The 57,671-nt window shown below is 43.0% G+C and carries 42 protein-coding genes (2 of these 42 running past the window's edge); 23 read left to right on the forward strand and 19 right to left on the reverse strand.

What is annotated here, in order from left to right; genetic code table 11:
- Both G5B30_RS05220 and G5B30_RS05225 read left to right on the forward strand, forming a co-directional pair.
- Window positions 1-345, forward strand: the 3' end of a protein-coding gene (locus tag G5B30_RS05220; RefSeq protein ID WP_165318917.1) for a serine hydrolase domain-containing protein. Its footprint begins 765 nt before the window's first position; the window shows 345 of its 1,110 coding nt (coding positions 766-1,110); its start codon lies off the left edge, out of view; its stop codon occupies window positions 343-345.
- A gap of 32 nt (window positions 346-377) precedes the next feature.
- A complete protein-coding gene (locus tag G5B30_RS05225) occupies window positions 378-1,949 on the forward strand; it encodes a dicarboxylate/amino acid:cation symporter (protein WP_240903106.1) in 1,572 nt (523 codons plus the stop codon).
- Window positions 1,950-1,963: 14 nt separating this feature from the next.
- On the opposite strand, the gene G5B30_RS05230 is transcribed toward G5B30_RS05225, so the two are convergent.
- From G5B30_RS05230 to G5B30_RS05310, 17 genes are all read right to left on the reverse strand, one after another.
- Window positions 1,964-3,625 carry a DNA polymerase/3'-5' exonuclease PolX gene (locus tag G5B30_RS05230; protein WP_165318918.1) on the reverse strand — a complete coding sequence of 554 codons (1,662 nt, stop codon included), beginning with the start codon at window positions 3,623-3,625 and terminating at the stop codon, window positions 1,964-1,966.
- Window positions 3,626-3,636: 11 nt separating this feature from the next.
- Window positions 3,637-4,929 carry an NAD(P)/FAD-dependent oxidoreductase gene (locus G5B30_RS05235; RefSeq protein WP_165318919.1) on the reverse strand — a complete coding sequence of 431 codons (1,293 nt, stop codon included), beginning with the start codon at window positions 4,927-4,929 and terminating at the stop codon, window positions 3,637-3,639.
- 109 nt (window positions 4,930-5,038) lie between these two features.
- Window positions 5,039-5,371 (reverse strand): 2Fe-2S iron-sulfur cluster-binding protein, encoded by a 333-nt coding sequence (locus G5B30_RS05240; RefSeq protein ID WP_165318920.1) that lies wholly within the window; start codon window positions 5,369-5,371, stop codon window positions 5,039-5,041.
- A 10-nt stretch (window positions 5,372-5,381) separates the two neighbouring features.
- The gene (locus tag G5B30_RS05245; RefSeq protein ID WP_165319156.1) at window positions 5,382-6,386 is read right to left on the reverse strand and encodes an NAD(P)/FAD-dependent oxidoreductase; all 1,005 of its coding nucleotides are present in this window, start codon (window positions 6,384-6,386) and stop codon (window positions 5,382-5,384) included.
- A 152-nt stretch (window positions 6,387-6,538) separates the two neighbouring features.
- Window positions 6,539-7,066, reverse strand: a complete 528-nt coding sequence (locus G5B30_RS05250; protein ID WP_165318921.1) for a ferritin — start codon at window positions 7,064-7,066, stop codon at window positions 6,539-6,541.
- 178 nt (window positions 7,067-7,244) lie between these two features.
- Window positions 7,245-7,613: a DUF6686 family protein gene (locus G5B30_RS05255; RefSeq protein WP_165318922.1), complete on the reverse strand. Its 369-nt coding sequence runs from the start codon at window positions 7,611-7,613 to the stop codon at window positions 7,245-7,247.
- A 140-nt stretch (window positions 7,614-7,753) separates the two neighbouring features.
- A complete protein-coding gene (gene hpf / locus G5B30_RS05260) occupies window positions 7,754-8,098 on the reverse strand; it encodes a ribosome hibernation-promoting factor, HPF/YfiA family (protein ID WP_165318923.1) in 345 nt (114 codons plus the stop codon).
- Window positions 8,099-8,111: 13 nt separating this feature from the next.
- Window positions 8,112-9,011 carry a tyrosine-type recombinase/integrase gene (locus tag G5B30_RS05265; protein WP_317164324.1) on the reverse strand — a complete coding sequence of 300 codons (900 nt, stop codon included), beginning with the start codon at window positions 9,009-9,011 and terminating at the stop codon, window positions 8,112-8,114.
- Between the two features lie 91 nt (window positions 9,012-9,102).
- Window positions 9,103-9,960 carry an AraC family transcriptional regulator gene (locus G5B30_RS05270; protein WP_165318925.1) on the reverse strand — a complete coding sequence of 286 codons (858 nt, stop codon included), beginning with the start codon at window positions 9,958-9,960 and terminating at the stop codon, window positions 9,103-9,105.
- 96 nt (window positions 9,961-10,056) lie between these two features.
- Window positions 10,057-11,526, reverse strand: a complete 1,470-nt coding sequence (locus tag G5B30_RS05275; RefSeq protein ID WP_165318926.1) for a calcineurin-like phosphoesterase C-terminal domain-containing protein — start codon at window positions 11,524-11,526, stop codon at window positions 10,057-10,059.
- Window positions 11,527-11,601: 75 nt separating this feature from the next.
- Complete coding sequence (locus G5B30_RS05280; protein WP_165318927.1) at window positions 11,602-13,110, reverse strand: hypothetical protein; 1,509 nt, start codon at window positions 13,108-13,110, stop codon at window positions 11,602-11,604.
- Window positions 13,111-13,121: 11 nt separating this feature from the next.
- A complete protein-coding gene (locus tag G5B30_RS05285; protein WP_165318928.1) occupies window positions 13,122-15,974 on the reverse strand; it encodes a M16 family metallopeptidase in 2,853 nt (950 codons plus the stop codon).
- A gap of 5 nt (window positions 15,975-15,979) precedes the next feature.
- Window positions 15,980-16,444, reverse strand: a complete 465-nt coding sequence (locus tag G5B30_RS05290) for a hypothetical protein (RefSeq protein ID WP_206367022.1) — start codon at window positions 16,442-16,444, stop codon at window positions 15,980-15,982.
- Window positions 16,445-16,454: 10 nt separating this feature from the next.
- Window positions 16,455-17,939 carry a RagB/SusD family nutrient uptake outer membrane protein gene (locus G5B30_RS05295; protein ID WP_165318929.1) on the reverse strand — a complete coding sequence of 495 codons (1,485 nt, stop codon included), beginning with the start codon at window positions 17,937-17,939 and terminating at the stop codon, window positions 16,455-16,457.
- Between the two features lie 12 nt (window positions 17,940-17,951).
- Window positions 17,952-21,317: a SusC/RagA family TonB-linked outer membrane protein gene (locus G5B30_RS05300; RefSeq protein ID WP_165318930.1), complete on the reverse strand. Its 3,366-nt coding sequence runs from the start codon at window positions 21,315-21,317 to the stop codon at window positions 17,952-17,954.
- 15 nt (window positions 21,318-21,332) lie between these two features.
- Window positions 21,333-22,511: a FecR family protein gene (locus G5B30_RS05305; RefSeq protein ID WP_165318931.1), complete on the reverse strand. Its 1,179-nt coding sequence runs from the start codon at window positions 22,509-22,511 to the stop codon at window positions 21,333-21,335.
- Window positions 22,512-22,581: 70 nt separating this feature from the next.
- A complete protein-coding gene (locus tag G5B30_RS05310; protein WP_165318932.1) occupies window positions 22,582-23,229 on the reverse strand; it encodes an RNA polymerase sigma-70 factor in 648 nt (215 codons plus the stop codon).
- Window positions 23,230-23,437: 208 nt separating this feature from the next.
- Here G5B30_RS05310 and G5B30_RS05315 point away from each other — a divergent pair, with 208 nt between their 5' ends.
- The 17 genes from G5B30_RS05315 (at window position 23,438) to G5B30_RS05395 (ending at window position 51,219) form a co-directional block, all read left to right on the forward strand.
- On the forward strand, window positions 23,438-25,045 hold the full coding sequence (locus G5B30_RS05315; protein ID WP_165318933.1) for a fucose isomerase: 1,608 nt from the start codon (window positions 23,438-23,440) through the stop codon (window positions 25,043-25,045).
- A gap of 9 nt (window positions 25,046-25,054) precedes the next feature.
- The gene (locus tag G5B30_RS05320; RefSeq protein ID WP_165318934.1) at window positions 25,055-26,686 is read left to right on the forward strand and encodes a ribulokinase; all 1,632 of its coding nucleotides are present in this window, start codon (window positions 25,055-25,057) and stop codon (window positions 26,684-26,686) included.
- Between the two features lie 7 nt (window positions 26,687-26,693).
- The gene (locus G5B30_RS05325; protein WP_165318935.1) at window positions 26,694-28,250 is read left to right on the forward strand and encodes a sodium:solute symporter; all 1,557 of its coding nucleotides are present in this window, start codon (window positions 26,694-26,696) and stop codon (window positions 28,248-28,250) included.
- Window positions 28,251-28,268: 18 nt separating this feature from the next.
- Window positions 28,269-29,222, forward strand: coding sequence for a dihydrodipicolinate synthase family protein (locus G5B30_RS05330; RefSeq protein WP_165318936.1), 954 nt, complete (start codon window positions 28,269-28,271; stop codon window positions 29,220-29,222).
- Between the two features lie 178 nt (window positions 29,223-29,400).
- Complete coding sequence (locus tag G5B30_RS05335; protein WP_165318937.1) at window positions 29,401-30,657, forward strand: DUF3748 domain-containing protein; 1,257 nt, start codon at window positions 29,401-29,403, stop codon at window positions 30,655-30,657.
- 221 nt (window positions 30,658-30,878) lie between these two features.
- Window positions 30,879-31,523, forward strand: coding sequence for a hypothetical protein (locus tag G5B30_RS05340; protein WP_165318938.1), 645 nt, complete (start codon window positions 30,879-30,881; stop codon window positions 31,521-31,523).
- A gap of 7 nt (window positions 31,524-31,530) precedes the next feature.
- Complete coding sequence (locus G5B30_RS05345; protein WP_165318939.1) at window positions 31,531-34,665, forward strand: SusC/RagA family TonB-linked outer membrane protein; 3,135 nt, start codon at window positions 31,531-31,533, stop codon at window positions 34,663-34,665.
- 13 nt (window positions 34,666-34,678) lie between these two features.
- Complete coding sequence (locus tag G5B30_RS05350) at window positions 34,679-36,280, forward strand: RagB/SusD family nutrient uptake outer membrane protein (protein WP_165318940.1); 1,602 nt, start codon at window positions 34,679-34,681, stop codon at window positions 36,278-36,280.
- A gap of 17 nt (window positions 36,281-36,297) precedes the next feature.
- Entirely contained in the window at window positions 36,298-37,230 is a 933-nt protein-coding gene (locus G5B30_RS05355; RefSeq protein ID WP_165318941.1) for a DUF5017 domain-containing protein, read from the forward strand.
- 34 nt (window positions 37,231-37,264) lie between these two features.
- Complete coding sequence (locus G5B30_RS05360; protein WP_165318942.1) at window positions 37,265-38,296, forward strand: DUF5017 domain-containing protein; 1,032 nt, start codon at window positions 37,265-37,267, stop codon at window positions 38,294-38,296.
- Between the two features lie 10 nt (window positions 38,297-38,306).
- Window positions 38,307-40,106 carry a sialidase family protein gene (locus G5B30_RS05365; protein ID WP_165318943.1) on the forward strand — a complete coding sequence of 600 codons (1,800 nt, stop codon included), beginning with the start codon at window positions 38,307-38,309 and terminating at the stop codon, window positions 40,104-40,106.
- Window positions 40,107-40,144: 38 nt separating this feature from the next.
- Window positions 40,145-42,118, forward strand: coding sequence for an FG-GAP repeat domain-containing protein (locus G5B30_RS05370; RefSeq protein WP_206367023.1), 1,974 nt, complete (start codon window positions 40,145-40,147; stop codon window positions 42,116-42,118).
- 26 nt (window positions 42,119-42,144) lie between these two features.
- Window positions 42,145-43,929: a sialidase family protein gene (locus tag G5B30_RS05375; protein ID WP_165318944.1), complete on the forward strand. Its 1,785-nt coding sequence runs from the start codon at window positions 42,145-42,147 to the stop codon at window positions 43,927-43,929.
- Window positions 43,926-46,061, forward strand: coding sequence for a sialate O-acetylesterase (locus tag G5B30_RS05380; RefSeq protein ID WP_240903107.1), 2,136 nt, complete (start codon window positions 43,926-43,928; stop codon window positions 46,059-46,061). The genes G5B30_RS05375 and G5B30_RS05380 overlap by 4 nt, the downstream gene beginning before the upstream one ends.
- A 23-nt stretch (window positions 46,062-46,084) precedes the next feature.
- Window positions 46,085-48,049, forward strand: a complete 1,965-nt coding sequence (locus G5B30_RS05385; RefSeq protein WP_165318945.1) for an FG-GAP repeat domain-containing protein — start codon at window positions 46,085-46,087, stop codon at window positions 48,047-48,049.
- A gap of 49 nt (window positions 48,050-48,098) precedes the next feature.
- Window positions 48,099-50,081: an FG-GAP repeat domain-containing protein gene (locus G5B30_RS05390; RefSeq protein ID WP_165318946.1), complete on the forward strand. Its 1,983-nt coding sequence runs from the start codon at window positions 48,099-48,101 to the stop codon at window positions 50,079-50,081.
- Window positions 50,082-50,658: 577 nt separating this feature from the next.
- Window positions 50,659-51,219: an RNA polymerase sigma factor gene (locus G5B30_RS05395; protein ID WP_206367024.1), complete on the forward strand. Its 561-nt coding sequence runs from the start codon at window positions 50,659-50,661 to the stop codon at window positions 51,217-51,219.
- A 226-nt stretch (window positions 51,220-51,445) separates the two neighbouring features.
- On the opposite strand, the gene murI is transcribed toward G5B30_RS05395, so the two are convergent.
- The gene (gene murI / locus G5B30_RS05400) at window positions 51,446-52,261 is read right to left on the reverse strand and encodes a glutamate racemase (RefSeq protein WP_165318947.1); all 816 of its coding nucleotides are present in this window, start codon (window positions 52,259-52,261) and stop codon (window positions 51,446-51,448) included.
- Between the two features lie 96 nt (window positions 52,262-52,357).
- On the opposite strand from murI, the gene G5B30_RS05405 reads away from it, so the two are divergent.
- The 4 genes from G5B30_RS05405 (at window position 52,358) to G5B30_RS05420 (ending at window position 57,526) form a co-directional block, all read left to right on the forward strand.
- On the forward strand, window positions 52,358-54,625 hold the full coding sequence (locus G5B30_RS05405; RefSeq protein ID WP_165318948.1) for an ATP-dependent helicase: 2,268 nt from the start codon (window positions 52,358-52,360) through the stop codon (window positions 54,623-54,625).
- An 88-nt stretch (window positions 54,626-54,713) separates the two neighbouring features.
- Window positions 54,714-55,424: a DUF4290 domain-containing protein gene (locus G5B30_RS05410; RefSeq protein ID WP_410528438.1), complete on the forward strand. Its 711-nt coding sequence runs from the start codon at window positions 54,714-54,716 to the stop codon at window positions 55,422-55,424.
- Window positions 55,425-55,454: 30 nt separating this feature from the next.
- Window positions 55,455-56,780, forward strand: coding sequence for a UDP-N-acetylglucosamine 1-carboxyvinyltransferase (murA, locus tag G5B30_RS05415; RefSeq protein ID WP_165318949.1), 1,326 nt, complete (start codon window positions 55,455-55,457; stop codon window positions 56,778-56,780).
- A 113-nt stretch (window positions 56,781-56,893) separates the two neighbouring features.
- Window positions 56,894-57,526, forward strand: coding sequence for a YceI family protein (locus tag G5B30_RS05420; protein ID WP_165318950.1), 633 nt, complete (start codon window positions 56,894-56,896; stop codon window positions 57,524-57,526).
- An 87-nt stretch (window positions 57,527-57,613) separates the two neighbouring features.
- Here the strand turns inward: G5B30_RS05420 and G5B30_RS05425 are convergent, their stop codons facing one another.
- Window positions 57,614-57,671: the 3' end of a DUF3078 domain-containing protein gene (locus tag G5B30_RS05425; protein WP_165318951.1), read on the reverse strand. The gene runs 830 nt beyond the window's last position; the window shows 58 of its 888 coding nt (coding positions 831-888); its start codon lies beyond the right edge, outside the window; its stop codon occupies window positions 57,614-57,616.

The following is a 57,671-nucleotide window of genomic DNA, read 5'->3' on the forward strand; positions in this document are numbered from 1 at the left end:
AAATTTGTGATAGAAGGTGTCTTGAACGGAAAGGGGCTATCAAAAGCGATGCATGAAAAGTTTCTGACACCTCAAGTCACTACGGCAGCAAAAGGTGAGGAGAAAGAAAAAGACGACTATGTGAAGTGTTGTTTTGGTATTCGGAGCCAGAAAAATGAGGCAGGTATCTCATATTGGCATACAGGCTCCAACGGAGCGGGATTTCAATGTGTATTTTTGGTATATCCCGATACAAAAAAAGCAATTACCATTTTTACCAACTCGAATAAAGGTAGAAACGTAAACCTACCGCTATTTAAAGCTTTTTTTGGAAAAGATCAGACCTATTGGTTAACGAGAAGATAGTATTGTAAAATGCGACTTTTAATTTAATTACAATGGACAGAAGTAGATGGATGTTTTATTGCGCGCTTTCTTTGGTGGCGGTTGCTGTCATTTTTCATATATTTTCTTATGTTAATGCAGCCCCGCCGGGAACGGCAGACGATTGGAAGGTAGGTTTTGTTTCATTGTATACATTGGGAGCTGGTGGTCTGCTGCTTTATTTTCTTCCAAAACGAGGTTCTGTATCTGTTTTTACGATAGGAGCATTTCTTTTTCTTACATTTCAAGCCTTTAAGCTGCTCAATAGCTATTTTGAATGGGGTATTTTCATTGCTCCGGGTATTGGTGTGTTTTTTTATCTGATACGCTGGCTGCTGTTGGGTATGGTCATTCATTATGGTTTTATAAAAAAGACACTGACGTTTTGGATTTTGGCATCACTGTTCGTTGGGGTCTCCATTGGTCATGATTTCCCGATGTTTGGGCAAGATTTACGTCTCTTGAGCCAGATATTTCTGAAATTAATCAAAGTCATCATTGGTCCGCTTTTGTTTGCCACTCTGGTATATGGTATTGCCGGTCACTCGGATATACGGCAGGTGGGCCGGATGGGATGGAAATCGCTCTTATATTTTGAGATCGTGACCTCCTTTGCTTTATTTATCGGGCTGGCTGCTATTAATATCAGTAAGGCAGGAGTCGGCGTGAAGCCTTCTGAGGTTTTAAATCAAGAAATCCCTGTCGTGGAATCAAAAACGGCGAGCGATATTATTTTGCATGTATTTCCAGAAAGCATCGTCAAGTCCATGGCTGAAGGTGATGTGTTACAAATCGTGATCTTCAGTGTGCTTTTTGGTATCGCTCTTATTATGGTGCCCGTAGCGACGCGAAAGCTGCTGATCGATTTTACCGAAAGTCTTTCGGTCACGATGTTTAAGTTTACCAATATGATCATGTATTTTGCCCCCGTAGGTGTGGGGGCAGCAATGGCTTATACAGTAGGTCATATGGGGCTAGGGGTGCTATTTAATCTCTTTGAGTTATTGATTACACTATATATCGCGTTGATCGCATTTTTATTACTGGTCTTGTTGCCGATCGCTTGGATTATAAAATTGCCGATTAAAAAATTCATCAAAGCGGTGTCTGAACCTGTATCCATTGCCTTTGCCACAACGAGTTCAGAAGCAGCGCTTCCACGCGCTATGGAGGCTATGGTCAGCATAGGCGTGCCGAGGAAGATTGTGGCGTTTGTGATGCCAACGGGATACAGTTTCAATTTAGATGGTACGACGTTGTACCTGTCGCTTGCATCTGTCTTTGTGGCCCAGGCGGCAGGTATCCATTTCTCTTTTGGACATCAATTGGTCATTGTGTTTACTTTAATGTTGACCAGTAAGGGGGTCGCCGGTGTACCTCGGGCGTCTTTAGTGATTTTGCTAGGTACAGCAGCTTCTTTTGGATTGCCTACATGGCCCATCTTTATTATACTTGGCATCGATGAGTTGATGGATATGGCCCGGACCTCCGTGAATGTCATCGGAAATTGTTTAGCATCAGTGGTCATTGCCAAATGGGAAGGTGAATTTAATCCGGACGTTGAGCAGAAAATAGACGAAGTATAGGTGAATTATCCCTGTTATCTGGCATTAAAGTAGTCGGTTATTTCCTTCAATGAAAGGGCGTTCAGACATTTCTCTTTTGTCAACCCTCCTTTTCTTCCCACAAAAACGCCATAGTGCATATCCAGGAAGCCTTCTGTACGGTGAGCATCCGGATTGATGGACAATATTACTCCTTTTTCTAAAGCATATCTGTGCCAACGCCAGTCTAAGTCCAGACGCAAAGGATTGGCATTGATCTCAATCACGACATTATTGGCGGCACAGGCATCGATTATCCGTTTAAAATCCAAGGGATAGCCGCTTCTGGACAGGAGAAGTCGCCCTGTCGGATGCCCTAAAATGGTTGTATAGGGATTTTCGATAGCTTTCAATAGACGTGCTGTGGCGCGCTCTTCGTCCATTTTGAGATTGCTGTGTACCGAAGCGACGACAAAGTCGAATTGCTTTAATATTTCCTCCGGGTAATCCAGTGATCCGTCGGAGAGAATGTCACTCTCTATGCCTTTGAATATCTTAAAAGGAGCCATCTGTTGGTTCAGCAGATCAATTTCAGCCCATTGTTGTTCCAGACGATCAACGGTTAAGCCATTGGCATAAACAGCGGTCCGGGAATGATCGCATATTCCTAAATATTCCAACTGCAGATCTTCCTGACAATACCGGGCCATTTCCGCCAAGCTATGTACGCCGTCCGAATAGGTGGAATGGTTATGCAGTGTACCTTTCAGGTCACTAAAAGTGATAAGAGAAGGTAATCGATTGCTTTTTGCCAGATCGACTTCATTCAGACCTTCACGGAGTTCCGGCTCGATGTAGGGCAGCCCCAAGGCTTGAAAAATAGCTTGCTCTGTGTCCCCTAACGGGATAGGGCTTTGAATATCTTGTAACAGTCGAAGATGATCTTCGCTGCCTGTGGTCAACAGTAAGTCTGAAGCAAAACGATCTGTAGTCGTACTGTAAATGATGAAAGGGGTGTTGTTTTCATCGCGGAAAGCTATGGTACTCTCCGTAATCTCTACATTCAACTCCTTGTTTAGACGTTGGACAGCTTCCGAAAGCTCGGATATTGAGACGGCACATATCATCTCCACATGTGTCAGGATCTCGCATTTGCGCCTGAAAGCACCGGTATAGGAGATAAGACATCCGGGGAGGCTATGCATAAGATGGTTAAAGACAACCTCGGCAGCAGGCCAGAGTTTAGCATACAGAAACCACCCTTGGTTAGCCATGGTAAATTCAATGGCCTTCTTGATCTCTTCCTGTGTTTTCAGACCAAAGCCTTTTGCCTCGATCAAACGGTTTTCATTACAGGCATAATAGAGCTCGCCTACCGTTTCGATCTGAAGATGATGCCAGATAATCTGAATTTTTTTTGGTCCCAGCCCTTTAATATGGAGCATTTCCAATATTCCTGCCGGCGTCTTGAGCAGCAGTTCATCCAATTCTGCAAAAGATCCGGTACTGACAACTTGTTTAATTTTTTCTGCCGTGCTTTTTCCGATACCCGGTTGGCTACTGAGTTGTTCCAAACTCGCGTCCGCCACTGAAAAAGGTAGTTTGTCGATTTTGAACGATGCACCGGCCATGGCTTTGGTGCGGAATGGATTTGCGTTATGCAACTCCATCAATTGACTGCAAAGTCTAAAGGTGCGTGCTACCGTTTTATTGTCCATACCGGGCGGGTTTATTTGACAGGTTGTGGTCGGTTATATTTGTTGATAATAAGACGTATTCCCGAGTTTTTTGTCAGGAACTTAATCGTCCAGTTGACAAAAGTCACGACTTTATTTCGGAACCCGAAGATGGATACCAGGTGGACAAACATCCATGTCAACCAGGCAATGAATCCTTTCATATGGAATTTGCCCATATCGACTACCGCACGGTTACGGCCGATAGTAGCCATAGATCCTTTGTCGAAATATGTAAAATCCTCCTCGGTGGGTTTGTCATTTATGCTGTTCATAATATGCTGTGCAACATATCGACCTTGTTGCTGAGCAACAGGCGCAACACCCGGCAATCCACGGGGAGTGCCTTCGGTAATATAAGCGGAGACATCACCGATCGCGTATACACCTTCCATACCTTCGACCTGACACTGCCCGTTGGTACGTATCCGGTTTCCACGTTCTACGCGCTCCGATTCGATGCCGTCTGGAAACTGCCCTTTGACACCTGCTCCCCATATGACGGTTTTTGTAGGAATACTTTGCCCATTATTGAACGAAATGGTGTTGCCGTCGTATCCCGTAACCTGCGTATTTAATAGTGTTTTCACCCCCAGTTCTTTCAGATAGCGCTGTGCATCACGTGATGACTTTTCTGAAAGCGCGCCGAGTATTTTGTCTGTACCTTCTATGAGGTATACATTCATTTCATGCTCGGTCAGTTCGGGGTAATCCTTTTTAAGCATGTGGAGTTGAATTTCCGCAATAGCTCCAGAAAGCTCCACACCCGTGGGTCCGCCGCCTACAATAACAAAATTCAGATAACGTTCCCTGTCCGCTATATTCTTGCGTAATACAGCTTCTTCAAGATTTTGTAAGACATAGCTACGGATATTCAGCGCCTCTTTGACACTTTTCATCGGTAGGGCATATTTTTCCACTTCTTCATTTCCGAAGAAATTGGTCGTTGCTCCCGTGGCGATGACCAGATAATCATAATCAAATGTTCCGATCGAAGTGATGACTTCTTTATTTTCGCGATCGATACGCTGCACTTCCGCTAAGCGGAACTTAAAATTCATTTGGGATTTAAACATTTTACGGATAGGGAAGGAGATCGAGTCTTCTGCGAGCGTACCGGTAGCAACCTGATACATTAAAGGTTGAAAGGTGTGGAAGTTGTTCCGATCGATAAGCAATACCTCTACATCTTTATCCTTTAATTTCCGTGCTACTTCAACCCCTCCAAAACCGCCACCGATAATGATGATACGAGGAAAAGAACGCTCTGAACGATTCAACAACATATCTCGCTTGTTTAAATGTTTAAATATCCTGCAAACTTAGATAAAAATGCCTTAATATTCACAATTTCCCGGCCAAAAATTGATCTTAATAGTGTAAATAATACACACTTTATTGCAATGCACCCTTTATTTTTAAAGACAGTCCCTCATTCTCGTTTGTTAGTCGCAACTGACAGGATAATCTGCTGTTTGCATCTGCATCGGGCAAAGTATCCAGCATATCCAATTCCTGATCTTCTGCAGGAGCCAGATTTTCACTACCCGTTTTAATCTCAACATGACAGGTCGCGCATAAGGCCATTCCACCACAGGTCGCTAATATTTCATAATCTGCTGCACGAAGTACCTCCATCAAGCTTAGATTGACGTCTGTCGGAACAGCAAGTGTCCGAATCATCCCATCTCTATCCTCAATATTGATTTCAATGATATTATCTTCCATGGTTCTCACATTAAAAAGCATGTACGCCGTTTACCGTAGTGTATTTAAAGCTCAGTTTTTGTTCGGGATATACATATTTAAAAGCACTCTGTGCCATCAAAGTAGCTTCATGATATCCACATAAGATAAGTTTGAGCTTACCCGGATACGTATTAATATCGCCGATTGCATATATACGCTCTACATTGGTCGAATAATCGAAAGTATGGACTTCAATCGCATTTTTATCTAGGTTTAACCCCCAATCGGCTATAGGGCCTAATTTTGGTGTCAGGCCATAGAGCGGAATGAGGTGATCCGCTGCTATTGTCACTTCTTCTTTATTTTTGTTGGATAATTTGACTTGAGCCAGCACGCCATTCCCTTCGATATCCAGCAAGTTATGGGAAAGTAAAAGATCTATTTTACCACTTTGTGCCAAGGCGAAGATCTTATCCGCCGAATCAGGTGCTCCTCTAAAACTATCGTTACGGTGAACCAACGTCACTCTCTGCGCAATGTCGCTTAAATATATGGCCCAATCCAATGCCGAATCGCCACCGCCGGCAATAACCAGCTTTTTATTCCGATAGGTTTCGGGATTTTTGACCATATAATCCACACCTTTTCTTTCATATTTCGTAATATTTGGCAGTTCGGGCTTACGCGGTTCAAAGCAGCCTAATCCGCCCGCGATAACAACGACTTGGCAATGTACCGCTGTCCCGTCCGAGGTGTCGACAATAAAAGATCCGTCTGCTTGTCTGTCTAGCCGCTCTACACGCTCACCCAACGTAAAAGTCGGGGCAAATGGCTTGATCTGCTCCATTTGATTGTCAATGAGTTCTTGTGCTTTCACGATGGGGTAACCCGGAATATCATAGATCGGCTTATGTGGGTAAATCTCGGACAGCTGTCCGCCCACCTGTGGTAAAACGTCGATTAAATGACATCTCATTTTCAAGAGACCCGCCTCAAATACGGCGAAAAGCCCTACAGGCCCTGCGCCAACAATGCATAAATCGGTTTGTATCATGTCCTTCATGTTACATTATCAAATATGGACAAGTTAGAGAAGTATACGGTAAGAAAAGTCAAAACGACGTAAAACTAAGAAGCAGAATAAAAAAAATGGGTTTGAACGATGATGTCCAAACCCATTTTTACATTAGAGAAATAATTCCGGGATTATTCCCCGTCATAGGTAACCTTTACCAAGTGTCTGTCAATTTCCCATTTACCTGTTCCTTCTTCACCGATGACATCAAAAAGTTCCAGAATTCGCCGTGCTACATATTCCTCTTCAACTTGTTCTTCCAAGAACCATTGTAAGAAGTTGAACGTCACATAGTCTTTTATTTTCGTACATTTATCGGCTATGTTGTTGAACTGCTCCGTTACAAACATTTCCTGTTGTAATGTTTGTTCGAAGACACCCCGGAACGATTCAAAATCGGTGGGTATGTTTGTTATTTCCGGAGAAATAGCCCGACCGCCTCTGTTGCTGATATAGTTAAAAATCTTTAACATATGTTGGCGCTCTTCATCGGATTGTTTTGCGAAAAAATGCGCAGCATTATCTAATCCTTGATCGTCACACCAGGCAGACATCGCCAGGTATAAAGAGGAAGAGTGTGCCTCTACTTTAATTTGCGCATTAAGTATATTTTCCATCTCTTCCGATAGAGAAGTCTTGAGTTTTAATAGATCTTTCATATTCGTCTTTCCTTTCGTATTCTTTGTGTATAATTAACAATAATTCTCCGTTATTGTTTAAACAAATATACGATCAAATCAAGAGATATGACGTGGAAAAGTACAATACAAATTCAGTCTAAATTAGATAGATTGTATGTTAACTTATTTAGAATCAGTATAATTATAAGGGAGAGGGTTAAAGGGCAGACGTGAACAGTGCACCCCGTTGCATGATCGCGTCCACCGTTCCTTTCAATTCCAATATGAATTTAGCTCCCGCGAGGATGTCACGGAGATTAAGGATGTCTTCAACAGTAAGTATGAAGCAACGTTCGGTACGGAAAGGCATAACGATTTCGAAATCTGAAGAGCGGGAAGAATCGCACAACATCTTCTCGACATCGATAGTGTCAATTCTCTTCTTGAAGCGGATAAAATCACCGACTTTAAAAGATGTCGTTGTGTTTTGAAATTCTAACCAGTAGCAATTTTTCCGACTACACTGGTAGACCGCACCAAACTCGGATTTAAATACCTCTTCAACATTCGCTAATGGACAAACCATGTTTTCTAATTTATTTCGTCTTTCTGAAACCTGTTTTATTAAAGCTGAGCAAAAATAACAGTTGTTAAGAATTAATCCAAATAAAACTTTCATAAAAAAAGCGGCATTCGCCGCTTTTTTAAAAATTTAAAAAATATGTCTTAAAATTCACTTTCTTCTGTCGCCAGCAAATCCTTATGATTGCTCACGTTAGTTCGGGTTTTTGTTTTATGTTTATTGATCTGCCGTCTTATTGATTCCACGGCGATATCTGTTGCTTCTTCAAAACTCTTCGCCTGTGCCTTGGCGAAAAGCTGGCTGCCGGGTATGTTTAATTTCAGCTCTGCGACTTTATTGGCTTCATCTTCCACGTTCTCCAACCTTAAATAACATACGCCCTCTATAATATTGTCCAGATACTGTTCGAGCTTGGCGGCTTTCCGCTTAATGAAGTCAATTAATTTTTGATCAGCATCGAATTTAATGGATTGCACAGTAATGTTCATTTTTCCTCCTTTTTTAAGCTTTTGGATGAGCTTGTTTGTAAATTGATTTTAACCGTTCTGCTGAATTGTGTGTATACACTTGGGTTGCGGCCAATCCAGCATGGCCTAACAGTTCTTTAATGGAATTCAAGTCGGCTCCATTGTCTAACAGGCTCGTCGCGAAACTATGTCTCAGAATATGAGGACTTTTCTTTTTTTGTGATGTAATCATAGACAAGTACTTACGGACGATTCGATAGATTAATACAGGATACGCTTGCTTTCCTTCTTTAGTAACGACCAAGTAGTCGGAAATGTTTTCAGGATTTTCTTGTTTTTTTAAGGATAAATAGTGTTTAAGTTCGTCGACTAAGGCTGAGTGCATCGGAACGAATCGTTCTTTGCTCCTTTTACCGAATATACGTATTTTTTTGTTATAAAAGTCAATATCCTGTTCCTTGATATGCAATAGTTCCGAAAGCCGTATGCCAGTTCCGAAAAGGAGTTCCATCACCATAAAATTCCGATAGTTTTCAAAATTATTATCCGTATTATCCCATTGCTCCAACAGTTGTGTCATCTTTTCTTTCTCAACAACCACGGGAAGCTTCTTTGGCGTTTTAAGGGCATGAACGAATTTTATGGGGTTACTCTTTACCAGATTTTCCCGTTGCAGGAATTTGTAATAAGATCGCAGTGCCGAAATAGCCCGATTGATAGAGGTCGCAGCTTTGCCTTCTTCTTTCAGAAGGGAAAAATAGTAACGCGCCAGTTTGTGATCCACCTCACGAAACTCAACCTGCTCGCGTGTCGTGAAAGTCAGGAAATCATTAATCTCTCTATCATACGCCATAATTGTATGTGCGGAACACCTTTTTTCGTGCGTAAGATAATTGATAAACCTGCTTTTATACATGCTTTTACAATTTTCCATTAAGTTATAACATAAAACTCACTTTATCTAACAAAATATCTTAAACATTGTTAAACTTCTGTCAAAGTTGGGGTTTTGTACATTAAACCTATTATGGCATATAGCTTTCTTTAAAATCTTTTGGGGTGCAGTTCTTGAAATTCTTAAAGTGACGGTAAAAATTGGAGGTGTTTTCGAAACCGCTCTCTTCAGCAATAGCCTTGACGGTGAGATCGCTGTTGATGAGCAACCGACAGGCATAGTTCAATCTTAATTCGGTTAGAAAATCAAAATAGGATTTACTGGTTGTCATTTTGAAATAGCGGCAGAATGAAGTGATGCTCAGATTACTTAATTCCGCAAGTTCTTCAATCAGGATTTTACTTTTGAAATTGCTGAATGTATACGTAAAGATTTTATTCATTCTATTCTCGTCGATCTTATTAAATTTCGTATTGCTATAGTTCGAGGAAATGATCTCATATTCGTCCGAGTGGGCAAGTATATCGAAAATGCGAAGTAAGAAAACAATTTTGTTGACGCCTTGTTCGTCTTTCATTTTCATCATGAGCTTCCTGGCCTTCTTTTTAGTCTCTCCTTTGATAAGTAAACCTTGGTTGGCAAGAGTTACCAGCCGCTGAATACTTTTAGTCTCCGGGAGCGAAAGGAAATCACGCCCCAGACATTCGGGATGGAAGTGCATGACCAAGGCTTCTACATAGTCGTTATCTTCTTCTTTGACGTTGCACTTCCAGGTGTGCGGTATATTCGATCCCAGCAAAATCAGTTCATCTTTTTCAAAATTACTGATGTTTTCCCCAATAAACCGGATACCATCGCCTTTCATGAGGTAATGCAATTCGATTTCGGGATGGTAGTGCCATATGGTTCCGAAATGAGGAAGTATATCATGTCTGATACTAAAGGTATTATCGAGCGGTTTTGGTACCTGGTGAAATTTTGGCTTCATAAACGTCTATAACTAATTATGTCACCTAATATAAATATTTCGTTATAAATATCAAAGTTATGATAAAATGTTGGATGTTTTAGCAAAATTGTTCAACTACTCCTTCACATAAAAAGTTTCTGTTGTTTCCACAGCATAACCGAAATTGTCATGGGCCTTTATACGTATTCGGTGCGTACCCGGAGAAAGGAGAGAGGTAGCGGCCTGCCAGATATGTGGCGACATCCGTTTACGTAATGGGTTTATTCGTTTTCCAGATGCTGGAAAACGTTTTTGCTTATTGTTTTCAATTAACTGAAGCACCGATTCGGCAGGTCGCTTAACGTGCTCCATCGGCATCCACTGGCTATCGCCTATCTGAAGGTAGACTTGCGTACTATCCGATCCGCCATACAGATTTGCCAGTAAGGTATCTCCGCGTAACGTCACATCCATCTGTTGATTCTTGTCCAGACCGATGCCTTTATAGCGTAAAGTGTAGTTGTTTTTATCAAAATCGACGGTAAAATAATTCCGTGGACTGCCACATTGCATCAGCGCTTCCGGGATTCCCTGCATATTGGTTTCGCCCGTCCACCAATTGCCTGATGGCGCTCCTGTCACCAGCTCTTGCACCCGTCCTTGATTGTAAAAATGACGGCTTACCTGATGGGTGTGTCCTGAAAGTATTAATACATTGGAGAAAGGCTCTAATAAAGTAAGGACTTCAGTACGGTTGCGGGTGTAGCGCATGGGAATATGCTGACAGATGACGACCTGTGTGTGTGTTGGAATATTCTTTAGATCGTCAGTTAAGAACTGCAGTTGTTCTTCGGAGATGCGACCCTCATACGAACGTTTACCCGTGCTAAAAACGTTTTGCAATACGATGAAATGCACACCGCCATAATTGAAAGCATAGGTCGAAGCACCGAACTTTTCGTTAAAGCGATCATCCACATAGGGCGTATCTTCTGTGTTGCGATCATGGTTGCCGAGCACCGTCCAAGAAGGGGAGGGGAGCATATTGAGCATCGCTTTAAAAGGAGCCAATAGTCTCATATCGTCATTGACCAAATCCCCAAGTATAAGGTGAAAGGCAATGTCTTGTCGGTCGGCCAATTCTTTGAATATCGTCTTTCCTGCGTAATTTATTTCATCGGAGTCTCCTACCTGAACGTCCCCTATGGCCCCTATCCGAAAAGAAGAAGATTGCTTTTCTGGTATTAATCCAAAATTGTGCCTTTGGGAAGTACGGCTGCCGTTCTCATTGTCGAGATAAATAAAAAAGCTATTGTTAACCTGTTCTCCTTTATTCCTGACAAATGTATATCCAGTGGGGATAATGGGGAAAATCGATTGGCCGACTGTGGCTGAGATTCGGAAATAGCCCTTGCTATCGGTATACACGATGTCTTTTCCATTGGAAACGGCAATTTTTTTTACTCCCTTTTCTCCACGGTCGAAGACCTTGTTTTGGTTTTTGTCGTGAAATACCGTTCCCTCCATCCATACTGTGACCTGTGCAGAGAGCCATACAGGTAAAAGAGAAATGAGATAGGTGAAAAGTAAGAGTTGCTTTTTCATAAGAAAAAATTGAGAAGGAACAACAGAGACTCCGCAATGGGAGTCCCTGTTGATGTAAAATATTAAAAAAATGATCTAGTTGGTAGGAATGTCAAATTTATGTAAGACAATATTACTGTCTGTAGCACCTTCTATATCGTTGATATAAGAGGCATATCCGGTTCCGTCGGCGGCAAACTCAATGTGCATATTTGTATTTTTTGCCGCTACACTCTCAAGCACTTTTGGCTCCGCCCAGTCTTGTGCTTCGGTATCGAAAGAAGCTACCACAGGGAAGCCTTGGTCATTGCGGTACAGTATATGTGGTATACCAGCGGGAGATACAGCAATAGAATAAGTGCTTGCTTTTACATTGATAACATTCCCGACTTGACTCCAAGCTTGTGTGGAGGCGGTGTATTTTTTTACACGAAGGTTATATGTGCCATTTGTTTGTCCATCATCAGCAATAATGATATAAATATTGCCATCATGGTCTACATCCAGACCAACCTGGGAGAGGAGTGAATTTAGTGCCCCTGGCTCAAGCGCTTTATCGACAATGGTTGTCCATACACCTTGTTTGTAAGTGTATACGGAGTAAGTCTGGGTTCCTGTACTGTTGAATGCAATCAGATAAAGGACATCACCAACCGTTTTTGATTTCATAGGTCCAACAGCTTGTGCGGTTGGTCGGTTAGAAACTTCATTATGTATCGACCACGTAGATCCGTTGAAATAAGATACGGATAATGCCCTTTTCTGTAGAGATTCTCCACTAGCAATTACGTTGAGTGAGTTGAAAATAATAGGTTGATTGTTAGTTGGATTAATTCCCAAGCTCATATAAGATATAGTTGAAGAAAATATTCCTACACTACCCACGACAGACCAGTTGGAGCCGTTGTACCGTTGTATAGTAGGAGTTTGAGCCTTTGTAGCTGTATAATCTTGATAAGCAATATATGGCTGACCTTCATCATCCAATACCATACTTAATCTTGTCCCAATACGCCCAGCTGAGATAGCATCACCTATGGAAGACCAGCTGTTATCTTGATATTTAGCGACGTAGGCCTTTCGTTCCTCGGTATCGGTTGAACTAAGCATGTAAAAGAAATAAGGAACTCCCGTAACGGGATTTACCTTCATATCAAATTCAGAGGCGGGCTTATCCATATAAGTACCCACCTTTGTCCACACATAGTCTGCTGCGTTGACAATCGTTACGGTATAACGCGCATTTGTTGTTCCTTCGGTGATGATGTAATCTACCGGTGCGCCAAAGTTGTTTTTGGTAACACCCGATTGCTGTGGAATACCAGACACAGTGACCGTAGTGTTTTCTGTCGTCGTAAAGCGAGCGATCAATTTACTTTTATCTGTTTCTTTTGGTAATTCGACTTGAATAGCATTACCCGTCACACTACTGACCACATAATCCCGAAAAAGAACGTCTTCATTGTCTTCAGCATAAAAGCCGAATGAAAGCATTTTCGGGTCGGCCTTATCCTGAATATCATCTCCTTTTTTGCTACAACTACCTAAGGTCAGTGCAGCAACTGCTATCAAAAGATAGGATTTGAATGTGTTTAACTGTTTCATATTCATCTTATTTAATCATTTATGTTATTTATTTCTGTCTGTAATGTTGTCGTGTTTTCTTCTGCATTTGCCCGATTAGCCGGATACAATATGGCTGTAACCAGAGGAACTTCTTCTATCTGTTGCCGGATAAATGCTGCCAATAGGGGAGCGGTTATCATGTTGAGTCTTTCGTCATATTCGCCCAGAAATTGAAAGGAGTCTTCGCCATTGAACAAGGAGTTCCGGATATAGCTACTCCAGAACGAATCCTTTTGCCGGTTCAATTCCATTTCTTTACGGAGATTACTCTTCACGTCTACCAATGTGGCAGCAAAACTTTCCGGTTTTTCCACCATCTGTTTTAAACGATTTTGGATGGTTCGGATCAATAACTCGGCATCTTCGGGCTTACAGCTAAAACGAATACTAGTCCGCGCCAAAGCATTTGGATGCTGTGTCGCACTACCCGATACACCGATGCTGTATATCATACCCATATCTTCCCGTAACTCTTTCAGCAATTGTGTACGGATGGCAGCCGTGGCCATATCAACTTGTAATCCATAATCATGATACGCTAACGGGACGTTGTTTGTCTGATAGGTTAGCCATACAGTCGCTTTAGGAGTATCGCCCTGATTTCTTTCAAATTTTGTAGCTGCAACCGGAGGGGGACGGTTATACCGATATGCCGTATCGATTGCACCTGTCGGCAATCCGCCGAGATAAGTCAATACCAATTCCCGCAACTGCTCATCTTGTGGATCTGCAATGACGATAAATGTAAACCCCGCAGCCGGTCCAAAGGCTCGTTCGAAAACTGGGAGAATGCGATCCTGATATAACTCTTCACGGATTACCGTGTCTGTCACTTCTTGTGTGGTATAATCCTTACCGTTCAACAAATACCCCAGATCCCTGCCGAAAATCGCTGCGGGGGTCTTATTCGTATGACGATAGGCGTCTATAGCTTTTTCTTTGACTTGCGTAAAAATCGTACTATCCACCCGTGGCGCTGTCCATTTTAGATAGATAAGCTGAAATAAGGTCTCCATATCCCGTTGTTCGGCACTACCGGCAATACCCGAGCGGGTTTTATCAATAAGGAAGCGAACCGAAGCCGAGTTGCCTGTGAGGTAGTGGCTCAGCGATTCCCGATTGATATCGCCTGCGCCACTCAATGCGGTGATCTGACCTGCATATAGACCAGTGATGTAATCGGTAGAATCTAAAGCGTATAGACCTCCCTTACGGAATCCGGTAACCGTGATACGGTCTCTTTCGACGACAGGCTTACGGAAGATGACCCGCACGCCATTGGAAAGCAGTAATTCTTCAGCGTCTATCTGTGCCTTTTGTTCGGCTTGGACTATGGTAGCCGGAGAGGGAATATCTTCAATTAGTGCATTCACCATATCGAGCGCTTTGTGATACCTGGGCTGCACGGTCTTTTGTGCCGTTTTAAACCACTTCAACACGTCGGTCTCGCTTGGCAATAGCGGGGCGATCTGGGTATATCCTGTCAGTAGATAGTAGGCTTTGTCCGGATCATAGTCGCGCTGAAATTCGCGTAACAAGGATACCGAGTCAACCTGATCGATTGTTTTTTGATACCAGCTGTATTCTTGCTGCGCTGAGATTATGGGTTGACCTTTATAAAAATCATCATACAGTTCATCCATCAATAACGATGAGGGCGTGGGCTTTGTGCTGTTGGCCTTACGCTGCAGAGCGGATTCGTAACTTTTCTTCACCGTAGCGATTTCATTGCTGTCGAAACCAAATTGCTCCAACTGCGCCATATGGGAAGCAAACTCCCTTATGGAAGAGTCTGGTTTATCAGGATTTATCCCCACATTGGCGATAAGCAGGCGCTTAGCGTTTAGAAAACTGGATAGCTGTACACTTCCCTTCGTGTAAGTCGGATTTTTAAAAGACAGGTCGTTAAATCGTCTTCGCAACAGCATGCGTAACAGATCTGTTTGTAGATATCTGCCATAATCTTTTTGACTCAAAACTGGCTTAGGGAGATCCAATAACCGGATAATGTTAAGTTCAGCCTTCCGTTCACCGTCGTTGATAATTTTCTTAAACGTGCTCCTTTTGTAATTCGGTATAGGCCAATTTTTCGGTTTTTTCCGATTAGCCGGAAGGGAACTGAATTTCTCTTTAATGCGTTGTGTAACCCATGCTGCATCCACGTCTCCCGTCACCGCCACCGCCATCAATGATGGTGTGTACCAATCCCGGTAGTAGCTTCTGATCTGTTCTGCAGGCGCTCGTAATATTACTGCGGTATCGCCGATAACTTTGCGGTCAGCATACCGGGAGCCATTTAGCAGGGCATTTAGAAAGGCATCTTGTGTTTCTTCGCCCGCTGTCTTCCGGGACAACCATTCCGAATAGATGACAGAACGTTCTTTTTCAATTTCCACGCTGTCCAATGACAGTCCTCCCGCCCAATCGGCGAGGATAGTCAAGGTCTGATTGACCAGTGTAGTATCCTTTGATGGCAACTGCAATTTGTATACGGTTTCATTATAGGACGTATGTGCATTGAGATCTTTTCCGAATTTTGCCCCTTGTTGTTCCAGAAAACGGATCAACGAGTCGGCTGGAAAATGCTTAGATCCGTTGAAGGCCATATGTTCCAAAAAGTGGGCGAGGCCACGCTGTGCTTCCAGCTCACCAAGCGATCCAGTTTTTAGGAAAAGTCGATATACGGCCTCACCAGCCGGATAAGAGTTTGCACGGACATAATATGTCATTCCGTTTTTCAATGTTCCTTTTATTAAGGGAGATACAACGGACTGTGCAATAGCCTGTGGTAGTACAAAGAAACTGATGTAACTCCATATTAATATGTGCCCGATTTTGTACATCTTTATTATTTTACTTTTGTGATAATAAATTTTTTCTGAAGTTGATCTGGTCCCGGTAAACCCAATGTAATTCCCTGATTGTTGCTGACAAGTTCAATAGTCAATGTATTATCTTTATTGGCGTCTAATGCCGGATTAGCGATCCAGCGTACCCGTATCGGCATGTCGTAAATTCCCGGCAGAAAGATCAAGGTATTGCCTGGTGTTACCATTTCATAATCCACACCTTCCCTTAAGCCATTTCCGGCTGTGACCTGAAAGTTGACTTCCAAGTTTTCCGTCAATGGCCTCGAACTGAGATAAATGTTATACGTCCGGATCGAATTGGCCATATAGTTCACAGTCTCCGAAGACGAATTGTTGCTCATAATATGCAGAAATGGTTGGTCAAAGGGCTTCTGTTCTTCCTTTCCGCACGCTGTCCAAAATAGCATGATCCATGCCGTACTGTATAATAGTATTCTTCTCATTGCTGTATTATTAATTATTCACCGTCGGGTTGGGTTCCATATTCGGGTTAGCATCCAGCTCCCGTTGCGGAATGGGTAATATAAAATAGTCACTCGGATAAGTCAGTTCCTGAACGGTCGAGGTCGTTGTTGCATCCCGTACAAGGTTCTGCTTCCTTCGCGTTATATCGAACAGCCGGTGTCCCTCCAAGGCTAATTCACGCAGGCGTTCCTGATAGACGATGTTGGTCATCGCATTCAGATCCGATTCAGGTAAAGTAATACCAGACGACGTTGTGCCAAGAGCCCGTGCTTGTATTGCCTTGATGTCGGCCGCAGCTTGTTCGGGTTGCTTTTTCCCAATGTAAGCTTCCGCCCGGTTGAGATACATTTCCGATGTCCGTAAGATCAACGGGTTGACATGTTGCTTACCTTTTTCAGTCGATGTCTGCACAGCATCGAACTTGCGCGTCACAAAGTAGAAACCGGGTCCTACGTCTATCTTTAAGAGCAAATTAGTCTTGCGTATATCATCCTCGTCTTCATAGCTGTTCAAAAGCTTGTTAGCGGGTGTGCCTGAAGGGTAGCCCACCGTTTCTGCGGAAACCCGAAAATTATAGAACCCGAAAATGCTCGAACCCTTATCTTCGCCGTTCAACCGAAAGATAGTTTCGGTTTCCGGTCCTGTCAGATTAAAGAACATGTCAGTATAGGCATCACCTTGTGCCAAAGGTAACTCTTTGATAACCTCTCCGGCATAATAAATAGTTTGATCCCAGTCTTCCATATAGAGATAGACCCTGGACAATAGCGCCTGTACAGCTTCTTTCGAGACAAAATAAGGTCGTTGCTTGGCGCTGCGCCATATGGGGGTGCTGTTGTAAATCCGTTCAGCTTCTTTGAGGTCGTTAAGAATAAATTCATACACTTTTCCAACGGACTGCCGTGAAACGTTATCATCAGGGCTCGGCGTCTGTGATAAGATCGGGACACCTAGATGTGTAGCGCCTGCTGTATACGTATAAGGCTGAGCATAGGCTCTGCAAAGATCAAAATGCCCCAGTGCCCGCAGAAATAATAATTCGGCTTTGTAGATATCCAGTTCGTTTCTGTTCGCCGGAAACTTCTCTTTCAGCGAAGGAATATAAAATAGGGCATTGTTCACATTAGCAAGTGCAGCCAATATATCCGACCATATTTTTGCCGATGGTGCTGCTTCCTGATCTGGAATGGAGCTAAAATTATAGATATTGATCTGTCCCTCATTGATCAGCGATAAATCAGGATTTAGGAGATCGCCTGCCAATTCCGGATAGATATAAAAATGACTGGAATAATAATCGTATGTTTTGGCATATGCTCCAGGAATAGCGGCCCGGATACCGTCCATATCCGAAAAAAGGACCGGGATAGTCGTCTGTCCTACAGGCATGACATTCAAAAACTTCTTACACCCACTGAAGCTGAGTAGTAGCAGGGCGAAAAGGCCATATCGTGTTATCTTTTGTGTGTTCATGTTGTTGCTTACTTAGAGTTTTATATTTAGTCCTGCAGAAACGGTTGTTTCCATCGGATACCCCGACATGGTTTGCTTGTAAGAATTTCTATCCGCTTTGTCATAAGGAGTCCACACGCCGAGGTTGTCGGCGAGCAGGGAAACACTTGCTCCCTTCAATCCGATCCTTTGTGTCCATGTTTCTGAAAGCTCGTAGGTCAGATATATGTTCTTCAACCGAATAGAGGACGCATTCTGCAAATATCTGGTCGAGTTCATCGTGGAGCTCGCGTTCGTGAGTTGCCACAAGGGCTTCGGTGATAAAGCGAGATCGCCTGGTTTCTGCCACCGATCCAGTTGGTTTACCGACTGGTTGCTTTCCATGAGATTTAGTCCGTCGGAAGAGGCATCACGTCCAAACGAGGTAAATTGGTATCCGCCTGCAGAGTAGACCGCTAAAAAGCTTAATGTCCAGTCTTTGTATTGGAATGTGTTTGTAAGGCCTCCGTAAAACCATGGGGTAGAATTTTTGTTGGGTACCCGGTTCGCATTGTTATAAGTCCGGGTTACATTGCCGTTGATATCGTACCAGAGCGGTGCGCCATCCCGTGGATCGACACCGGCCCATTGTACAAGAAAATACGTGCCGAGATCATAGCCCTCCATCCAAATCGTCCGGTCTCTGGTCTGCGGGATTCCTTGATAAAGTTCAAGCAGCTTGTTTTCATTCCTTGAAATATTAGCTGTGGTGCGCCAGCTGAAGTCTTTTCGCTGGATATTGATGGTTTCGATGTTCATTTCTATTCCTCGGTTTTGTGTCGAGCCTATATTCCGACTCACCCGGGTATCACCGGTCGTTCTCGATACATCCTGCTCCTGCAGGAGATCGACGGTCTTTTTGTAGTAGACATCCACATCCACATCCACTCGGTTACCGAAATTAGCGCGTAAGCCTATATTCGTCATGTAAGATTGCTCCCAACTTAACTTACGGTTCCACACGCTAGCCATGGTAGAGCCGCTTTGACCGGCGTAATTGCTCGACGTTCCGTATGTGTATAAACCCTGTGCACGTAGATTGCCCAATCGAGAGTTACCCAATGTGCCATAAGAGGCTTTGAGTTTCAAGACTTTTAACAGGTCACTTTGGAAGAAATCTTCATTGTGAATGTTCCAGGACGAACCTATAGACCAGAAATTTCCCCATTGCGAATCTTCCCCGAAATCTGAGTTGCCATCTGAACGCCAGTTCAGGTTAAGATAATATTTGCTATCGTAATTGTATCCCCCCTGACCAAAGAAGGAAGAACGCCGGACTCTGTTGGATGAGCTGCTGCCATTCTCGCGCACAGCGGCATAGGAAATTTCCTTGATATGATCGTTGGCAAAGCCATTTCCATAGGCAGATAAACTCTTGTTATCTTGAGAGCTGGCTTCAAACCCCAATAATGCCGTCACACCATGCTTTCCAAATTGTCGGTTGTAATTCAGTCGCTCAATGACAGACCACAGCAAGAAGTTAGCATGTGCGCGCGTAGCGTAACCCCGAGGCTCACCCTGCAAACTAATGCCAGACCAATTGCTTCTTGCTTGGTACATTTCTTCGTGACTGCTTTGGATATTGGCGCCCAGTTGGCTGGTGAATTTTAGACCAGGTACAATCTGATAATCCAAGAGAAGGTTATTCACAGAATAGAAGCCGCGTTGCACATAGTCATTTTCTTCACGTTCAGCTACGCTATTGAAAAATTTACGGGAGACGACACTAGGTACGAAATCGCCTGTTGTAGCGTCCTGAAGCGGAAGTATCCGATCATACCAAAGCCGCATTGACCCATCTTCGTTGTAAGGAGCGAGAATAGGTAATGTTGCATAGAAATCTGTACTGGGATTAAAAATATCGTTTACATTATACGAACCTGACATCTGTAGTCCTAGGTTCAGCTTATCTGTGATCTTGAAGTCGATATTACTGCGCAACGAAAAACGATCTTGCTGATTGCCCTTTATAGTGGACTGATTCGTGAAGTACTCGCCTGATACAAAATAGTCCACAGCCTCCGTGCCACCGCGGATATTGATGTTATTTTGCGAATAGATACCTGTACCGTAGTATACGTCATACCAGTCCGTGTTTGTTGCACTGTAAGCATTGTTTGGAAGATCCTGATACGGAAAAAAAGCCATATTATTACTTGGTACATTTAAGTAAGATTCACGAGCAAGCTCCATATATTGTTCTGCATCTAATACTTTAAACCGCGTGGAGTTGTTGATCTGTGCCAAGCCATATCGCGAGGTAACGCTGAGTGATGGTGCACTCTTGGTACCTTTCTTTGTTGTAATCAATATGACACCATTCGCACCGTCTGCCCCGTAGATGGAGGCCATAGTGGCATCTTTTAAAACCGTAATGCTCTCTATATCATCTGGATTGAGGTAGGAGAGTGGACTTACCGCGGTGTTCATGCCCGGAATCATATTAGTACGGTCACCTGTAAATACCCGGATACCATCCACGATCCACAGCGGTTCGTTGGAAGCAGATAATGATGCTGTTCCGCGTACACGTAGATTCATGCGTGGACGTGTGCTGCTCGCCTGATCGGTGTTAAAGTCCACCTGTAGACCCGGAACCAACCCTTCCAGCATTTTATCCACACGTTGTGCGGGTAGGTTTTTAATCTGTTCGCTGTTTACCTGAAAGGCACTCCCCACCATATCCATGCGCTTTTGAATAGTTCCATATCCCCCAACAATGACTGTTTCTTCCAATATGTTATCTGCTGGGGCAAGCTGTACGTCCACTATGTTTTGTGTACCTAGCGTGACTTCTCGTGCAACCATACCAACGTACGAGAAAACCAGCACAGGGCTGGTTAGAGAGGAGGGGATGGTTATTTCGTATCGGCCTTGATCGCCTGTTTGAGCCACACTCCCAGGCGCCTCCTTGACATAAATCGTCGCACCTGCTAAAGGAACACCTGAGTCATTAAGCACCCGGCCTTTGATTATTCGCTCTTGTTGACTGTTCAAAGCATTCGTTTTTCGGTTCTGTGTTTCAGCTTTGCGCACGATGATGACCTTGTCGTCGATTTCATACCGTAGCCCGGTGGATTTAAAAAGTTGAGCTAAGACAAGATCAAGGCTTTGATCTTTTACATCTAATTTGCCTGAGCGCAGATTTTTGACCTCCTCCTTCTTGTAGAGAAAAGTGTATCCGCTCTGTTTTTCCAATTGTGTGAAGACCGTTTCCAAGGATAGGCCAGTAACCGAAAGGCTTATTTTTACACGAGCTATCGGTTGAGCACTTGCCAATAGCGGGTAATCCACCAAAACGAGCAAAGTAGCCAGTAAACAAGTTGTCTTCAGAATTTGTGTTAAAAATCGATGATTCATTATATACAGGTATTATTAATCTTGAGGAGTATTTTTTATTTGCTTGGCCAAAATCTGATTTCCAAAGGATTCAAATTGAATATCACCTAGCTTTTCAAACTTTCGTAATACATCTTGGACATCGGAATAGAGTAAGATTTTTCCGCTGGCCGATACTTTATGTAGAGATGGTTCTGCCAATGCGATTTCTAGGTTGTACCAACGACCGACTTGGCGCAGTATTTCATCCATCGGCCTATTATCAAATGCTAGCCAACCGTCTTTCCAATTTGCGGCTATCTCAGGGTTTACCGAGGAGACTACCGTTCTATTTGTTGTTTGGTCGTAGTTGGCTTGATTTCCCGGCTGGAGGAATAATTCCTTTTCTGAGTCCTGTGTTTTCAGTGAAATTCGACCCTCTATAAGTGTGGTATAATGGATAGGTTCATCGCGATAGGCTTTTACATTGAACACTGTGCCGTATACACGTATTTGTTGTTGGCCCACCTTTACGACAAATTGTTTTGTCGGCATAGGAGTAACCTCAAAAAAGGCCTCGCCTTCTAACTGTACCTCCCGGTCGTTGACCCCGAAAGAAGCGGGGAAAGAAAGAGTTGAGCCAGCATTAAGAAATACTTTAGAACCATCGGAAAGAATGACCTGATATTTTTTCTTATAAGGTACAATGATTTTGTGCATCGCGGAAGACTGCGTTTTCTGGAGTGCCTGAATACTCAGAATACCGTTGTCTCCTGTAAATTCCGTTTCGTTGGCCTGAAGAAAAGATAAGGTATCTGTCCGGATCCGTTCCCCCGTTGCTAAAACTAATTGTACGCCTTCCGTTGTGTCTTGTTGCGTAATAAGAATTTCGTGCGCTGTATCGACAGGTAACAGAAAAAAGCGGTATAATATCGCTGCCATAGCGACTAAGGCTATACTTGCCGCAATCCATCTATAATAAACCCGTGAAAGACGTTTTGGTGGATAAACATGCTCCAAAGCTTGAGCGTAGGCTTGCTTCGTGTCAAATTCAGCCAACCGTTGGAGCTCCTGACTGACCAACTCGGGGTTGTTCAGCTCTTCTATAAGGACTTTTAACTTCGGATCGGCCGTTATCTCTTTCTCCAATGCATCCTGTTCCGTCTGATTTAGCTCATCGGTATGGTATAAAAATATTTTTTCCGCAAGTTTAAACGGATCCTTCTCATTAGCCATTTTGGAGGTGTTTATGGTGTAAACAAACAACTCTTCAAAAAGGATTAGTGGATATTGAAGTTTTTTATATTTATTGGAAAGTTTCCCAAAGGATCAATGCTACTAATGGGTATAGATCTTTTAATGTGTGTTGTAAAGCTTTTTTTGCGTTATTTTTATGTACTTTAACTGTATTAATGCTAATGGACAATAGCGCTGCTATTTCCGGATTAGACTTTTGTTCCAGGAAGGCCAGTTTAAACACCTGCGCTGTTTTATCCGGCAACAAGGATACCGCATCTAGAATACGTTTGTACAGCTCCGCTTTCACAATGGTGTGAAAGTGATCGTCTTGGAGGTAAATTTCGGGGTTTCGGTCCGCCAATCCTTTCAATATCCGGGAATGATTAGATTCCGCGTTCAATTCGTTGACCGCGGCATTACGTACGCTTTTAAAAAGATAATTACGGATGTGTTGAAGATCCGTAAACTCCATTTTTTCCTGCCAAAGTTTCACAAGTACCGATTGGACAACATCCTGAGCCTTTTGTCGATCGTCTAAGATGGTATCTGCAAAATAACAAAGCGATTGGTAGAAACGTTCATAAATGAACTCCCACCTTTTTTTCTCATCCTGTAAATGGTTAAAGTCGATTTGCATACCTTTCCAAGCAGTACCGTTGTATAGGTGGATCCTATCCAACTCAATTTGAATGTAAATATAGGTCTTTTTGCTCAAATAATGTATTTTAATACGATGATAATGCAGTCTAATATGATTTTTATCTTAGGAGCACTCATTGTTTAGCTATCCTATGAATTTCAATTTGCCTACCTATATACATTCTATTTATGATAAAATGTTGGAATAAGAGGATAACTTATGGAACAAATCAGTTACAATTTTGATAGATATTTGTGATTATAATAACCAAGTATAATATCTCATGGAAACAATAGATTCAAAACAAGTAGTTGTAGTTTGCAGTGGAGACCTTAGACCTTCTGCCAATTTGAATTGCTGGCCTATGCAACAGCAGATGGAAGAGAAGCTAAATGGTGCTTTAGCAAATTTGGGCTGGTCGTCCAAGCGTGCACATGGCTACGATGAAGAAAAGGGACACGGCTTTATCGATTATCAGCATGTAGGCGTAAAGATATTTAGAGGTATTGATAAAAAGGCTCCGCTCATTGTTGCCGAAAGCGTGTGGCAATACAGTCATCATGTTTTAGCCGGCTTGATTGCACACGAGGGTCCTATTCTAGTGGTAGCCAATTGGGATGGTACTTACCCTGGCTTAGTGGGCGCTTTGAATCTGGTGGGATCATTGACGAAGGCCGAAGTCGAATACAGCTTCTTATGGAGTAAAGATTTTAGCGATGATTTTTTTAATTCCAAGCTTAAAGAATGGTTGGAAACAGGTGCGGTTACACACGATTATTCGCATGTAAAACCTTTTGATAGTCAATTTATTTCAAAAGAAGATAATGCCGTGGCTGAAAAGTTTGCACATCAAATAAAGCATGACCGCGTCATTATGGGAGTATTCGACGAAGGCTGTATGGGCATGTTCAACGCTATTGTGCCGGACGCTCTTATTCATCAATTGGGTATATTTAAGGAGCGTTTGAGCCAATCCACCTTATATGCCAAAATGTTGACCGTCTCCGACGAAGAAGCGCATGTTATTTTGGACTGGATGTTGGCAAAAGGTATGAAGTTTGATTGGGGTACCGATCCCGTAAATGAGCTGACCAAAGACCAGACGTTGGAGCAATGTAAAATGTATATTGCTGCTCTGCGTCTTGCTGATGAGTTTGGCTGTGATACCATCGGTATACAATATCAGCAAGGGTTAAAAGATCTGGTTCCCGCAAGTGATCTGGTAGAAGGGTTGTTGAATAATACCGAAAGACCTCCCGTCCGTGATGAGAAAGGAAAAGAATTGTATGCCGGTGAGGCTTTACCCCATTTTAATGAAGTAGACGAGTGCGCAGGTATAGATGGCTATGTGACGTATCACTTATGGCGGCAACTTGGTCTGAATGGTGATAATACTTTACATGACTTGCGCTATGGCGAAAACTTTATCGTCGATGGCCAGGAAGAGTTCGTATGGGTATTTCTGATTTCGGGTGCTGCTCCAGCCTCACATTTTATTGGTGGGTATGCAGGTGCCGACAGTTTGCGCCAGCCGCCCATGTTCTTTAAAAAAGGTGGAGGAACATTACGCGGTGTCAGTCGTCCCGGCAAAATTGTCTGGAGCCGTATCTATATAGAGAATAATGAATTATGGTGTGATATCGGTACAGGAAAAGTGGTAGAATTACCGCAGGAAGAAACCGAGCGGAGATGGAATCTTACCGATAAGCAGTGGCCGATTATGCACGGTGTATTGGATGGTGTGAGCAGAGATCAGATGATGGCAAAGCATAAGGCAAATCATATCCAAGTGGTTTATGTAGATGGAGATTATGATGTGCGGAGAGCCGCCGGCATGAAAGCAGCGACGTTGCAAGCATTGGGGATCAAGGTTAATTATTGTGGAGGCTAATATTGCATAATGAACAATAAACTAGTCATAGGAATGGATTTCGGTACAGATTCCGTAAGGGGAATACTAGTTAATCCATACAATGGGGAAATCCTTTCCAAATCTGTTTCTTATTTTAAGCGATGGCAACGGGGGTTGTATTGTAAGCCCGCGGAGGATCAATATAGACAACACCCGTTGGATTATATGGAGTCTATCGAAGAGATATTTACGGGGCTGTTTCAGGATATCGATCCGGATCTGATTAAGCAAGTAGTTGCTATCGGAACGAATACAACGGGTTCGACGCCGGTTGCGGTGGATGAGTACTGTCGTCCTTTGGCTTTGTTGGAGGAGTTTAAAGACAATCCCAACGCGATGTTTATTCTTTGGAAAGATCATACCGCAATACAGGAATCCGATGAAATCAATGCCTTGGCTAGGAAATGGTCCATAGACTATACCCAGAGCAGTGGCGGTATCTACTCTTCGGAATGGTTTTGGTCCAAGATATTGCATACCAATAGGAAAGATCCGCAGGTTCAGCGAAGTGCATTTACTTGGTTGGAGCAATCCGACTGGATTCCCACCTATTTGACAGGAACAGATAAACCGGCAGCAATTAAACGAAATCGCTGTGCAGCAGGTCACAAAGCCATGTGGAATGCCGATCACGGTGGATTACCGTCTTCCGAGTTTCTCTGTTCCTTAGACCCTTCTTTTTATCACCTTGTTAACCGGTTTTATACCACCACTTACACGTCTAACGAGACTTTTGGGACAATTTCACCTTATTTTGTCGAAAAATATGGTTTTGATTCCAATACGATTATTACTGTTGGGGCTCTTGACGCCCACCATGGGGCAGTGGGATCGGGGAGTGCACCGTATACGTTGGTGAAAGTTATCGGTACCTCCACCTGCGATATGTTGGTCGTTCCTAAAACGGATAATCCACCATTGGTCGAAGGAATATGTGGGCAGGTTGACGGCTCCATAGACCCGGGTATGATCGGCTTTGAGGCAGGACAATCCGCTTTTGGCGATATTTACAACTGGTTTAAAAAGATGATGCTTCAACCCGCGCATGCTATTTTAAACGATCAGTTGACCACCGAGCAAAAGCAATGGTTGGATGATGGTTTTTTTAACTATATTACAAAAGAGGCAGCCGCCTTACCCGTTACAGAAAATGATCTTGTCTTTACAGATTATCATAATGGGAGGCGAACACCCGATGCTGATTTTACCAAAGAATCAGCCGCTTATGGTTTTACTTTAGCGACCCATGCCGGCCATATCTTTAAGGCGCTGGTCGAATCGACAGCATTCGGGTCTAAGGCTATTATTGACCGTTTTAAAGCATTTGATGTGCCGATAAAAGCTGTCATTGCTACAGGAGGTATTCCCAATAAATCGCCGTATATCATACAGGTTTTGGCCGATGTATTAGCTTGCGATATTCAGGTCGTGGACAGCGATCAAACCTGCGCGTTAGGATCGGCCATATTTGCTTCACTGGCTGGTAGAATTTACGACGATATCGGAGAAGCGAAGCAGGTCATGGCAGCGAAGGTAGTCAAAACCTATAGCCCGAATACGGCAAACCAGGAAGTTTACGAAGTTTTGTATAAAAGATATAACACATTAGCTACCCTATAATTTTACTATGAACAATTTACCAATAATAGACCTATCGGTAATAGCAATTTATCTCCTGGCCATGGTTTTGGTGGGTTTCTATTTTTCGAGAAAAAACACTTCTTCGGATGCTTTCACCAAAGCTGCCGGAAATATTCCAAGTTGGGCAATAGGTATTTCCCTTTACGCTACATTTTTAAGTTCAAACACCTTTTTAGGTGTGCCCGGAAAGGCTTATGGAGCAAATTGGAACGCTTTTGTGTTCAGTCTTTCCATGCCCTTGGCGGCTTATATTGCCGCAAAATATTTTGTGCCCTTTTACCGTAAACATACAGAAGTATCTGCTTATACAAATTTGGAGAATCGGTTTGGCACCTGGGCCAGAAGTTATGCGGTAATATGTTTCCTGCTGACACAGGTGGCGCGGATGGGATCGATATTTTTCGGTATTTCACTTACCCTACAAGCCTTGACGGGACTCGATATGTCGATGATTATGCTTGTTACAGGCGTGTGTATCATTATCTACACGGTTTTAGGCGGGATGGAAGCCGTGATCTGGACGGAGGTATTTCAGGGGATATTGTTGACTTTCGGCGCTTTGGTTGTTATCGGTACGTTAATTTATAACATCCCGGGTGGCACGAGTACCATTGTTGATATCGGTCTGCGGGATGATAAGTTTAGCTTGGGGTCCTTTTCGCTGACGGATTTTTCCTCGTCAACTTTCTGGGTGATTCTGCTTTACGGGTTTTTCATGAACCTGACGAATTTCGGGATGGATCAAAACTATGTACAACGCTATCATGCTGCGCCGAATGCCAAAGAAGCAGCGAAGTCAGTTTGGTTATGTACGTGGTTATACATACCTATTTCTTTATTGTTTTTTATTATCGGCGTCTGTTTATATGCGTATTATGATGTTAATCCAGATTTATTACATACCGTAAAAGAACAGGCTGCTTTAGAACGAATAGGTGCAAGTGGTGCCGATCTCACAGGTGTCATTAACGCGCTAACACCTGCGGATTATGGTGATAAGGTGTTGCCACATTATATGGTAAATCATATACCCACGGGGATTTTGGGGTTGATCGTTTCGGCCATATTAGCAGCGGCAATGAGCACGATCAGCTCTGGAATGAATGCTTCAGCAACTGTTTTTACCGAGGATATCTACAAACGCTATATCAATCCATCGGTGTCAGACAAAGGTAATCTGCGTATACTTTTTATCGCCACCGGAGTTTTCGGTGCTATAGGCATGTTTGCAGGTATTGCAATGATCGGTGTACAGAGCATCCTGGACATTTGGTGGACGTTGTCGGGCATTTTTGCAGGTGGTATGTTAGGACTGTTTTTGTTGGGTATTACCAATAAGAAGGTCGGCAACAGTGACGCTATACTTGGGACCGCTTTTGGGATAGCTGTTATTTTATGGATGACATTCTCCTATTTACTGCCGGAACAATATGCGTTTCTGCGGAATATGCTCCACGCCAATATGATTATCGTCGTTGGGACAATAGCGATTCTATTGGTGGGGAATCTGAGTCAGCAGTTGAGAAGGAAAAAAATAAACTAAATATATAAAATTAAAATAATGATTCGGAAGGATAAAAAATTTGTTCCTGTAATGCTTATGCCTTTTCAGGAGGATGGAAGTATTGATTATAATGCATTGGAGAAACTGGTAGACTTCTATTTAGAGGCGGGTGCAGGGGGGCTGTTTGCCAACTGCCTGTCCAGCGAGATGTACCAATTATCACCAGAAGAAAGGATAGCGTCGGTATCGTTCATCGTGAAGCACGTAAACGGACGAGTACCTATTGTGGCGACAGGGACTTTTGAGGATACCATTGAAAACCAGGCACAGTTTGTTAAAGCGATGTATGCCACCGGTGTCGATGCTGTTATTGTGATAACCGGTTTGCTGGCTAAAGAAGACGATAGCGAAGAGGCTTTCCGTGCCAACGTAGAGGAGCTGCTCGCTCTGACAGACAATGTGCCGTTAGGATTTTACGAATGTCCGGTTCCCTATAAAAGGGTCATATCTGCGGATTTTTTAGGGCAACTGGTAAAAACCGGCCGTATCAAATACCATAAAGATACGTCTCTGGATATCAACGGTATCCGTGCAAAAATTGCAGCGACAAGAGATGAAGAGAGTTTTGGATTGTATGACGCGTATATGGCCCACGCTGTAGAAACATTGAAAGCGGGCTCCGCAGGTTTATCATGTATACAGGGTAACTATTTTCCGGAAATGGTCGTCTGGTTATGTGCTAATTTTGATAATACCGACAAACAAGAAGAAGTTGGTTTAGTGCAGCAGTTTTTGATTGACAATATGGATGTTATGCACGATACTTATCCTGTATCAGCGAAGTATGTGCTACAGAAGTTAGGACATTCTATCCAGCTTTATAGCAGATGCCAAGATATTCAGGTGTTGGATGCAGGTACGAAAAGCGAATTGGATGTATTGATTGAAGATTATAAAGATCTCGACAAGCAGATCCATACATCTTATGTAAACACAGCGTTTAACCGGTAATATTGTCTATCAGGACTATAAGGACGGGAAGATAAATACGAGCAGGATTTCGTAGGTTATAAGGAAAGTTATCATTACAATGGCAAAGAGAATCATTACAGCCAGTCTGTGTAGGATACATCGGTACAGATTAAATGTTCTGTGTCTAGCAATTCCTTTATTTTATTTACAAAGTTGCATGAATAACCAAGAGAAAAATACCAATACAAGCGAAATTACGATGTTGACAAGCTCGGATATGGGGCATACCATCCACCACAGTAATGCGTTTTCCAAAGATGACGAATGGATCGTATTTGACGGTCGAAACGATGATACAAAAATCGGCGAGACCGCGACCATTGGAGTTGTTAATATCGAGACTGGAGAAGAAAAGATCATTTATCAAACACAACATCAAACGATTTATGGTCCGGGAGTGGGGGCAGTATCATTTAGTCCCACAGCCGATCATGTTATTTTTATCCATGGATTGAATAATGCCGATTCCGTGAAACCCTATGCCATGAGTAGACGGGTGGGGGTAGGAATAGACTTGACTTCGCCAATGCAGGCATTTCATTATGATGCCCGGGATGTGCTGTCGCCTTATGTGCCTGGATCTTTGCGTGGGGGCACACATTCGCATGGTTGGAGTGGGGATGGACAGTTGATCAGTTTTACGTACAACGACGAATTTGTTGATCCGGATCTGCGGACGGTTGGCGTCATGGTACCGACGAGTAGTCCTGTTGTTGTGGAAAAGCATGTCGCGAATAACGACGGCGAGATGTACGCTGCTATTGTAACGGACGTTGTACGTGATCCCAAATGGGGTTCGGATGAAATATCCAAAGCCTTTGATGAATGCTGGGTAGGCGATAAGCATACTATCGCTTTTCAGGGCCATACAAAGAATGAACAAGGAGAAACAATCACAGAGATATATGTAGTCGATATTGATGAAGAGGTGGTTAAAGCGGATGCGGTAGCCGTAGGTGGTGAAGGTGAACGTCCTCGTGTGCCTCAAGGTATCAGGCAAAGAAGACTGTCACACACGAAGAAAGGTTTATCGGATCTCCGGCACTGGCTTCGTTCCAGCGCTGATGGTCAATATATTTATGCGCTCGCGAAGGACGAACACGAAAGAAATCAGATTGTACAGTGTAATGTACAGACAGGAGCGTTGGATTATATCTCTACATTTGATTTTTCGGTAAGTTCTCCAATCAATATAAGTTATAGCAAGGATAAGATTACCTTTATTGCCAATAATAATGTATACCTATTTGATATCGCGAGTAGAGAGGTTAGGCAGTTGACCAGCTACGAGGCGGGAGATTTACCGTTGGTAGGGGCTCCGGTATTTTCGAGAAAGGATGATAGGATAGCTTTCAATCAGTTTGTGCATATCAACAATCAGGAAAATGTACAGATTAAGCTTATAAAATTATAAATATACTCCGATACGACCAGATCGCGTATAAATATAATGCGAAGCGTAAAGCTTCGCATTTTTTGTTGTGTTTCGGGTACCTAAACCCAAGTGTCTATGATAATATGTTGGATGTTTTTGATAAATCTTGTGATTATTTCGGTAGATGGATTGCCTACCTTTGATTTAACCAAAGGAACTAATGTATCTTATTTTATTACTTTAAATAAATCTAAAAAGCTATGAGACCATTTTTAATTATTTTATTCAGCATTGTGGCCCAATTGACCTATGGCCAGCTTGTCACGTGGAATTTAGGAGGTCCTGCCCCGACTACAGGCCGGGAAAGCGCAGTCTCTCCTGCCTTTGTCAAAGAAGGACTAAAAGTTAGCGACCTAACCAAAGGACCGCTGGTGCGAAGTAAACAGGGAAATGCCAGGGGTTTTAGTGGACATTTGGCTAAAAATGTACGGACATTCGACGAAGCCGTTAAGAGCGATGCCTATTTTGAATTCACCGTCGCTGTCGAAAAAGGGTATACCGCATCGTTGTCGCTTTTGAAAGCCAGATTACGCGTTCAGGAATTTTCCGCGAAGAACTTTCAATGGACATACAGCATAAAAGGCGATGACTTTAAGAAATTGCATGAGGAGCCTATTTATATGAGTGACCTCAATAATTCCGGCACGAACCAGCCTAATTTAGACCTGAAGAAAGTAAGCGATTTACAAAACATTAAATCGAATAGTAAGGTGACATTTAGGCTGTATGTATGGGGAAATGACAATGCACAAGACAAAGGAAAAATTTCTGTAGGATTTGGGAAATCAAATGCCAAAAGTAATAGCCCTATCTTAAAATTAGAAGGCAGCGTTGTAAAAAACTAAAGAATTCATGATGATGAATAAGCAGTTGTTATTGGTCTTGTTGTTGACACTGACCGTAACGTTTTCGTATGCGCAACGGCGACAGTACACCGGAGTCGTTGTAGACTCAAGTACAAATGAAGTGATGGTGGGCGTGGTTGTCCAAAACACAAATACCCCCAACTTCAATGATCGAACCAACCAATCCGGGGAATTTACCATAGAAGCCTATCGAAGGGATATTGTTTCATTCTCCTTCGTAGGTTATGAAACCGTCAATTTTATGGCCCAGGCAATACCCAAACAAATTGTCATGAGGCCTTCCTCCACGAATATTGATGAAGTGGTGGTAATCGGGTATGGTACGGTCAATAAAGAAGATTTTACCGGATCCTTGTCTTCCGTCGATGTAGAGGATATCAATCGGGCTCCTGTTCCGAATGTTGCACAAGCTTTAGCTGGTCGTGTCGCCGGATTGCAGGTCAACGCCACATCCGGTCAGCCGGGTGAAGAATCGGATATTATTATCCGGGGAGGGAACTCCATCACGCAGGATAATTCGCCGCTCTATGTGGTAGATGGCTTTCCTATGGAAGGATTTAGTCTGTCTTCCATCAATCCCGAAGAAATTGCAGAGATACGGGTGCTGAAAGATGCTTCGGCCACCTCAATTTATGGTAGCAGAGGAGCGAATGGAGTCGTCATTATCGAAACCAAGAAAGGCAGTGAAGGCGTACCGACGATCACCTATAACTTAGATTTTAGTGCACAGAAACCGGTGAAGATGATGGATATGATGGATCCTTACGAGTTTGTGAAATACCAAATAGAAATGGATCCGGATGACGCAACGAAAGTTTATCTGACTCAACAAGATCGGGTACTGGAGGATTACAAAAACATTGAAGGACATGATTGGCAGGACATGTTGTTCAGAACCGCGCTTATGCATAATCATAATCTATCCTTAAGAGGGGGCAGCCGTGGCACAAAATATTCCTTCTCCGGAAACTTGATTAACCAAGACGGCGTAATCATCGAATCTGGATTTAGCCGATATCAAGGGCGCGCGCGCGTGGATCAGGAGATCAATAAAAATCTAAGCGTTAATTTTAATGTCAGCTATTCGAAAGACAAAAACTATGGACAGCTGACTAATGAGCAGGCGTCGGGTAATAACTCTTATGCGACTTATATCATGTACCGTACCTGGGGCTACCGACCTATTTCTACCGGAGGCGATCTCACGGAAATGTTATTCGATGATGGCGGGGATGACGGTGAAACCTTATTGGTGATGAATCCGATTATTTCGACTCGAAACGAATTTAGAGAGCAGAATAGGACATTCTTCACGGGGAATTTGGGCCTTGATTATAAATTGCCTTATAATTTGCTGTTGAATGTTCGCGGAGGGTACCGATGGAGAATGTATAGAAATGAAGCTTTTAACAATTCGAAAACATACAGAGGTTTTCCGCATCCAAATAATGCCAATGGTGTAAACGGTAGCTATTCCGAAAATACATATACCGACTGGATGAATGAAAATACGTTGACCTACAAAAAACAATGGAATAAGGTTCATCGTTTCGATGCTTTGGTGGGGTTGACGATGCAAGGTCGCCTTACAGATAGATACGCATTCACGTCTATACAAATTCCAAATGAAGAATTGGGATTGCGGGCATTGGAATATGGTAATATCAAATCCCCTGTTTCCACTGCATCTCCCAATACGCTGATGTCCTATTTAGGACGGGTTAACTATAATTACAAGAGTAGATACTATTTAACAGGTAGCTTTCGGATAGACGGTTCGTCAAAATTTTCTCCACAGCATCGCTGGGGTTATTTTCCGGCATTTGCAGTGGCTTGGCGATTGGGTCGTGAGGAATTTATCAAGGATATATCTTTTATCAGTGATTCAAAACTGCGAGCCAGCTGGGGAGCAACAGGTAATAACCGGGTGAGTGACTTTGCGACAGCTAATATCCTTACTTTAGATGATCGCTATGGTATTGGCACCGGAGGATCTACGCCTGATTATGGTACGATCATAAACAGCTTTGGAAATAAAGATCTACGTTGGGAGACTACGTACCAATGGGATATCGGTTATGAGTTGTCTTTATTCAAAAATCGATTAAATTTTGTGGTGGATTATTATAACAAAGATACCAAGGATCTGTTGCTCAACGCTAATGTACCTTATAGCGTCGGTTTGCAACGTATCTATCGAAATATCGGCTCGATCCGTAACCGAGGTTTTGAAATTGAAGTCAGTTCCATCAATATCAATAAGAAGGATTTCAGATGGAGTTCCAGTTTTAATATTTCCTTTAACCAAAATAAAGTATTGGGATTAACAGACGACGAAAAGACGATGTTCAGCAATGCGCGATTTACCGCAAGTTGGAACAGCTCAAACTTGTATATCACCAAAGTGGGAATGCCAGTATCATCTTTTTATGGTTTGCTATGGGATGGCGTATATCAAGTCTCCGATTTCAACCAGTTATCCAATGGTTCTTATGTGCTTAAAGACGATGTGGTATCTCTGGAAGAAGATAGAACCAGCACGCAACCCGGTGACGTCAAATATAGAGATGTTAATGGGGATCTTGTCATCGATGACAATGACAAGGTGATTATGGGGCGTACTCTGGCTAAACATTATGGTGGGCTCAATAATAATTTCAAATATAAAAATGTGACGCTGAATGTGTTTTTTCAATGGAATTATGGTAATCAGATTATGAACGCCAACCGACTCATGTTCAATGGAAACAGTACCGGGCGACGTGGTTTGAATCAATTTGCGTCTTATACTGACCGTTGGACCTTTGAGAACCCTTCAAATGAACATTTTAGAACCAGAGGCTATGGCCCTATAGGATATTATTCGACCAAAGACCTGGAAGACGGTTCCTATATCCGCTTGAAAACTGTCGAGTTGGCCTATCGTTTACCAAAGCATTGGATACCGAGTGTATCGCGTGTGGATGTCAGCGTGGCTGCACAAAACCTGTACACCTGGTCAAACTATTCGGGTTTGGATCCAGAGGTTTCCACACAAAATTCGATTTTAACACCTGGTTTTGATTATTCAGCATATGCACAGAATCTGACGTTATCGTTTGGTGCTAAGGTTACCTTTTAAAATAGATATGGGTATGAAAGATATAATTAAAAAAATAGCTATAGTAAGTGTTCTTTATTTAGCAACATCCTGTCACGACCTGTTGGACATCGATCCGGCAAAATATGCGATGGTCAAGGATGATTATTATACGACGGAAGCTGAGTTGAATTATGCCTTGAATGGTGTCTATGCAGCGCTAGCTGATGGTAATCTATACGGCAATAATATGTTAGGCAGAATGGGATTAGAAGCAGATGAGGCTTATGAAGATTACAGTACAGACGAGAATTCAGTCGGTGATTATAATGTAACACCAACCGATCCGAAAATTCAGAACTACTGGCGTTCCTGCTATGTAGGTATCGACCGGGCAAATAATCTATTGGCCAACGTTGACAATGCAGCGATCGAAATCGATGAGTCCAGACGAAATGATATCCGAGGACAGGCCTTGTTCCTGCGGGGATATTATTATTTTATGTTGGTGACACGTTTTCAAGGCGTTCCGCTGGTATTAACACCGATAAAAAATGCAACTGCTGAGGAATTACAACATCCGCGGGCAACAGGAAGGGAAGTGTATACCCAAATCCTAAAGGATATGGAACAAGCTGCTGCTTGGGTAAGACCGGCGAGCGAGGTCGGTACGGGCGGACGTGTTTCTAAATCAGCCGTATGGGGTATACTGGCTCGGGTGAATCTGTATTTGGCAGGTTATCCGTACAACGAAGGAGAAAGATATGAAGATGCCATGTTATATGCGGGCCGCGTGATCAATGAAGGGTTTCATGCATTGAATCCATCCTACAAACAGGTCTTTATCAACTACGCACAGGATAAGTACGATATACAGGAAAGTATCTTTGAGGTAGAATTTCATAGCGATGGAACAGCGGTTTATCCCACAGCAGGAATGGTGGGAAGGAATAACGGAATCAGAAACCCGGTAATCGATAATATAATTGGCTTGTCCATCGGTGTATTGCGGTCTACAGATTATTTGTACGACTTATATGATGCCAATGATGAGCGTAAAAATTGGAATGTCGCACCATTCTATTATACGAATGTAGAGGGAGTTGCGACGAAAACAGAATGGGGCGTAAATGATTCAAAGTACCAACGGTTTTGCGGTAAATTCAGAAGAGAATATGAGACCGTGCTTCCCAAGCTGAACTCGCAGACTCCGCAAAACTTCCCATTGCTGCGGTACTCGGATGTACTATTGATGTATGCCGAAGCATACAACGAGGTTTATCAAGGGGTCAATGACGATGCGATAGAATACCTCAACATGGTTCAACGCAGGGGACTGGGGTTAGATCCTACTGTGGCTAGTCCGTCGACGGACTTTACGGATAGAAACTATGCCGACTTTAAGAAAGAGGTTCGGGATGAAAGACCACGGGAATTATGTTTCGAAATGCTGCGTAAGAATGATGTAATACGCTGGGGTGTATTTTACGATAATATGGTTGCGAGAGAGGCCGAAACGCCGCAGACGTTTACCTCTTCCTACTATGTGCGTGCACGCACCTATTTCCGAAGTGTAGAACGCAGAGATCAGTGGTGGCCAATCCCATCGTATGAAATGGGCGTAAATAAAAAATTAGTTCAAAACCCAGGATGGTAATTATGAAAAGTAGTCCAATGAAAAAGTATTTAATTTTAATGAGCGTTCTGTTTGTCGTCATGTCTTGTCGCGACTCTTATGAAATTACAGAACCCCACTTAGATGTCTGGACAGACAAGGCCGTGTATAAGGTGGGCGATACCATTATCTTCCATATCGAAGGCAGTCCGGATATGATAACCTTCTACCCCGGTAGTTATGGCAAGGAATATCGGTATCAGGACGTCGAACGTATTTATGAATATATGCCGACGTTAGGTTTCAGGGCCGCAAAATTTGCAGGTAATAATGAAGACTGTGCAGAGCTGTTGTATACCACGGAATTCAACGAAAATTACGATTATACCAATGTGAGTGCGGTAAACTGGATTAATATATCGGATCGATTTGATATCCCGCCTATTGATGGTACATCGGCAACCTTTTCGGATGCTGGAACTGCCGATGTCACGGACATATTTGAAGAAGGTAAGCCGGTATATTTCGCGTGGTATTGTAAGACAAACGAAGCTTCACAACGGACGCGGTTTCAGGTAGCAGATTTCAATCTTAAAGGAATTGCTACGAATGAACCTGATATTTCGGGAATATTAGTTTCACAAGCAGCTATGGGCTTTCAATGGTCATTAAATCCAGAGGCTGCAGCACAGACTTCGAATCTACCGAGCATTACCAATTCCCTAATCTATTGGAATGGTATTTTCGATAATACTGCTGGCCTCTTGAAAGAAGGATATGCTGTTAGCGGTCCGATCACTTTGCCTGATCAGATGAATTTGGGTAAAGATTATCCCATTGTGGTCAAGGGAATGCAAATGGAGAACATGACGGAGTACACCTATGCATTTGAGGAAGCCGGTGAGTTTGAAGTTACGTTTGTAGGTTTCAATGTGAATTTTGCGGGGAGGAAAGAAATTGTGAAGACGATAAAGCTGACGATCGAGGAATAATAATATTCAGTAATGAATAATAAATGATATACAGATGAAAGGTATAATAAAATATTGGATGGCACTGAGTATAGGTGTTATCTTGGCATGTAACGCCGACAGTGTAGAGGTTATCGAGTTGCCGAAGATTGATGTTGAAGATCCTACGGTAAAAGGAGCATTGGAGTTCGACGTAGAAGTAACCGAAATCGTGAAGGACACTGTGCGTTTCCAGCTGTCCGGTAATCCGGATTTAATTGATTTTTACTCGGGTACCTTTGGTAATGCGTATGATTATATAGACAAGGATCGATTTTATGATATCATGGCTAATCTAAGTTTTAGATCGGGTAAGTCTCCGGATAATGGAAGTCCCGAGAACTACGATTGTGCGGAATTATTATACTCTACCGATTTCAATGGCGAGCGCGAAGACATCAATGCTTATGCGAGTGTTAAAGCTGCTACATGGATACCTATTACCGATCGGTTTGAGTTGCCTCAAGGGAAACCTGAGGGGATTGCGGTATACAAAGAATCCGGAGTCAAAGATGTCTCTGATATTTTTGCCGAAGGCAAACCGGTTTATTTGGCGTGGCATTGTACAACTCAAGCCGAATCATCAAGAGTGCAGTTTAGGGTGATAGAGTCAAGCATTCAAGGGGTTGTGATTGACAATAGCTCTTTGTCCACCGAGCTATACAAACAAGCTGAAATGGATTTCAAGTGGGTAGAGAATCAGGCGTCAGCGGAACAACCGGCTAGCAGACCTACTGTCAGTACCACGCAGGTAAACTGGAATGGTATTTTCAACAATAAAACCTCGAATACTAATTCCAGCCAACAACACCCTCGTTTGGGGCAATTCAAAGAGGGTTACGCCATTAGTAAAGCTTTAGAACTTCCCCGATTTAATGCAGGAAAGGACAAGCCCACACTCTTAACACCTAAGAATGACGGTAATTGGGGCGAATATGAGTTTATCTACGATAAGCCCGGTGTATATGAAGTCGTGTTTGTCGCATCGAACGTCAGGGATGGTGGTGAACCGATTATGAAAACCTTTACGGTGACGATTGCAGAATAGATTACGTGGGATGAAGAGTTGGCATACCAAGATCGTAGTTGTTTTATTTGTTGCACTGCTATTCGGATGCAAGAAGGTACCACCTATATCCGAGCAGGAGGACGACGGTGACTCGGTACAACAGACGTTTAATCCCTATCCGGGGACGATCGTCTTTGAGGTCGATGATCCCATCAACGATTATACGGTCCAATCACCGAGTGTTCTCGTACTGTCCAATGGGAATTATCTGGTCTCCTTTTTTTACGACGGAGGGACCAGTGTTTATATATCCAAAGACCAAGGAAAAACCTGGACGCAGCATTCCCGAGTGTCACCATCCAATTTTGCGACCCTGTTTGAACATAATGGGAATGTATATCTTATGGGAACGTCAAAGGGGGGCAGGGGAGATATAGCTATTTATAAGTCTACCGATCAAGGTAAAAACTGGACAGTTCCGACGGATGCAAACAACGGTATATTATTTAAAGGGATGTTTCATACTGCCCCGGTTCCGGTCGTAAAACATAACGAGAAAATATGGCGGGCGTATGAAGAAATTTTTGATTCGGCGGAAAGCCGGGACTTTTATGCGTTTGCTGTCTGTGCCGATGAAGATGCTGACCTGTTGAAAGCATCCAGTTGGAAGCGAACCAATAGCATTCGTTTTGATGAGTCCTGGATTAACGCCCGGCGTCCGAATTGGTTGGAAGGGAATATCGTGGCCACCCCTGAAGGTAAACTGATCAATTTTATGCGCTTGGAAACCTGGCCGGGATCAGGCATCGCCTATGAGATTCAAGGTGCTGCAAGTGGTAAACCTCGGCATGAGGTTGCTGCATTTCTGGATGTCGACGCAGAGAATATGACCATAGCATTCAAGAATGAAGCTCGAAATTACATTCATTTTCCCGGAGCTGAAAGCAAATTCACCATCCGTTATGATACCCAATCTCAATCGTATTGGACGATTACCAATAAGATTACGACTTTTGTCAATACAAGTGGTACGCATGATCTGAGTACCCATCAGCGCAATGTTCTGGTCTTGATGCAGTCTGAGGATCTGGTCCATTGGAAGGTGAAACGGAAAGTGTTGCGGTGGAATGAGGGAGCAAAGCTAAAAACTTGGGATACATTTGGCTTTCAATATGTGGATTGGCAATTTGATGGGGAAGATATTGTCTTCGCAAGTCGGACATCCTGGTATGGTAAACGTTACCATGATGCCAATATGATCACCTTTCACCGTGTTAAAGATTTCAGGAACACTTCGGGAGAAGAGTCGGAGGATCTATTGAAATATACGCAGCATCCGAAGCTGTTTGATATACCAATTAAGGGTATTAAAAATGGAGATTTAACATTTGGTGATTTTGAGGTGGCTGTTTCTATAGGAGACGGGATTGATATCGATGAGGAGGGGCATATCACTTTGAAAAACCAGTTGATCTCTAACGATGAAAACCAAGCGATGAAAGCCTTTCGATATGTTGAGCTAAAGATAGTAAATCATAAAGGGGATAATTTTTCGCTTGAAACGCTGCAAGCATCCATTAAAGGGAACAACAGAAGTTTTAGGTTGAAATGGGTGTACAGTATAGACGGCAAGACTTTTCATCCGATTACCGATTATTTGCACCGTGTAGAGGGGATTAATGGAGTAATCTTTGATAACCCACCGTTGTACCTGCCTGTATATAGGCCACTAAATAAGGTTAAGGGGAGAGATGGAGCCATATTGCGCTGTGTGTTTGTTAATGGAGATGATGGTGGTAGCTATGTGAAATTTGATGACAAGATTACGGTAGGAGGAAGGATTTTGTAACGACCTTGGAGAGAATTTATAAAAAATAAAATAAAAATATGTTGAACAGAATCCTTTTTATTTTGGTTCTTTTGATGAACCAGTTGCATATTCTTGCTCAGCAAGCAGAAAGTACATTTGTAAGCGGAGAGCCCATCAAAAACGGTTCTGCCGATGGAATAGGGCATTTTGCGTTGCCCTCTATTACAGGAGCGATTATGGGCATGGCCATCGTAAATGATGATGAATATCCAGACCTTTTTCTGCAATCAGATAACAGGGCACCGGGTACTTACCTGTATTACTTCAAAAAATTAACAGAGAAAGGCGAACCTGTATTCTCACAGGGCGTAAAAATAAAACTTCCTTTTGAAGATACAGGAAGAAATAGGGGGACTGTCATCCAAACCTCGGATAAACAGATTCATGGATTTTGGCGATTTGGGGGAAAAGCAATCAAAACATCGGTTTTTGATAAATCAAGCACTTCTTTTGACGAAGCGAAATCAATAACTGTTAATGGTTTGCCAAGAGGATTTTCCACTTTTGGTGTGGTAAAAACACCGGAAGGAAAATATCTTTTCCTGTTTACCATAGCAAAGGTATCCACTTCTCCTGTGATAAAAATGCAGTTCGACAGCCTTTATTACACACCCGAAGGATTCTGGCCCAATGAACTAACCGAAGTGGGTATTTACGGAGCATTGGTAAATGATCTGGAGAACCTCAAACAACTGGAAGCAAAACCTTTGACCGAGTTGAACCAAACTTATTTCGGTATCAGCGGTTATACCGGTTATGAAACAAAAAGCAAAGAAAAATATGTAATCTGCGGAACTAGGATGGGAAATATACACGCCTATCCGATAGATGAAAACGGATTATACCCTACGAAATACGTAGTCGATAAAAACCATATTATACAGCGAACACCAACGGTAAACGGTTATCCTACTTATTTTAAAGGTCCCGGGCAAACGGAAGGTCTGTTGCTCTCGGGAGAGGGGGGTATTTTCTTCTATCAGAACACGAAACAAAAAGATAAAAACGGTAATCTGGTTTTTGAAGATCCCGCTTATATTTTACAGGAGAATCCTACCCTTTATGGAGGTTCTTTGGTAGTTCCCAGTCTTACAGACTGGGATGGGGACGGTGTGCTGGATATTGTCTCAGGAAACTCTGCAGGTAACATTTTGTTCTTTAAAAATACAGGCACCAACATAAAACCAGCTTATCAGAATCCGGTTGCTTTAGAAGCAGGAGGCGTAAAAATTCATGTTCAACCTGGTTATCGCGAAGATATACAGGGGCCACATGAAGCTCGCTGGGGTTATACCTGTCCGGTAGTTTACGACTGGAACAAAGATGGTTTACCCGATATTCTGACCGGAGACAGCAGAGGAAAATTTATGGTGTACGTCAACAAAGGAACAAAATCAAAGCCAGCGCTTGAATCTGAACACCCACTTTACATCAAAGGATTGAATGTACATGGCGGTTGGCGTTCCATTCCTGGTGTGGCAGAAATGGGTGGCAAAGATGTATATATAATTTTAGATAGAGACAATGATTTTCACCTGTATTATAAAACAGATACTTACAATATAGACGATGCTGGAAAATTAAAGTTAACAGATGGTAAAAACATACACGGGCACCGCCGAAAAGGAGGGCAATATGGCAGGGCAAAAACGCATATAGTTGATTGGGATGGGGATGGGGTAAAGGATATGTTGATTGGTACAGGCAGGGGAGCAGCTATACCAAATCCGATGACGGGCTTGCCTTATAATCGCAAGATAAAAAACGAGGGAGCGGCTGTATTATTTTTGAGAAATGCCGGAACCGACGCAGAACCGATTTTTGAATTTCCCAAGATGATGAAGTTTAAAGGTGAAGATATTCTTTTGGGAGCGCATGAATGCGCGCCGACAACAGGTTATATAGGGGGAGATGGAAAAACGCTTAATCTGATCGTAGGTACGGAATATGGGACTTTTATTTATTATGATAGGAAAGATTTGAGCTGGTAATAAACTATAAAACGATAAAAATATAGATGATGAAAAAAATAAATGTTTTTAAGTTCCTTATTATAATTTGCTGTACATTTTTCCTAAATACGGCCTTTAGTCAACGATTTAATCCCTTTCCGGAAAGTGTGGGTACGGTTGTGTTCGAATCAGAAGAAGATCCTATCGTTAAAAAAGTGGCCTCACCCAGTATTGTCATCTTATCCAATGGAGACTATTTGGTTTCGCATGATTTTGACCGGGGTACAAGTGTGCATGTTTCCAAAGATAGAGGCAAAACATGGAACCTTCTTTCTCGTGTAGCCCCTTTGATCTGGGCCAATATCTTCGAGCATAATGGCGATGTCTATCTTATGGGTACCTCCAAGGGGTGGGGCAATATTGTCATTTATCGATCCACTAATCAGGGTAAGACTTGGTCTGAACCAAAGGATGAGTTTACAGGGATATTAGCTAAGGGTATGTTTCATACCGGACCCGTGCCTATTGTTAAACATAAGGGAAAGATATGGAGAGCCTATGAGGAGGCTTTTGATGCCAAAAACCGACGGGATTTTCATGCTTTTGCGATTTGTGCGGATGAAGATGCGGACTTACTACAGGCATCGAGCTGGAAAAGAACGACCAGTATCCGCTTTGATGAGAAGTGGATAAATGCCAAACGACCAAACTGGCTAGAAGGGAATCTGGTTGTTACGCCAGAAGGAAAATTGGTAGACTTTATCCGATTGGAGACCTGGGCAGGTAAAGGTGTTAATTATACCATTGAAGGAGCTGCAAAAGGTAAGCCCCGGAATGAAATTGCGGGCCTCATCGATGTCGATGAGGAGCATATGAAGATGATTTTCAAGAATGAAAAGCGAAATTTTGTGCATTTTCCCGGTGCCGAGACTAAGTTTACCATTCGCTACGATTCCCTATCAAAACAGTATTGGACAATCACCAATAAAATTTCGTCGTTTCGAAATACGAATGGGAGAACACATGATGGCAACTGGCACCAACGGAATGTGTTAGTATTGATGAGTTCGAGTGATCTGATGAATTGGACAATTAAGAAAAAAATATTGAAGTGGGGAGAAGGGATGCATCTCCGGACGTGGGATACTTTTGGCTTCCAGTATGTCGATTGGGTATTTGATAGCAATGATATTGCTTTTGTCAGTCGGACTTCTTGGTACGGTTTCCGTTACCATGATGCGAATATGATTACTTTCCATCGGATTTCCGATTTCAGGAAAAGCAATACGAATATGGAGCCGGAAGATTTGAGAAAATATACGAAGCACCCTGTTTTGGTCGCTATACCTCAGGCGAACTTAAAGAAAGACCGTTCTAAAATAGGGGATTTTGATATTGTGACAAGGCTGGGTAAAGGTTTGGTACAGAATGCCCGTGGCGAATTGAAGTTTGCAACGAAAGATAAGCCTGCAAAAAATGAGAAGCAAGCCTTAGCTTTGGGACGGTATTTTGATGTTGAGATTAGGAATAGCAAGATGAAGAATTTTTCGGTAGAGGCGTTGACCTATACGCCGGTAACAAATAGCGGGAATATGAAGATTAAATGGACTTATAGTACCAATGGCTTGTTGTTTGATCCGATTACGCGGTACCTGCTGAATGTGGAGAACCGGGTTACGGATACGTCTCCCGAAGAAGAAAGGACTTTATATCTGCAGGTGTATAGGCCGCTGAATAGTGTATCAGCGCAGGAAGGTATTGTTCTGCGTTGTTATATCGTCGGAGGGAGCGAAGAGGATGTTATGTTTAATTTTATGGATCAAATTGTTATTGGAGGGAGAAAACTATGATGAAGCGTGTCATTTTAGGAGTACTATTTTTATGTGTTGTATTTGGACAGGTCTTTGCACAGGTCACATTCCCATCTATATTTTCGGATGGAATGGTATTGCAACAACAAACCGATGTTCAGATTTGGGGTTGGGCTAAAAGCAAGTTGGTAACGATTTCCACTTCGTGGAATAAGAAAACATATCAAGTCCCTGTAAATGCTGATGGATCGTGGAGGACGAAGGTAGCTACCACTAAGGCTGGTGGGCCCTATACTATGGAATTAAAGGATGATAAAAGTTCTTTGGTGCTATCGGATATTCTGTTGGGCGAAGTCTGGCTGGCTTCCGGTCAATCCAATATGGAAATGCCATTAAAGGGCTTCAAAAATCAGCCTGTAACAGGCTCCGAAGAGATCGTTTCGAATTCAGAAAATTCAAGCATACGCTTTTTTAATGTGAAGAATAAAAGTTGGGCAAAACCATTGGATGATGTGGAGGGCGAATGGTTGTCGGCATCTCCGGCAACAACCTCCAACTTTAGTGCAACCGCCTATTTTTTTGCTAAAGAGTTACATGAAAAAATGAATGTTCCGGTAGCTATTGTCCAATCCGACTGGGGAGGAACTTTGGTGCAAGCATGGATGAGCGGTGATGCACTAAAGGCTTTTCCTCAAGTGAATGTGAAAACATCTGCGGATTCAATGTATTCCAATAAAAATGAATCTACGGGATTGTATAATGCCATGATCCATCCTATAGTTGGTTATGGAATAAAAGGAGCTATCTGGTATCAAGGCGAACAGAATAGACATGAACCAGAGTTATATAGCAAACTCTTCCCAGCCATGGTAAAGCAGTGGAGGACAGAGTGGAATGTAGGCGATTTTCCATTCTATTACGTACAAATAGCGCCGTATATCTTCCGAACACCTGATAAGCTGTCTACCAAATTAGCCCAATTGAGACCTTATGTTCCGTATCTGCGGGAGGCGCAAATGCAGGCAGAAAATGTGATTCCAAATTCTGGAATGGCAGTATTGATGGATGTCAGTTCGCAGTTTACCATACATCCACCCGATAAACAATCCGTAGGAAAGCGCTTGTCATACCAAGCGCTGAACAAAAGCTACGACTTCAAGGATGTGGCTTACGCCGGACCGGTGTACAAAAAGATGGAAGTGAAAGGCCCATCCGCTATCCTCCACTTTGATCATGCAGATGGTTTGTATCTGAAAGATAAAGCATCGGTCAATTTTATCATTGCAGGAGCAGACAAGGTCTTTTATCCAGCTACCGCGATAATAGAGGGAAAGACCGTCCGTGTAGAATCTGACAAAGTAAAAAATCCGGTTGCCGTGCGGTATGCTTTCGATGCATGGGTAATTGGAGATTTATTCAATAAAGAAAATCTTCCGGCATCTTCTTTCAGAACCGATAACTGGGCGATCGGAGAAGCAAAAAACACAGAAATAAAGGCACCGGTGGAGGACTATGTCGCGCCGAAAACGTCATATAGAAATATAATAGCTATTAAAACGACCGGAAACCAACTACTGGCTTGGCAGTTTGCTCTTCCCACACAGTCTAATGGTAGGGAAACAACGGCTAATGCCACTGCAGTCCACGCGAATTTAGAAGCTTCGGCGTTGAAAAGAGGACCCGGAGTGACAGTGCAAGCGGGTAGTGCACGCGGCTTTAATGGACACTTCCCTACGAATAAAGATTTTAAATCGGCAGAAAAATCGGGTGCTTATTATGAGTTCACAGTTAAAGCAAAACCGGGAGAAAAAGTGTCATTGCATAAATTGGATGCGGTACTGAGAAGACAGAGTGGGTCTGCCTATATCTATCGTTGGGTTTATAGCACGGATGGCACTAATTTTAATAAAATCGGTGCCAAAGATATGGAGGTAGCCAGTCTGTCCAATAATGGGGAAAAACAACCCTCCGTAGATCTCTCGGGCTATAAAGACCTTCAGAAGGTCCCTTCATCGAAGACTATTACGTTGCGTTTATATGCGTGGGGTGGTACCTCAAAAGATAGGAAAACTTCCGCTTTCGGATTCGGGAAGTCCACCTCACAGGGGAGTATCGTACTGAACTTAGAAGGGGTCGTAACAGGAGTATCATCAGAAGCCTTGCAGAATTAATTTAATTGGAAATAAATAAAGCGATGAAATACGGTATAACACACATCATTGTCTGTGTAATATTTCTCATTAGTGGTCAAGCTCTCGGGCAAGCGTCTGGAAATAAACTGGTCAGTGGGCAGAGCATTCCGAATGGAAGTGCGCCAGGAGCAGGTTTTTTCTGCATGCCTTCCTATCAAGCTGGTATCATGGGGTTGGCCGATGCTAATGACGACGGTGTATCCGATTTATGGATACAAAGTACCAATCATTCGGCAAGAGGCGTGTTTTTATACCTCTTTAAAACGTATGCAGATGATGGTACGCCGGTTTTTGCCGAACCTATAAAAATTAAGGCACCATTTGATGATAAAGGAAAAAATCAAGGCACTATTTTTCAGGATGCTGATGGAAGCATATATGGGATATGGCGTTTTGGCGCTACGTTGCAGTGGAGCGTGTTCGATAGATCCCAACAGGCTTTTCAACCTTTTTCCAATAGAACGATTACCGGTTTGCCTGCCCGTATATCGGACTGGAACTTACTGAATAACGGTGGAAGCACTTTCTTTGTATTTGGGGTACGCGACAAAGGTGTATTTGGACCAAACACCCCTTGGCCTCGTGTGGTTTCTTATAGCCCGGAGGGTTTCTGGCCTTATCCTATCGTCCAGGTCGGACTGTCCGGATATCATGCGGAAAGTTGGAAAGATGCAAAAATTGAAGCTACACCGCTGACGGATTTGGATCAGACGTCTTATACATTACGAAGCCTGAGTATGATGCAACAAAAAAAACAGTCATTTGTGTTAGCTGGTTCTCGTTTGGGCAATATGATTGTTTATCCTTTGCAGGGCAATTTTTCGTTGGGTGAGAAAAAATATATAGCGGATGTGGAAGGTAATTTAATGCGTCATCCCTCTGTGCAAAATTCGGTGTGCTATTTTGAAGGAACGGACGGCCGTTCGGGTATTATCGCGCAAGGAGAAGGCGGGATATTTTTCTATAAAGATCGGTTTGAAACCAGTAAGAACGGTAACTTGGTGTTTGAAAGTCCGGTACCGTTGCTACAAGAAAATCCAGACTTATTCGGAGGCTCACTCGTGATCCCCAATTTGGTGGATTGGGACGGTGACGGCATGTTGGATATCATTTCGGGAAGTTCAGCAGGATACATCGAGTTTTTCAAAAATGCAGGAACGAATGAAACTCCTCGATTTCAAAACCCTGTTCGCCTGACAGCATCAGGGCAGGAAATACATATACAGGCAGGATACCGTGGCAGTATTCAGGGACCGCAGGAAGCCCGTTGGGGGTACACCTCTCCAAACGTTACCGATTGGAACGGAGATGGATTGCCGGATATTGTGCTGGGAGATATTAGGGGTGTTTTTACGGTGTATCTCAATGCCGGAACCAAGACCACCCCGGAACTTAAAGCACCTAAACCTATTTATCACATGGGATTGGATATGTTTGGTTCGTGGCGGGTGCGGCCGGGTATCGGTACGTTAGGTGGAAAAATGGCATTTATCAATCAGGATTCAGAGGATGAACTGCATTTGTATTGGCAGATTGATGATTATAATGTATTGGACGGCGGAAAGCTGCGATTGGAAGACGGTTCCCCTATCAAAGGTGCGAGATTGCCAGCAGGTGCTGTTGGTCGGACAAAGATCGAAATTGTGGATTGGGACGGCGATGGTATCAAAGACCTTGTGCTCGGTACGTATGGAAAGCAATCTATTCCCGAACCAAAAAATGGTTATCCATTCCATTTTCCAAAAAGAGGGTCTACACCATTGTTCTTAAAAAATGTCGGCACAGAAGAAAATCCGATATTTGCTTATCCAAAACCGATTATGTTTAAAGGAAAGCATATTCTGCACGGGGGGCATGAATGCGGTGTCGCTGTCGGGCATCTCGGATCGGGTAACACCTTGAATATGATTGTTGGAGAGGAAAATGGAAGATTTGTCTTCTATGAGCGAAAAGACTTAAGTTGGTAGTAAACTGGGTAGTAATCTAAAATAAATAACAGATAAATCAATAAAAAACATGTATATAAAAAACTCCTTTTCAGCCGTTTTACTCCTGTTAAACATCGGCTTATGTGCTCAAACCTCTACACAAAATACAGATGACTTACAGTTTTTAAAATACAATAATCCCGACTTGGTAGTCGACCTGGGTGTCGGTCTATGGGCATGGCCGTTGCCGATCGATTATGATAACGATGGGGATATGGATTTGGTCGTATCCAGCCAAGGTAGACCATTTAACGGCGTCTATCTGTTTGAGAATACCTCGGGCGATGAAAAGCCTGTATTTGCCAAACCGAAATGGTTGCATAAGTCGGTAAAGGACATTCAGCTTACCTATCACAACGACCAGCCTGTATTTAGCGGTCCGGGGGTGATATACACCGATTTCCTGAAAAGCTATACCAAAAAGAAGAAAAAAGTCTTTGATATTGATATTATTAAGAAAGAAATCAATGGACGTAGTCGATTTAATCAATGGAAGCATGTGGATTATGACAATGATGGAGATTTGGATGTCATTGTAGGCATCGATGAATGGGGGGATTATGGCTGGGATAATGCATTCAACAGTCATGGGCAGTGGACGATGGGGCCCTTGCACGGTTATGTGTATCTTATTGAGAACGTGGATGGCGAGTACGTTAACAGAGGACGGTTGAAAGACCAATATGGAAAAACAATTGATGTATATGGTGCGCCTACACCCAATATGGCCGATTTTGACGGCGACGGTGATCTGGATTTGATCTGTGGTGAGTTTTTGGATAAATTGATCTATTTTGAAAATATTGGAACACGCGAGAACCCTATATTTAAGGAAGGGCAATATGTCTATAACAATCAGGGGATTGTGAAAATGGATCTGGAAATGATCATACCCGTTGCAGTCGATTGGAATAAGGATGGACATGTGGATTTGATCGTAGGTGACGAAGACGGACGGGTAGCATATATTAAGAATACGGGCGAAATCCGCAACGGTATGCCACAATTTGAAAATCCGTATTACTTTCAGCAGGAAGCGGACAATGTTAAATTTGGTGTTTTGGTCACGCCGGTAAGTGTGGATTGGGATAATGATGGGGATGAAGATCTGATCGTCGGCAACTCTGCGGGACGCTTTGCTTTTATTGAGAACCTCGGTATATATGACGGTGCTCCGCGTTGGGCGAAACCAAAAACATTGGAAGTGGAAGGTGAAGAAATTCGGATCATGGCGGGATATAATGGTTCGATACAGGGACCGGCAGAACAAAAATGGGGCTACACGACACTCTCTGTGTCGGATTGGAACAACGATGGAAAGCTTGACCTGATTGTGAACTCTATTTTTGGTGAAGTCGTATGGTATGAAAACATAGGAACAAAAGAGAAAGCCGTGTTGGCAAAGCCTAAACCGGTTTTGGTGGACTGGAAAAGTACCGATGTGCCCAAACCGTTTTGGGTATGGTGGACCCCTAAGCCATCAAGTTTGGTGACGCAATGGCGTACGACACCGTTTACCATGGATTGGAACAAAGATGGATGGAATGATCTGATCATGATGGATACAGCGGGCTATCTGGTTTATTTTGAACGGGATGCGAAGAGTGTGGGTAAATTGCTGAAAGAGCCACAGCGGATTTTTTATTCGGTTAACGAATCGGCTTTTGATCAAAAGCATGCTGTAGTAGACAGTTTAGCGGGGCTATTGCGGCTAAATGCCAAGCAGCATGGACAGAGCGGAAGACGTAAGTTTACGATAGGTGACTGGAACGGTGATGGTAAAAATGATATTATTGTGAATAGTAAGAACGCAACAGTACTGGAATTTGTACGGGCGAAGAAAGGGCTTAACTACTATCAAAATCAGGATCCTGTGGCCGCGTTGGTGCTTGCTGGACATGATACCAGTCCGACATTGGTCAATTGGCATAATTCCAAATATAAGGATCTCCTGATAGGTGCGGAAGATGGCCATTTTTATTATCTTAAGAATCCTAAAAACAACGAATAGATGGAATTATCCCGAGGTATTGGCGAAATTCTCTAAGGGGTTAGCAAAACACCCCTAAGGGTTTTCAAAACCTTCCGGTTGCGACGCCGGATTCGCCAGAGGGTGTTGGAATTTCCTTGGGGGATCGGCAAAACCCTCCTAAGGGGTTTGGAAATCTCCCGAGTGCCCCGCAAGATTCTCCAAATGGTGTTGGAGTTCCCCCGAAGGACCATCAAAATCCCCCTAAGGGTTTTCGGAAATTCCCGAGGGGACAACAAAATTCCCCTCGGTTTTGTTTTTTGTGTAAAACCGGAAGGATAAACATAAAAAACTCTGTTTAAATATAATTAAATCCTGTTTATTTGTTGTTTAGATCGAATTTTTACGGCAAAAAAGGGGTAAAATCCTGCCAAAATGATTTTTGTGCTTCCCGAATTTTGGCAGGATTTTACCCTATATATATCCAAACAATTTTGTAGGACTCTATATAGATTTTTGACAATATGTTGGATGTTTTTGATAAATGATGAGATGAAGATTGTAGATAGATTTTCTATCTTTGGGATATATCTTCGTACGATAATAAACCTGTATTCTATTGGATACGCTATATACAGATAAAGAACTGATTCAGTTGCTGAAGCTCGGCAATAAATCCGCTTTGGATGAAATCTACAAGCGGTTTCATGGCGTACTCTATAGCCATGCTTATCGCCGGTTGCCGGATAGAGAAGAAGTACGGGATATTCTTCAGGAAATTTTTATCTACCTATGGAATAACAGAAAAACAGTGGAAATTTCGAATCTGTCGGCTTATCTGTACACATCCGTACGAAGCCGTATACTGAATGCATACCGAAATAAGAAAGTGAGAGAGCGGTATACACAATCCTTGCAGGACTTTATCAATAGCGGAGCGGATACTGTTGAAGAGCACATTCGGGAGAAAGAGCTTGTTGCTTTGGTAGAACAGGAAGTTTCCGCTTTGCCACCTCAGATGCGCTTGATTTTCGAGATGAGCCGCTTTCAGGATAAGAGCCACAAAGAAATCGCCGAAGAGCTGAATATAAGCCCGCAAACGGTGCGTACACAAGTCCGTAATGCCCTTCGGGTATTACGGCTGAAGTTAGGAGCCAGTATTTTTACGTTGTTTTTTTGAGTGTTAACTTATTTTTTGTTCATCATTTACAAAAATTGAGACAATAGCCACGCTTGTATATGTTTGATCCCGTCTTTTTGTGGTTCGTGTAATTCTCGCGCAAAAAACCTAGCTGAGGCACATGTCCATCCCAAAAATTATACCGTCTAAGCGAATCGAATTTTTCGTCCATACTCGAAACTTTTGCTATAAAACATATACATAGATGCCAGCAAAATGGAACCTCTTACACCTTAATATGCGAAGCCTTGACCTTCCTCTCGAAAAAAACCTCTGCTTTCTCCTCAAAATCCCTTGGATCGTCGGTGGTGTAAAACTGGAGCTGTCCTTCTTTGGAGCAGTTACTTTCGACTTCGGGATGACGTTGCAGGTAGTCTGCCAAGCTATTAGCGACCAGTGCTCCTTGGGCAAGCACTTTTATGCCTTTTGGTACATACTTTTCAATGATTGGTAGAAGTAAAGGGTAGTGGGTACACGCTAATACGATGCTGTCAATATCGGGCGACTGTGCCAGTAGGCGTTCAATATCACTTTTGACAAAATAATGTGCGCCCTCACTGTGGATATCATTATTTTCCACCAAAGGTACCCAAAAGGGACAAGCCTGTTGGTATACGGCTATCTCCGGATGAAACTTGTTGATTTCGATGGGATAGGAATTGGAACGTACTGTCCCCTCCGTGGCCAGAATACCTATGTTGTTGGTATGCGTGTAATGTTCAACACGTTCGGTCGTCGGACGGATAACACCCAACACCTTCTTTCCTGCTGGGAGATCGTGTTGCTGGATGGTGCGTAAGGCCTTTGCCGAAGCGGTGTTGCAGGCTAAAATAACGAGATTACATCCCAAGTCAAAGAGTTTGAATACGCATTCTTTCGTGAAGGTATAAACAGCTTCAAAGGACCGGGTTCCGTAGGGTACGCGGGCATTGTCTCCTAGATAAATGTAGTCATATTGCGGTAACGCCTGATGTATTTCCTTGAAGACTGTCAGGCCACCATAACCCGAATCAAATATACCTATAGGCCCTTTGCTATTCATTGCGATGTGCGCTTAATCTCACGCAAAGATATTGCATTTCCTTGTATATTTTGTATCTTTACGGTTTATTTTCTAACGGATAAAAACAAGATTACTTTGGATTATTTAGCAGGATTAAACCCCTCACAACGTGCTGCAGTAGAGCAGACCGAAGGTCCTGTCATGATTGTGGCCGGTGCGGGTTCGGGGAAGACGAGGGTGATTACATACCGGGTAGCCCACCTGATACAAAAAGGGGTAGACCCCTTCCGTATACTGGTGCTTACGTTTACAAATAAGGCGGCAAAGGAAATGCGGGAACGCATTATGAAGGTAGTGGGTGGTGAAGCCAAAAATATCTGGATGGGGACATTTCACTCTGTTTTCGCCCGTATTCTTCGGGTAGAGGCGGAACTGATCGGGTATCCCCGGAATTTTACCATATACGATACGGACGATAGCAAGAGCCTATTGCGAACTATATTGAAAGAGTTAAACTTGGATGATAAGTTATATAATGTCAACCATGTCTTTGGACGCATATCGGCGGCAAAGAATAACCTGATATCGCCGCAGGAATATAATAAGAATGATGCCCTCTTGGCGGAGGATAGGGAAAATGGACGGAGCATGCTCGGACAGATCTATATGACATATGCACAGCGCTGCTACCGGGCAGGGGCGATGGATTTTGATGACCTCTTGTTTAAAACCAACGTGCTGTTGAATAAGTATCCCGAAACACTTTACAAATATCAACAGCAGTTCAGATACCTGATGGTGGATGAGTATCAGGATACCAACTTTTCCCAATACCTGATCGTAAAACGTCTGGCAGCAGTCAATGAGAATATCTGTGTGGTGGGGGATGATGCGCAAAGTATTTATGCCTTCCGCGGAGCCAATATCCAGAATATACTGAACTTCCAAAAAGATTATCCGGATGTCAAGGTCTTCAAATTGGAACAGAACTACCGCTCGACGAAAACAATCGTAAAGGCAGCAAATAGCATTATCGCGAATAACAAAAATCAATTGGAGAAAAATGTATTTTCGGATAATGAGGATGGAGAAAAGATTAAGGTAGCCCGTGCTTTCTCGGACAATGAGGAAGGCAAGATTATTGCGGAAGAAATCGTTCAGGAGAAATCATTAAAAAGTCTGAAATATAAAGACTTTGCTATATTGTATCGGACGAATGCACAGTCCCGTGCTATGGAGGAATCCTTGCGTAAACTGGGCGTGCCGTACAAAATCTACGGTGGCACGTCGTTCTACCAACGGAAGGAGATTAAAGACCTTATTGCGTATTTCCGTCTGACCTACAACCCCAATGATGAAGAGGCGTTGAAGCGGGTAATCAACTACCCCCGGCGGGGAATAGGAGATACCACAGTGGAGAAGATTATTGTAGCAGCAGATCAGAAGCAGGTACGGTTATGGGATGTCGTGGCGAATGCTCAGCTGTTTTTGGATGGTCGTAGTGCGGCTGCGGTGGCAGGTTTTGCCTTGATGATACAGAGCTTTCAGGCGATGGGTAACAGCCATAATGCTTTTGATACGGCCATGCATATTGCACAACATTCCGGGATTTTGAAAAATCTCTACGAAGATAAATCAGTCGAAGGGCTGAGCCGTTATGAGAATATCCAGGAGTTGCTGAACGGTATTAAGGAGTTCTCCGAGCGGGAGGATATCGAAGAGCATAGTCTGGATGTTTTTTTGCAAGATGTAGCGCTGTTGACGAATGATGATAACGATAAGAATCCGGATGCCGATACAGTGTCTCTTATGACGATACATTCGTCCAAAGGACTGGAATTTCCGCATGTTTTTATTGTCGGACTGGAGGAGAATCTATTTCCTTCACAGCTCTCGCTGAACTCCCGCTCGGACCTGGAAGAGGAGCGGAGGTTGTTTTATGTGGCTGTAACCCGAGCGGAAAAGAAGTTACACCTATCGTATGCGACGTCGCGATACCGCTGGGGGACACTGAATAACTGTGAGCCCAGCCGCTTTTTGGATGAATTGAATCCGGCTTGTCTGGAGTTGGATTTTAAGTCGAGGATGCCGGTCCAGGAGGAACAGGGTTTCGGTACGGAGCGGATAGCCTGGCAGCAGAAAGATATGTTCTCCAAGCCTAAACCTAAGGTACGGAAGACGACATCTATTTTACCGAAAGCACACACGCCTTCGGCGGGGTTTGCGCCTTCGGATACCAGTGGCCTGGCTGTGGGTATGGAAGTCGAACACGAACGCTTCGGTTATGGGGAAGTAGTGGAACTGGAAGGTAATAAACAGGATATTAAAGCAACAATTCTTTTCAAAGAGTTGGGACAGAAACAATTGTTGCTTAAATTTGCCAAATTAAGAATTGTACAGTAATCACACTAAACTTTAACTATATTGTACACAATAACAATAGAATATCAATCTAACAATACAAAGAGACGGTTTATAACGTCATAAACACATGCATATGAATTTTGACTATAATAGTACCCGACCTCAGCTTATTTTGGCGGAGTACGGAAGAAACGTGCAGAATATGGTGGACTATATTTGCACAGTGCCTTCAAAAGAGGAAAGAAACAGACTGGCACAGGTCGTTATCGATATGATGGGGGTCCTGAACCCACATTTACGGGATGTGTCGGATTTTAAACATAAGTTGTGGGATCACCTCTACATCATTTCGGATTTTAAGATTGATGTCGATTCGCCATTTCCGGTACCGACGAAAGAAGAAATCCGACATAAACCCGAACCGATTGCTTATCCGCAAAATCGTATTCGTTTTAAACACTATGGACATGTCGTCGAACGGATGATCCAAAAAGCACTTGGAATGGGTCAGGAAGAACATCGGACTAAAATGGCGATTGCTATTGCGAATTTTATGAAGATGGCGTATCTCACATGGAATAAGGATTCGGTCAATGATCTGCAGATTATCCACGACCTGTCCGATTTGTCGGGGGGAGTATTGCGGTTGCCGGAAGATACGGTGCTGACGAAACTGGATTTTAAGACACCTCCTCCGGGAAGCCGTGTGAAAAGTCAGAGTGTAGCCAGTAGCAATCATAAAAACGGAGGCAAAAAGCAGCATGGGGGACCTGGCAAGAAGAAACCGTCGTTTTCCAATGGCAAAAAAAGCTATCAACACAGTAATTATAAGAAATAGGGACGCAGCAGCTAATACGTATACATATATATGAACGCATTCGAGATTCAAGGCGGAAAACCGTTGAAAGGTGAAATTATTCCTCAGGGAGCAAAAAATGAGGCGTTGCAGATATTATCTGCGGTATTGCTTACCGATCAGAAAATGACGATCAGCAATGTTCCCGATATTAAGGATGTGAATAATCTGATCGATCTTTTACGTTCATTGGGTGTGAAGGTAAGTCGTATCAGTCCGGATACGTACGAGTTTGAAGCGGCTTCTATCCGTCTGGATTATTTTACCTCGGAGGAGTTTAAACAGAAGGGGAGTGGACTGCGCGGTTCGATCATGATTGTAGGTCCTTTATTGGCCCGCTTCGGGAAAGCAGCGATACCGAAACCAGGAGGGGATAAAATTGGCCGTCGTCGGTTGGATACGCATTTTCTGGGATTTGAAAAGCTGGGAGCGAAGTTTGTATATAATGCGGAAAAGCATTTTTTTGACATCGATGCACATGCTTTGAAAGGGGCTTACATCTTGTTGGATGAGGCTTCGGTGACGGGGACGGCTAATATCGTCATGGCTGCCGTCTTGGCAAAAGGTGTCACGACAATTTATAATGCGGCGTGTGAGCCCTATTTGCAACAGCTGTGTAAGATGCTGAACCGCATGGGCGCTAAAATATCGGGTATTGGCTCAAATTTGCTGACGATCGAAGGTGTGGATAAGCTAGGCGGTACGACGCATCGAATGTTGCCCGACATGATCGAAATAGGTTCCTTTATCGGCTTAGCTGCTATGACAGGTTCCGAAATTACAATCAAGGATGTATGCTATGCCGAACTGGGTATTATCCCTTCTGTATTTGCCCGTCTGGGTATCAAAATGGAATTAAGGGGGGATGATATTTTTATTCCAGCACAGGATTCGTACGAGATCGACACGTTTATCGATGGGTCTATTCTAACCGTATCGGATGCGCCATGGCCCGGATTTACACCCGATTTATTGAGCATTGTATTAGTAACGGCCATTCAAGCAAAGGGAAATGTACTTATTCATCAAAAGATGTTTGAAAGCCGTTTGTTTTTTGTCGATAAGTTGATCGATATGGGTGCACAGATTATTTTGTGCGATCCGCACAGAGCAACCGTTATTGGTCTGAACAAGCAGACCCAGCTACGTGGGATACAGATGTCCTCGCCCGATATACGGGCAGGAGTTTCCTTGCTTATCGCCGCATTATCAGCGCAGGGAAGATCGACCATCCTCAACATTGAGCAAATTGAACGTGGTTATCAGCACATTGAAGAACGTTTAAAAGCACTGGGAGCAGATATAAGAAGGGTGGATGCCCAACCTACAGGTCACTGATCGGGATTGTCGGGGAAATGTTAATAAATCAAAAATGTACTTTTTTCTTAAATAATTTTGCCTTATTTTGCAGATTAAAGTTTAAACATATATTTTAACGTAGAACATTAAACATGAAAAAACTTATTTTATTCTCTGCTGCGGCAATGATGATCTTAGCTTCTTGTGTGGGCAATCCCGAAGGAAAGAAAGCTGAAACAGCGGATTCGGTCGAAACTACGGATGCCGTAGTCGGTGCTGAATATACGGTAGACGCTGCACAATCTAAAGTGGAATGGACAGGAACGAAAGTTACCGGCCAACATGAAGGTACCGTAGCTATAAAAAGCGGTTCGATCCATGTAGACAATGGTGTAGTCACAGGCGGAAACTTTGTATTGGATATGAACAGCATCGGTTCGACAGATTTGCAAGGGGAATATAAAGATAAACTAGATGGACATTTGAAATCAGATGACTTTTTCGGTGTGGAAACCTATCCAGAAGCTGTATTTACCATTACAGGTGTAACACCAAGTGTGGACAATGCTGGTGTTATTCAGGTTTCGGGCAATCTGACGATTAAAGATATTTCGAAGAATATCACGTTTGATGCTACAGTTGATGAGCTTACAGACACGACGGTGAAAGCTACGGCAGATTTCAATATCGCTAGAGGTGACTGGGGTGTAAACTACGAAGGTAAGCAGGATGATCTGATTTCGAAGGAAATTAACTTTAATGTGAGCTTGGTAGCTACTAAATAAAGTTGTGCATAACGCACAATTCTACAAATAAAAAAAAGCTGTATCGCCTCGATACAGCTTTTTTTGTAGGAATAAAATAATACGGTTTTAAAACTTATAGGTTACGCCTGCACCCAGAATTTGCTTCACCTGAAGCTTTGGACTG

The sequence above is a fragment of the Sphingobacterium sp. SGG-5 genome (assembly GCF_011043525.1).
GTDB lineage: Bacteria > Bacteroidota > Bacteroidia > Sphingobacteriales > Sphingobacteriaceae > Sphingobacterium.

Bases quoted from the DNA above. Each gene is read 5' to 3' on its own strand.
- G5B30_RS05360 (WP_165318942.1), top strand. From the start codon at position 37,265: ATGAAAGGTATAATAAAATATTGGATGGCACTGAGTATAGGTGTTATC.
- G5B30_RS05370 (WP_206367023.1), top strand. From the start codon at position 40,145: ATGTTGAACAGAATCCTTTTTATTTTGGTTCTTTTGATGAACCAGTTG.
- G5B30_RS05410 (WP_410528438.1), top strand. From the start codon at position 54,714: ATGCATATGAATTTTGACTATAATAGTACCCGACCTCAGCTTATTTTG.
- G5B30_RS05300 (WP_165318930.1), bottom strand. From the start codon at position 21,317: ATGAATCATCGATTTTTAACACAAATTCTGAAGACAACTTGTTTACTG.
- murI (WP_165318947.1), bottom strand. From the start codon at position 52,261: ATGAATAGCAAAGGGCCTATAGGTATATTTGATTCGGGTTATGGTGGC.
- G5B30_RS05355 (WP_165318941.1), top strand. From the start codon at position 36,298: ATGAAAAAGTATTTAATTTTAATGAGCGTTCTGTTTGTCGTCATGTCT.
- G5B30_RS05290 (WP_206367022.1), bottom strand. From the start codon at position 16,444: ATGAGAAGAATACTATTATACAGTACGGCATGGATCATGCTATTTTGG.
- G5B30_RS05365 (WP_165318943.1), top strand. From the start codon at position 38,307: ATGAAGAGTTGGCATACCAAGATCGTAGTTGTTTTATTTGTTGCACTG.
- G5B30_RS05245 (WP_165319156.1), bottom strand. From the start codon at position 6,386: ATGATACAAACCGATTTATGCATTGTTGGCGCAGGGCCTGTAGGGCTT.
- G5B30_RS05230 (WP_165318918.1), bottom strand. From the start codon at position 3,625: ATGGACAATAAAACGGTAGCACGCACCTTTAGACTTTGCAGTCAATTG.
- G5B30_RS05285 (WP_165318928.1), bottom strand. From the start codon at position 15,974: ATGTACAAAATCGGGCACATATTAATATGGAGTTACATCAGTTTCTTT.
- G5B30_RS05305 (WP_165318931.1), bottom strand. From the start codon at position 22,511: ATGGCTAATGAGAAGGATCCGTTTAAACTTGCGGAAAAAATATTTTTA.
- G5B30_RS05340 (WP_165318938.1), top strand. From the start codon at position 30,879: ATGAGACCATTTTTAATTATTTTATTCAGCATTGTGGCCCAATTGACC.
- G5B30_RS05280 (WP_165318927.1), bottom strand. From the start codon at position 13,110: ATGAAACAGTTAAACACATTCAAATCCTATCTTTTGATAGCAGTTGCT.
- G5B30_RS05255 (WP_165318922.1), bottom strand. From the start codon at position 7,613: ATGGTTTGTCCATTAGCGAATGTTGAAGAGGTATTTAAATCCGAGTTT.
- G5B30_RS05380 (WP_240903107.1), top strand. From the start codon at position 43,926: ATGATGAAGCGTGTCATTTTAGGAGTACTATTTTTATGTGTTGTATTT.
- G5B30_RS05225 (WP_240903106.1), top strand. From the start codon at position 378: ATGGACAGAAGTAGATGGATGTTTTATTGCGCGCTTTCTTTGGTGGCG.
- murA (WP_165318949.1), top strand. From the start codon at position 55,455: ATGAACGCATTCGAGATTCAAGGCGGAAAACCGTTGAAAGGTGAAATT.
- G5B30_RS05390 (WP_165318946.1), top strand. From the start codon at position 48,099: ATGTATATAAAAAACTCCTTTTCAGCCGTTTTACTCCTGTTAAACATC.
- hpf (WP_165318923.1), bottom strand. From the start codon at position 8,098: ATGAACATTACTGTGCAATCCATTAAATTCGATGCTGATCAAAAATTA.
- G5B30_RS05330 (WP_165318936.1), top strand. From the start codon at position 28,269: ATGATTCGGAAGGATAAAAAATTTGTTCCTGTAATGCTTATGCCTTTT.
- G5B30_RS05325 (WP_165318935.1), top strand. From the start codon at position 26,694: ATGAACAATTTACCAATAATAGACCTATCGGTAATAGCAATTTATCTC.
- G5B30_RS05320 (WP_165318934.1), top strand. From the start codon at position 25,055: ATGAACAATAAACTAGTCATAGGAATGGATTTCGGTACAGATTCCGTA.
- G5B30_RS05265 (WP_317164324.1), bottom strand. From the start codon at position 9,011: ATGGAAAATTGTAAAAGCATGTATAAAAGCAGGTTTATCAATTATCTT.
- G5B30_RS05335 (WP_165318937.1), top strand. From the start codon at position 29,401: ATGAATAACCAAGAGAAAAATACCAATACAAGCGAAATTACGATGTTG.
- G5B30_RS05385 (WP_165318945.1), top strand. From the start codon at position 46,085: ATGAAATACGGTATAACACACATCATTGTCTGTGTAATATTTCTCATT.
- G5B30_RS05295 (WP_165318929.1), bottom strand. From the start codon at position 17,939: ATGAACACACAAAAGATAACACGATATGGCCTTTTCGCCCTGCTACTA.
- G5B30_RS05420 (WP_165318950.1), top strand. From the start codon at position 56,894: ATGAAAAAACTTATTTTATTCTCTGCTGCGGCAATGATGATCTTAGCT.
- G5B30_RS05375 (WP_165318944.1), top strand. From the start codon at position 42,145: ATGATGAAAAAAATAAATGTTTTTAAGTTCCTTATTATAATTTGCTGT.
- G5B30_RS05235 (WP_165318919.1), bottom strand. From the start codon at position 4,929: ATGTTGTTGAATCGTTCAGAGCGTTCTTTTCCTCGTATCATCATTATC.
- G5B30_RS05240 (WP_165318920.1), bottom strand. From the start codon at position 5,371: ATGGAAGATAATATCATTGAAATCAATATTGAGGATAGAGATGGGATG.
- G5B30_RS05270 (WP_165318925.1), bottom strand. From the start codon at position 9,960: ATGAAGCCAAAATTTCACCAGGTACCAAAACCGCTCGATAATACCTTT.
- G5B30_RS05250 (WP_165318921.1), bottom strand. From the start codon at position 7,066: ATGAAAGATCTATTAAAACTCAAGACTTCTCTATCGGAAGAGATGGAA.
- G5B30_RS05275 (WP_165318926.1), bottom strand. From the start codon at position 11,526: ATGAAAAAGCAACTCTTACTTTTCACCTATCTCATTTCTCTTTTACCT.
- G5B30_RS05345 (WP_165318939.1), top strand. From the start codon at position 31,531: ATGATGATGAATAAGCAGTTGTTATTGGTCTTGTTGTTGACACTGACC.
- G5B30_RS05315 (WP_165318933.1), top strand. From the start codon at position 23,438: ATGGAAACAATAGATTCAAAACAAGTAGTTGTAGTTTGCAGTGGAGAC.
- G5B30_RS05350 (WP_165318940.1), top strand. From the start codon at position 34,679: ATGAAAGATATAATTAAAAAAATAGCTATAGTAAGTGTTCTTTATTTA.